Origin of the sequence: Schaalia odontolytica (genome assembly GCF_005696695.1) — a bacterium.
GTDB lineage: Bacteria > Actinomycetota > Actinomycetes > Actinomycetales > Actinomycetaceae > Pauljensenia > Pauljensenia odontolytica_C.
Genome location: NZ_CP040006.1, coordinates 1,380,347 through 1,438,017 on the forward strand (window position 1 = coordinate 1,380,347; position 57,671 = coordinate 1,438,017).

43 protein-coding genes, 1 tRNA gene and 2 pseudogenes (2 of these 46 running past the window's edge) are annotated in these 57,671 nt (G+C 64.9%); 17 read left to right on the forward strand and 29 right to left on the reverse strand.

Features of this window, described 5'->3' with window-relative positions; all coding sequences use genetic code 11:
• The 5 genes and pseudogenes from FBF35_RS06095 to FBF35_RS06115 form a co-directional block, all read right to left on the reverse strand.
• On the reverse strand, positions 1-839 hold the 5' portion of the coding sequence (locus tag FBF35_RS06095) for a PfkB family carbohydrate kinase (RefSeq protein ID WP_060567405.1). Its footprint begins 112 nt before the window's first position; only the first 839 of its 951 coding nucleotides appear in the window; it begins with the start codon at positions 837-839; the stop codon falls past the left edge of the window.
• Positions 832-2,330 (reverse strand): annotated as a pseudogene (locus FBF35_RS06100) (sugar porter family MFS transporter). The gene FBF35_RS06095 and the pseudogene FBF35_RS06100 overlap by 8 nt, the downstream one beginning before the upstream one ends.
• Positions 2,331-2,515: 185 nt before the next feature.
• Complete coding sequence (locus FBF35_RS06105) at positions 2,516-3,538, reverse strand: GNAT family acetyltransferase (RefSeq protein WP_060567407.1); 1,023 nt, start codon at positions 3,536-3,538, stop codon at positions 2,516-2,518.
• Positions 3,539-3,556: 18 nt separating this feature from the next.
• On the reverse strand, positions 3,557-4,495 hold the full coding sequence (locus FBF35_RS06110) for a GNAT family N-acetyltransferase (RefSeq protein WP_082632895.1): 939 nt from the start codon (positions 4,493-4,495) through the stop codon (positions 3,557-3,559).
• A 185-nt stretch (positions 4,496-4,680) separates the two neighbouring features.
• On the reverse strand, positions 4,681-6,801 hold the full coding sequence (locus FBF35_RS06115; protein ID WP_060567409.1) for a type IIA DNA topoisomerase subunit B: 2,121 nt from the start codon (positions 6,799-6,801) through the stop codon (positions 4,681-4,683).
• Between the two features lie 236 nt (positions 6,802-7,037).
• Between FBF35_RS06115 and FBF35_RS06120 the strand changes: the two genes are divergently transcribed.
• From FBF35_RS06120 to FBF35_RS06130, 3 genes are all read left to right on the forward strand, one after another.
• Positions 7,038-7,253 carry a hypothetical protein gene (locus tag FBF35_RS06120; RefSeq protein WP_021612257.1) on the forward strand — a complete coding sequence of 72 codons (216 nt, stop codon included), beginning with the start codon at positions 7,038-7,040 and terminating at the stop codon, positions 7,251-7,253.
• 255 nt (positions 7,254-7,508) lie between these two features.
• A complete protein-coding gene (locus FBF35_RS06125; RefSeq protein WP_060567410.1) occupies positions 7,509-8,609 on the forward strand; it encodes an ABC transporter permease in 1,101 nt (366 codons plus the stop codon).
• Between the two features lies 1 nt (position 8,610).
• A complete protein-coding gene (locus FBF35_RS06130) occupies positions 8,611-9,294 on the forward strand; it encodes an ABC transporter ATP-binding protein (protein ID WP_060567411.1) in 684 nt (227 codons plus the stop codon).
• Positions 9,295-9,376: 82 nt separating this feature from the next.
• Here FBF35_RS06130 and FBF35_RS06135 read toward each other — a convergent pair whose 3' ends face one another.
• The 3 genes and pseudogenes from FBF35_RS06135 to FBF35_RS06145 all read right to left on the reverse strand — a co-directional run.
• Positions 9,377-9,664 carry a ribbon-helix-helix domain-containing protein gene (locus FBF35_RS06135; RefSeq protein WP_048740362.1) on the reverse strand — a complete coding sequence of 96 codons (288 nt, stop codon included), beginning with the start codon at positions 9,662-9,664 and terminating at the stop codon, positions 9,377-9,379.
• Positions 9,661-9,945 (reverse strand): hypothetical protein, encoded by a 285-nt coding sequence (locus FBF35_RS06140; protein ID WP_131726646.1) that lies wholly within the window; start codon positions 9,943-9,945, stop codon positions 9,661-9,663. The genes FBF35_RS06135 and FBF35_RS06140 overlap by 4 nt, the downstream gene beginning before the upstream one ends.
• 140 nt (positions 9,946-10,085) lie before the next feature.
• Positions 10,086-10,274: pseudogene (locus FBF35_RS06145) on the reverse strand (chromosome segregation protein SMC); the annotation flags it as partial.
• A gap of 473 nt (positions 10,275-10,747) precedes the next feature.
• On the opposite strand from FBF35_RS06145, the gene FBF35_RS06150 reads away from it, so the two are divergent.
• Complete coding sequence (locus tag FBF35_RS06150) at positions 10,748-12,769, forward strand: ATP-dependent nuclease (RefSeq protein WP_082632896.1); 2,022 nt, start codon at positions 10,748-10,750, stop codon at positions 12,767-12,769.
• Positions 12,762-14,525 carry a UvrD-helicase domain-containing protein gene (locus FBF35_RS06155; protein ID WP_082632897.1) on the forward strand — a complete coding sequence of 588 codons (1,764 nt, stop codon included), beginning with the start codon at positions 12,762-12,764 and terminating at the stop codon, positions 14,523-14,525. Before FBF35_RS06150 ends, FBF35_RS06155 begins: the two co-directional genes overlap by 8 nt.
• 64 nt (positions 14,526-14,589) lie before the next feature.
• On the opposite strand, the gene smc is transcribed toward FBF35_RS06155, so the two are convergent.
• From smc to FBF35_RS06185, 6 genes are all read right to left on the reverse strand, one after another.
• A complete protein-coding gene (gene smc, locus FBF35_RS06160) occupies positions 14,590-18,165 on the reverse strand; it encodes a chromosome segregation protein SMC (RefSeq protein ID WP_060567413.1) in 3,576 nt (1,191 codons plus the stop codon).
• Between the two features lie 20 nt (positions 18,166-18,185).
• Positions 18,186-18,656: a nucleoside-diphosphate kinase gene (gene ndk, locus FBF35_RS06165; RefSeq protein WP_003792595.1), complete on the reverse strand. Its 471-nt coding sequence runs from the start codon at positions 18,654-18,656 to the stop codon at positions 18,186-18,188.
• On the reverse strand, positions 18,653-19,411 hold the full coding sequence (gene dhaM, locus FBF35_RS06170; protein WP_060567414.1) for a dihydroxyacetone kinase phosphoryl donor subunit DhaM: 759 nt from the start codon (positions 19,409-19,411) through the stop codon (positions 18,653-18,655). The genes ndk and dhaM overlap by 4 nt, the downstream gene beginning before the upstream one ends.
• Positions 19,408-20,049 carry a dihydroxyacetone kinase subunit DhaL gene (gene dhaL / locus FBF35_RS06175; protein WP_060567415.1) on the reverse strand — a complete coding sequence of 214 codons (642 nt, stop codon included), beginning with the start codon at positions 20,047-20,049 and terminating at the stop codon, positions 19,408-19,410. The genes dhaM and dhaL overlap by 4 nt, the downstream gene beginning before the upstream one ends.
• A 28-nt stretch (positions 20,050-20,077) precedes the next feature.
• Positions 20,078-21,070, reverse strand: coding sequence for a dihydroxyacetone kinase subunit DhaK (gene dhaK, locus FBF35_RS06180; RefSeq protein WP_060567416.1), 993 nt, complete (start codon positions 21,068-21,070; stop codon positions 20,078-20,080).
• A gap of 119 nt (positions 21,071-21,189) precedes the next feature.
• Complete coding sequence (locus FBF35_RS06185; protein ID WP_060567417.1) at positions 21,190-22,860, reverse strand: bifunctional folylpolyglutamate synthase/dihydrofolate synthase; 1,671 nt, start codon at positions 22,858-22,860, stop codon at positions 21,190-21,192.
• A gap of 231 nt (positions 22,861-23,091) precedes the next feature.
• Here FBF35_RS06185 and FBF35_RS06190 point away from each other — a divergent pair, with 231 nt between their 5' ends.
• Both FBF35_RS06190 and FBF35_RS06195 read left to right on the forward strand, forming a co-directional pair.
• Positions 23,092-23,253, forward strand: coding sequence for a hypothetical protein (locus FBF35_RS06190; protein WP_241772579.1), 162 nt, complete (start codon positions 23,092-23,094; stop codon positions 23,251-23,253).
• Between the two features lie 73 nt (positions 23,254-23,326).
• Complete coding sequence (locus FBF35_RS06195; protein ID WP_241772580.1) at positions 23,327-23,815, forward strand: hypothetical protein; 489 nt, start codon at positions 23,327-23,329, stop codon at positions 23,813-23,815.
• A gap of 144 nt (positions 23,816-23,959) precedes the next feature.
• Here FBF35_RS06195 and ileS read toward each other — a convergent pair whose 3' ends face one another.
• Complete coding sequence (ileS, locus tag FBF35_RS06200; RefSeq protein ID WP_060567418.1) at positions 23,960-27,235, reverse strand: isoleucine--tRNA ligase; 3,276 nt, start codon at positions 27,233-27,235, stop codon at positions 23,960-23,962.
• 403 nt (positions 27,236-27,638) lie between these two features.
• Here ileS and FBF35_RS06210 point away from each other — a divergent pair, with 403 nt between their 5' ends.
• The 7 genes from FBF35_RS06210 (at position 27,639) to FBF35_RS06240 (ending at position 36,077) form a co-directional block, all read left to right on the forward strand.
• A complete protein-coding gene (locus FBF35_RS06210) occupies positions 27,639-28,640 on the forward strand; it encodes a permease (protein WP_060567419.1) in 1,002 nt (333 codons plus the stop codon).
• Positions 28,637-29,500 carry a TIGR03943 family putative permease subunit gene (locus FBF35_RS06215; RefSeq protein WP_060567420.1) on the forward strand — a complete coding sequence of 288 codons (864 nt, stop codon included), beginning with the start codon at positions 28,637-28,639 and terminating at the stop codon, positions 29,498-29,500. Before FBF35_RS06210 ends, FBF35_RS06215 begins: the two co-directional genes overlap by 4 nt.
• A gap of 134 nt (positions 29,501-29,634) precedes the next feature.
• Entirely contained in the window at positions 29,635-31,083 is a 1,449-nt protein-coding gene (locus FBF35_RS06220; protein ID WP_187348938.1) for a sugar porter family MFS transporter, read from the forward strand.
• Between the two features lie 40 nt (positions 31,084-31,123).
• On the forward strand, positions 31,124-32,644 hold the full coding sequence (locus FBF35_RS06225; protein ID WP_060567422.1) for a sulfatase-like hydrolase/transferase: 1,521 nt from the start codon (positions 31,124-31,126) through the stop codon (positions 32,642-32,644).
• Between the two features lie 156 nt (positions 32,645-32,800).
• Positions 32,801-34,018, forward strand: coding sequence for an ROK family transcriptional regulator (locus FBF35_RS06230; protein WP_060567423.1), 1,218 nt, complete (start codon positions 32,801-32,803; stop codon positions 34,016-34,018).
• Positions 34,015-35,280 carry an anaerobic sulfatase maturase gene (locus tag FBF35_RS06235; RefSeq protein ID WP_060567424.1) on the forward strand — a complete coding sequence of 422 codons (1,266 nt, stop codon included), beginning with the start codon at positions 34,015-34,017 and terminating at the stop codon, positions 35,278-35,280. The genes FBF35_RS06230 and FBF35_RS06235 overlap by 4 nt, the downstream gene beginning before the upstream one ends.
• Complete coding sequence (locus FBF35_RS06240; protein ID WP_138134116.1) at positions 35,277-36,077, forward strand: sulfite exporter TauE/SafE family protein; 801 nt, start codon at positions 35,277-35,279, stop codon at positions 36,075-36,077. Before FBF35_RS06235 ends, FBF35_RS06240 begins: the two co-directional genes overlap by 4 nt.
• Positions 36,078-36,118: 41 nt before the next feature.
• On the opposite strand, the gene FBF35_RS06245 is transcribed toward FBF35_RS06240, so the two are convergent.
• Positions 36,119-36,814: a hypothetical protein gene (locus tag FBF35_RS06245; protein ID WP_060567426.1), complete on the reverse strand. Its 696-nt coding sequence runs from the start codon at positions 36,812-36,814 to the stop codon at positions 36,119-36,121.
• Positions 36,815-37,013: 199 nt separating this feature from the next.
• Between FBF35_RS06245 and FBF35_RS06250 the strand changes: the two genes are divergently transcribed.
• Positions 37,014-38,057, forward strand: coding sequence for a hypothetical protein (locus tag FBF35_RS06250; protein WP_060567427.1), 1,044 nt, complete (start codon positions 37,014-37,016; stop codon positions 38,055-38,057).
• Between the two features lie 87 nt (positions 38,058-38,144).
• Here the strand turns inward: FBF35_RS06250 and FBF35_RS06255 are convergent, their stop codons facing one another.
• The 4 genes from FBF35_RS06255 to glpA all read right to left on the reverse strand — a co-directional run bounded on the left by FBF35_RS06255 (position 38,145) and on the right by glpA (position 43,077).
• Positions 38,145-38,900 (reverse strand): SDR family oxidoreductase, encoded by a 756-nt coding sequence (locus FBF35_RS06255; RefSeq protein ID WP_060567428.1) that lies wholly within the window; start codon positions 38,898-38,900, stop codon positions 38,145-38,147.
• Between the two features lie 63 nt (positions 38,901-38,963).
• Positions 38,964-40,247: an anaerobic glycerol-3-phosphate dehydrogenase subunit C gene (locus FBF35_RS06260; RefSeq protein ID WP_060567429.1), complete on the reverse strand. Its 1,284-nt coding sequence runs from the start codon at positions 40,245-40,247 to the stop codon at positions 38,964-38,966.
• Complete coding sequence (gene glpB, locus FBF35_RS06265) at positions 40,244-41,494, reverse strand: glycerol-3-phosphate dehydrogenase subunit GlpB (RefSeq protein WP_060567430.1); 1,251 nt, start codon at positions 41,492-41,494, stop codon at positions 40,244-40,246. The genes FBF35_RS06260 and glpB overlap by 4 nt, the downstream gene beginning before the upstream one ends.
• Positions 41,491-43,077, reverse strand: coding sequence for an anaerobic glycerol-3-phosphate dehydrogenase subunit GlpA (glpA, locus tag FBF35_RS06270; protein ID WP_060567532.1), 1,587 nt, complete (start codon positions 43,075-43,077; stop codon positions 41,491-41,493). Before glpA ends, glpB begins: the two co-directional genes overlap by 4 nt.
• 267 nt (positions 43,078-43,344) lie before the next feature.
• Here glpA and FBF35_RS06275 point away from each other — a divergent pair, with 267 nt between their 5' ends.
• Positions 43,345-45,366 (forward strand): M13 family metallopeptidase, encoded by a 2,022-nt coding sequence (locus FBF35_RS06275; protein ID WP_060567431.1) that lies wholly within the window; start codon positions 43,345-43,347, stop codon positions 45,364-45,366.
• Between the two features lie 115 nt (positions 45,367-45,481).
• The gene (gene pepN / locus FBF35_RS06280; protein ID WP_060567432.1) at positions 45,482-48,046 is read left to right on the forward strand and encodes an aminopeptidase N; all 2,565 of its coding nucleotides are present in this window, start codon (positions 45,482-45,484) and stop codon (positions 48,044-48,046) included.
• A gap of 141 nt (positions 48,047-48,187) precedes the next feature.
• Here pepN and FBF35_RS06285 read toward each other — a convergent pair whose 3' ends face one another.
• The 9 genes from FBF35_RS06285 to obgE all read right to left on the reverse strand — a co-directional run.
• The gene (locus FBF35_RS06285) at positions 48,188-49,351 is read right to left on the reverse strand and encodes an excalibur calcium-binding domain-containing protein (RefSeq protein ID WP_187348939.1); all 1,164 of its coding nucleotides are present in this window, start codon (positions 49,349-49,351) and stop codon (positions 48,188-48,190) included.
• A gap of 268 nt (positions 49,352-49,619) precedes the next feature.
• Positions 49,620-51,545 carry a CAP domain-containing protein gene (locus FBF35_RS06290; protein WP_060567433.1) on the reverse strand — a complete coding sequence of 642 codons (1,926 nt, stop codon included), beginning with the start codon at positions 51,543-51,545 and terminating at the stop codon, positions 49,620-49,622.
• A 267-nt stretch (positions 51,546-51,812) separates the two neighbouring features.
• Positions 51,813-51,885: transfer RNA gene (locus tag FBF35_RS06295), tRNA-Ala, on the reverse strand.
• Between the two features lie 136 nt (positions 51,886-52,021).
• Positions 52,022-52,756, reverse strand: coding sequence for a histidine phosphatase family protein (locus tag FBF35_RS06300; RefSeq protein WP_060567434.1), 735 nt, complete (start codon positions 52,754-52,756; stop codon positions 52,022-52,024).
• Positions 52,753-53,178: a ribosome silencing factor gene (rsfS, locus tag FBF35_RS06305; protein ID WP_060567435.1), complete on the reverse strand. Its 426-nt coding sequence runs from the start codon at positions 53,176-53,178 to the stop codon at positions 52,753-52,755. Before rsfS ends, FBF35_RS06300 begins: the two co-directional genes overlap by 4 nt.
• A 13-nt stretch (positions 53,179-53,191) precedes the next feature.
• A complete protein-coding gene (nadD, locus tag FBF35_RS06310) occupies positions 53,192-53,902 on the reverse strand; it encodes a nicotinate-nucleotide adenylyltransferase (protein WP_060567436.1) in 711 nt (236 codons plus the stop codon).
• The gene (locus tag FBF35_RS06315) at positions 53,899-55,179 is read right to left on the reverse strand and encodes a glutamate-5-semialdehyde dehydrogenase (protein ID WP_060567437.1); all 1,281 of its coding nucleotides are present in this window, start codon (positions 55,177-55,179) and stop codon (positions 53,899-53,901) included. The genes nadD and FBF35_RS06315 overlap by 4 nt, the downstream gene beginning before the upstream one ends.
• A gap of 37 nt (positions 55,180-55,216) precedes the next feature.
• Positions 55,217-56,344, reverse strand: coding sequence for a glutamate 5-kinase (gene proB, locus FBF35_RS06320; protein ID WP_060567438.1), 1,128 nt, complete (start codon positions 56,342-56,344; stop codon positions 55,217-55,219).
• On the reverse strand, positions 56,341-57,671 hold the 3' portion of the coding sequence (gene obgE, locus FBF35_RS06325) for a GTPase ObgE (RefSeq protein ID WP_060567439.1). The gene runs 193 nt beyond the window's last position; 1,331 of the gene's 1,524 nt are visible here — the last part of the coding sequence; its start codon lies beyond the right edge, outside the window; it ends in the stop codon at positions 56,341-56,343. Before obgE ends, proB begins: the two co-directional genes overlap by 4 nt.

Below are 57,671 nucleotides of genomic sequence, written 5' to 3' on the forward strand. Positions count from 1 at the left end.
ATGGCGGGCAGGATCTGGTCCCACGAGGCCTCGCGCAGACGCTGCTTCGCCTCGCCGGAACCCAGGAGTCCCGCGTCCACGAGGCCGGAGATGAGGCCGGCCATGAGCGAGTCGCCCGCGCCCACGGTGTCCACCAGCTCAACGTCCAGCGGGTCGACAACCATCATGTCGCGCTCGGCGGCAGCCTTGATGTAGACGCCCCAGGGGCCGCGCGTGCACAGGATCAGCGACGGGCCGGACTGCGCCCACTCGCGGATGACGTCCTCGACGGGACGGCCCGGGTAGAGCCACTCGAGATCCTCGTCGGATGCCTTCACGACGTCCGCGAGGGCCACGATCGCCTCGATGTGCGGGCGGGCCTCGTCGGGCGTACCCAGGAGAGCGGGGCGAATGTTCGGGTCGTAGGACACGGTGCCGCGGATGGCTTGGCGCTTGACAGCGGCCAGGACCTTGTCGGCGCCGGGCTCGACGACGACCACGTAGGAGCCGGTGTGGACGTGCCCAACGGTGTCCGGGTCCTCGACGGCGGGAACGTCCCACGAGAGGTCGAACTCGTAGGTGGCGTGCCCCTTCTCGTCGACGGCGGCGTGGGCCACCGTGGTGAATTCGGCGCCGTCACTGCCGGGCGTCAGGGTGACACCGGCGGCCTCGGCGTGAGCGCGCACCTTATCGCCGCGAGCGTCACGGGCGAACCACGTCGCCAGCTCGGATTCGTGGCCGAGCCGGGTCAGGCCGGCTGCGACGTTGAGCATCGATCCCCCGACAACTTCGACGGGTTCACTGTTTGGGCGGGTGATCTCGTCGATGAGAGCTTCCCCGATGTTCACGATCCTAGTCATTGGTCAACCCCAGCTTCTCTTCCATTTCTTCGAGCGGAATGCCCTTCGTTTCGGGCATGACCTTCAGCACCCAGAATAGCTGACCAACCATCGCGAGGAAGAAGATTCCAAAAGCGTAGCCACCACCGAGTTTATCGGTGAGCACAGGGAAGGCGTAGGTGGTAATGAAGGCGAACACCCAGTGCGTGAGCGAGCCCAGGGACTGGCCGCGGGCGCGCACGCGGTTGGGGAAAATTCCGAGATGAACACCCAGATGACGGAACCCTGGCCGAAGGCGTGCGAGGCGATGAAGCCGAGCAATCCGAGGAGGATCAGCCAGACGGGAGCGGCACTGCCCTCCTCGAAGTAGCCGCCCTCGTAGGCGAACATCATGCCCGCCAGGAAGCCGAGCGAGATCAGGTAGCCGATCGAGCCAACGATCATGAGCTGGCGGCGGCCGATGCGGTCGATGACGGTGAGGGCGGCCATCGTAGCGACCAGGTTCATGAGACCGACGATGACGGATCCGATGTAGGGGAAGGCGTCTCCCAGGACTGCGGCACCGCCCGCGAGCTTCATGACCTTAGGCGCGTAGTAGAGGATCGCGTTGATGCCCGATAGCTGGTTGAACATCGCGATACAGAAGGCCATGAGGATGACCTTGCGGTAGCGGCGCGTGAAGAAGGGAACCTTGCCACCTGCCGCGTCCTCGGCGATCTGTGCCTTCATTTCGCCGATCTGTTCATCGCATTCGGCCTGAGAGGCAGTCAGGTGTTCAGAAATCTTCACGGCGAGTTCTTCACGGCCGTGGGCGAGCAGCCAGCGCGGTGTCTCGGGGACGGTGGCCAGGAAGATCAGGAAGAACACGGCGGGCACGGCCATGACGCCGAGCATCCAGCGCCAGGCGGTGTCTTCGTGCGCAATTTCGCGGATGATCGCGTTCGAGGCGTAGGCCAGGAGGATACCGAAGACGATATTGAACTGGACGAGGCCGACCAGGCGTCCGCGCACACGCGCGGGCGCGATCTCGGCGGTGTAGATGGGCGCCACCACAGAGGACAGGCCCACGCCGACGCCGCCGAGGAAGCGGAAGATCATGAAGAAGGTGATCGGGAACGCGGACGAGGCCGACACCGTTCCATCCGCTGCGCTCACCAGTGAGGGCAGCGGGGCGAGGGCGGTAGCGAGTGCTCCGAGGCCAAACAGAATGCCGATCCAGAAGAGGACGGGCTTACGGCCGAAGCGATCAGCCAGATTGCCGGCGATGATGGCGCCGACAATCGTGCCGATCGTCGCGATCGCGACGAGCATACCCTCGCCCGTGGAGGACAGGGCATAAAGCTCGGTAAGTTTTTCTTCCGCACCGGAGATGACGGCGGTATCAAAACCGAAGAGCAAGCCGCCGAGAGAGGCGACGATGGCACTTCGAATGACCAGGGGCGGAATGGATCGAGATGGTGCTGACGACTGAGATGTCATGCTGGCTCCGCACTGTGGGGAGGGGACGCGCATGGCGCCGAGGCCGTTTCTGCCTCTGTCGCGAGCCTAAGAATTTAATTGGTCGGACAATTAGGACTTAGGAAGCGGTTAGATGAAAACTGAACAGAATACGGGAGGAAATGATCCCATCTGAGAGAAAAAAGTAACGACGGTAACACAAGAGGATGTGCGGAAACATCCACCATGCGAAACGACGATCAAATTTCGATCGCGTAGAGCCTCGTCTGGCCGACCGTACGGAAGCCGAGGTAGTCGTAGATGGCGAGAGCGCCCGTGTGGTTCGCGGACCCCACGCCCGTGCCCGCGCGATCCATGCCGTCGCGCTTCTGCGCCCACATCGACGCCAGGATCAGCGCGTCAGCAACGCGGCTCTCGCGCCACTGAGACAGGACGCCCAGCTGGTCGATGTACCCCTCGCGCCAGCCCAGAGCCGCCCAGTCCTGCTCGTAACGCGATGCCAGCAGGAAACCGGCAACGCGGGGGCGATCCCCCCTCCGGTCGACGGCGACGAAAGACCATTCGGGAGCAAAGGCCGTGCGCCCCTGCATCCACTGCTCCTGGGTGAGCGGGGGCCGGCCCCACTCGGACTCGTTGAGGCGGTTCGCCGCGCGCAGGGCGGGTTCCTCCCACTGGGGACCCCAGGCCTCGATGCTCATGTACGAGCCCAAGTCGGGAACCGGCGGAAGACCCTCCAAGGACGCGCGCAGCTCGTAGTAGGTGCGCGTCCAGCGGAAACCGTGCACCTTCAGCTGCGCCTCGAGATCGTCCTGGCCGGTCTCGACGTGACAGGTGATCTGAGCGGGAGCGTCACCCTCGACCTCAGCCAGCATCTGTCGGGCAGTGCCCTCCTGCCAGTCGACGATCGCATTGCCGAGGCCGATGCGCCGAAAGTCGGGGTCCACTCCGCCGACGCACACGCACTCCACACGCCCCGGGAAACGCAGGACCACCTGAGCGAAGGCGACGATGCGACCCGCTGCGATACCCCTACGGGCAATCCCGACAAGGCCTCGCCACTGCGAGGCACCCGAAAGCATCTCCTCGACCTCGTCCGGGCTGGTGCGATACGGGGGGTTATCGCGAGCCTCCATGCGGGCGAAAAGCGCGGACAGGCCATCGTGGTGGGCGGCCGTCAGCGACTCCCATTCAATCCCGTGATGTTCGCCCGGGAAGGGGACGAACTCGGGGGCATTTGCTCGCTGCGCGAGAGGAATGCTCATGCTCGCCTCCTTCCGTCTCTACTGGTCGATCGTGTAGTAAACCTCAGCGGCTTCATCCACGAAGCCCAGATGTTCGTAAATCTTATGCGCTCCGTCCGGGCTCGACATGTCAACGTCGAGGCCAATGCGCGACGCGCCAGACGCGGACGCTGCGGCGACGGCGTGCCCGACGAGGGCGCTTGCAATGGAGCGTCCGCGGTGCGCCTCGGCGACGCCGAGCAGGTAGATGTAGGCCTCCGGACGGCCCGTAGCCACCCAGCGCTGCGCGGGACGTCCAGTGATCGCGTAGCCAACGACCTCACCCTGAGCATCCACGGCCACGAACGACCAACGCGGGTCGAAGTGGTTCATCGCGTCGTCCCACCACAGCGCGCGCAGCGGCGAACGGAACGACTGCTGGAAGGCCTCCATATGGATGGCGCGAACCTGGTCCTGCGGAACCTCGTTCCACGGCAGGATGCGGTATCCGTGACGCGCGGGCACGGGCACCTCGCCGCCGGCCAGGTCGCGGTACATGACTTGGTACGTGCGCTTAGCGAAGAAGCCGGCCGCAATGTAGAGGCGGCGACGATCGGTCATGTGCGCGTCGACGAGGTTCGAAATCGAGGCAGGAACCTCAGAATCGGCTCCAAATTCCTCGACGAGCATCTGTCGGGCGCGCCCGTCCTGCCAGTAGAGCAGAGCCCGGCCCACGCCTCGGCCACGCCAGTGCGGGTGAATGAAGGCGCTGACGACGGCGGTGGCGGCCTCGTGAATGCCGCGCAGCACGCGCACGGACGCCACGGCGCAGATGTTTCGCTTCGCGTCCAGGCCGACGATCGTGTCCACCCAGTCGCGCCCGTTCTCGCCCTCCATCATGTCCGCGATGTCGTCGACAGAGGTGCGTCGAATGGCGTTGTCGTCGTCTTCGATCAGGGAGATAAGCGCGTACACGGCGGGGGCATCGCGGCCGATCATGGGCCGCCAGCGCAACCCGAGGTGATTGCCCGGGTACGGGACGGACCCGGGCGGCGTGAGTCGCTGCGCAAGTCCTGTCATGGCAGATATCCTACCGGCTATTCGGGCCTTTAGTCACACTGGCGCTTGACATATGGTCAACGCGCGTGAACGTTTGTGCAGCGCGCGGGGATTTTTGCGCGTGATTACGCGTCGATACGCGTACGATCCAGCCCCGCGGATTCCTCGACGATAAACTCCTTGCGCGGGCCCACGGTCGAGCCCATGAGCAGCTCAAACACGTCCTCCGCCTGACGCAGGGCTTCCTCGTCGGCCAGCGTGATGCGACGCAGCGAGCGGTGAGCCCGGTCCATCGTGGTCTCAGCCAGCTGGTCGGCATCCATCTCGCCCAGGCCCTTGTACCGCTGGATGGGTTCCTTCCACGTGCGGCCCGAGCGACGCAGGGCGGCGAGCTTACGATGCAGCTCGTCCTCGGAGTAGGTGTAGATGTACTCGCGCTTCTTGCGTCCCTTGCCTGCAACCTCGATGCGATGCAGGGGCGGGACGGCGGCGTAGATGCGGCCAGCCTCGACCATGGGGCGCATATAGCGGAAGAACAGGGTGAGCAGCAGGGTACGGATGTGCGCGCCGTCGACGTCGGCGTCGGTCATGAGGATGACCTTGCCGTAGCGAGCCTGGGACAGGTCGAAGGTACGGCCCGAGCCCGCGCCGATCACCTGGATGATGTTGGCACACTCGGCGTTGGCCAGCATGTCCGCGGTCGAGGCCTTCTGCACGTTGAGGATCTTTCCTCGAATCGGGAACAGGGCCTGGTAGTGGGAGTTGCGCGCGGCCTTGGCCGTGCCCAGGGCGGAGTCGCCCTCGACGATGAAGAGCTCGGTCTCCTCGACGTCCTCGAGGCGGCAGTCCGCGAGCTTGGCGGGCAGCGAGGAGGTTTCCAGCGCGTTCTTCTTACGCGAGATCTCCTTGTGCAGGCGCGCGGAGACGCGGGCCTTCATCTCGCCGACGACCTTCTCCATGAGGAGGGAGGTCTGCTGCTTGTCGTCGCGCTTGGAGGAGGCGAACTTGGCCTTCAGCCAGTCGGAGACCACACGGTTGACGACGGTGCGAATCTGGGGAGTGCCCAGCGTTTCCTTGGTCTGTCCCTCGAACTGAGGCTCGGGGAAGCGCACGGTGATGACGGCCGTCATGCCGGCCTGGACGTCGTCTTTTTCGGGGCGCCCGTCCTTCGCGCCGACCTTGAGCTTGCGCGCATTCTTGTCGATCGCGGCACGCAGGGTCTTGAGGACTGCCTGCTCGAAGCCGGTGACGTGGGTGCCGCCCTTGGGGGTGGCGATGATGTTGACGAAGGACTGGACGGTCGTGTCGTAGCCGATGCCCCAGCGCAGCGCGATGTCGACCTCGCAGGTGCGCTCGACCTCGGTGGCGCGCAGGTGCCCGGTCTCGGAGTCCAGAGCCTGCACGGTCTCGTTGTAGGTACCCGCACCCGTGATGTGCCACGTGTCGGTGACGGGGCCGTCGGAGGCCAGCCAGTTCGCGAAGTCGACGACGCCGCCGTCGAAGCGGAAGCTCTCGTGAAGTTCCTCTTCGCCGCGCTCGTCGTAGCAGTTGATGGTCAGGCCGGGCACGAGGAACGCGGTCTGGCGGGCGCGCGCCAGCAGGTTCTCCCACGAGAACCCCTCGGTCGACGGGAAGATCTGGAAGTCCGCCCAGAAGCGCACGCGCGTGCCGGTCTGGGATTTCTTCACCTTGCCGACGGTCTTGAGCGTCGAGCCATCCACGAACGGCTTGAACGGCGAGTTGGGGGTGCGCTGCTTGGAGTCGTCGAATTCGCCGGGTTCGCCGCGGCGGAAGCACATCTCGTGGGTCTTGCCGCCGCGGTCGACCTGCACGTCGAGGCGGGCCGACAGGGCGTTCACGACGGAGGCGCCGACGCCGTGGAGGCCGCCCGAGGCCGCGTAGGAGCCGCCGCCGAACTTACCGCCGGCGTGGAGCTTAGTGTAGACGACCTCGACGCCCGTCAGGCCCTGTCCGGGCACGATGTCGACGGGGATTCCTCGGCCGTTGTCGGCGACGGAGGCGGAGTGATCGGGGTGCAGGCGCACGTCGATCGTGTCGCAGTGGCCTTCCAGGGCCTCGTCGACCGCGTTGTCGATGATCTCCCAGAGGCAGTGCATGAGGCCCCGATGGTCGGTGGAGCCGATGTACATGCCGGGGCGCTTGCGCACGGCTTCGAGCCCCTCGAGGACCGAGAGGTGCCGTGCGTTGTAGTCGGATGCGTCGGTAGGAGTCACGATGTGCATCATATGTGGGTCAACGCTCGTTTGTGGCCAACGGTGCGCGTGGCGCGGGTTCTGGGATGCTTTCCACGATTGACGAGGCCGGGGCCAGATCGCGCTGGGGGCGTACCGTTTCGGGGATGTTGGGGCTGTCGTTGGAGCGATTTCCACTCCCCCGTTTCATTGTGTCGGCGTGCGGGCGATCGATTGCGCCCCGGGTGAACAGGGGTGCGCGGGGCGGGGTGATGGTGTGTGATGGAAGCATGAACGCACAGACTCTTGAACGCCCCGTACTGGACGAGCCGCAGCTCAGCGCGGCTAATCGTTGCGACGCCTGCGGCGCTCGCGCCTGGGTTCGTGCGACGATGCCTTCGGGTGGCCAGCTCTACTTCTGCGGCCACCACGCAAACGAGCACCTGCCCTCGCTGGTGGGCGCCGGCGCACAGATCCTGGACGAGCGTCATTTCATGAACGACTGAGAGCGAGCCTCCCGCAGCGGCGGGACGCACGGCTTGCAGGCGCGGGCGGGGACCGAGGGGTCCCCGCCCGCGTTTTTCTTGCGCACATCGGTGTTGTACCCATTTGCGATGCCTGCGTCACGAAACCGCTCCTGACCCGCACTTTTGATCCTCTCCCCCGCGCGCCTGTCAAAGAGCGCGTGGTACAGTTGCGAGCCGCTTTCGGGCACAAAAGGTGGCGAACTGACACACTGTCGCCCGCATTGGAGCAAAGCCATGAAAATAGCGTGGAACGAAATTACATATCAACCAAAGAAGTTCGTTCTCATCGAGTTCCTGATCGCCACGCTCATGTTCATGGTCGTGTTCCTCTCGGGTCTCACCAACGGCCTCGGAGCCTCCGTGTCCGCGCAGATCACGAACTACGGTCCCCTCACCTACGTCCTGTCGACGGACTCTGAGGGTGTCATCCCCTATTCGTCGGTGACCTCCGACGACATCGAGGCCCTCGAAGCGGCCGGCATGCGCGACTACGCGAGCCTCGTCATCCAGCGCGCGACCATCACTCAGAACGACGACTCGAACACCCTGGACATCACGTACTTCGCGACGGATCACAACGACGGTAACGTTCTCCAGCCGACCCTCATCGACTCCGACCTGACGATCTCCGATCTGGGAGACGACGAGGTCATCCTCGACAGCGCATTTGAGAACGAGGGCATCCACGTCGGGGATCGGGTGATCGACAAGATCTCGGAGCAGGAGCTCACGGTCGTCGCCTTCGCCTCGCGAGCCAACTACGGCTACAGCGACATCGGTTTCGTCAGCTCGCAGACCTACGCGGGTATGCGCACGGTGACCGTTCCGAACTACGAGTGGCAGGCCCAGACGGTCGTCACGTCGGATGAGATCGCGGAGGACGCTCTTCCTGCTCATCTGATGACCGCGGACCGCCAGCAGGTCATCGATAAGATCCCCGGCTACAAGGCCCAGAACCTCACGCTGAAGATGATCACCTGGGTGCTCCTCGTGGCCTCGTCCGCGATCCTGGGTGTCTTCTTCTACATCCTCACCCTGCAGAAGCTGCGCCAGTTCGGCGTCCTCAAGGCGATCGGCATGCCGATGCGCACCATTACCTACATTCAGATCTCCCAGCTGACGATCATCTCGATCATCGGCGTCACGATCGGTCTCGGCCTCGCCGCCGCCATGGCGCCGTTCCTACCGAGCACGGTCCCTTCCATCATGACGCTCGCGGACAACGTCACCGTCGCGATCAGCTTCGTCGTGACCTCGATCCTGTGCGGTGCGCTGTCGCTGCTGAAGATCAAGAAGGTGGATCCCATCGAAGTCATCGGCGGAAACGGAGAATAAAGTGGCAATCATCGAACTGGATTCGATCGGAAAGTCCTACGCCGACGGCGACCAGACGCACCGCGTGCTGAGTGGCCTCAGCCTGAGCGTCGACCCCGGCGAGTTCGTGGCAATCCTGGGGCCGTCCGGTTCCGGAAAGTCAACGCTCCTGTCCATCGCAGGCCTACTCCTGTCGGCCGACGAGGGGTGCATCTCCATCGCCGGCCAGGACCTGACCCAGCTCAGCCAGAAGCAGTGGACGCGCAAGCGCCTGGAGCTCCTGGGCTTCATCTTCCAGGACCACCAGCTGCTCCCCTACATGCGCATCGGCGATCAGCTCGAGCTCGTCGCCAAGCTCAAGGGGCAGAAGGACAAGGCCGCACGTCAGGCCGAGGTCCGCGCTCTCATGGAGGACCTGGGGATCGAGGCCTCCTACGCCAAGTACCCGCGCCAGATGTCGGGCGGCCAGAAGCAGCGCGCAGCGATCGCTCGTGCCTTCATCGGAAACCCGCAGCTGATCCTCGCCGACGAGCCGACCGCGAGCCTGGACCCGGATCGTGGCCAGGAGATCGCCCAGCTGATCTGCAAGGAAGTGAAGTCGAAGAATAAGAGCGCCATCATGGTGACGCATGATCGCTCGATCCTGCCCTACGTGGACACGATCTACGAGCTCACGCACGGCACGCTGACCAGGCTCGAGGCCTGAGAGCGGCGAGCGTTCCAGGCGCATAGCAGCAACGGCACCGGTGGGGATCTCCTGAGAAGACACACAGGGGGTCCCCACTGCTTTATGCCTTCAGTGCTAGCAGGCCGTCAGAAATGAAACGACGCACAAGCTCACTGCGGGTTTGTCCGAGTTCCCCGGCAGCCTCGTCGAGCTCTCGAACTAGGGATTCGGGCAGGCGCGTGCCGACCGGCATCGTGTCCTCGCCGAAGAGCTGCGGACGACCCGGCAGGACCTTCCACGATCCGTCGCATTCGCCCGCTTCGAAGCGCTGAGCATCTGCTTCAAGGTCAGCGTCGGTAACGGTGATCCCTCCCGCGAGACGGTAGGTCCCCTCTTGTTTCTTGCTCATTGCCCTCTCCTCTCAGGTCCAAATACTTCGGTCATCATTTTCTTTGAAGGCGGTGTCATCGCGTGATAGATGAGAATCGTGCCATCTTCTTGCAGAGCAGCAAGGAGTTCTAACAGCCGCCCGTTCCTGTCGTATCCCAGCGCAGCGTATGCGGGCCAGTACGGTGAGTCCACGCGTTCGGCGCACTCGACTGCATACACCCATGCGTGAATCGCATCTTCGTCGGCGATCTCAGGATGTCGCGCGCTCACGCGCGGATGGACAACAACCGGCACGTCCATCGGCGCCTCACCTCCCCTGCGACCATGCCAGGAATTTCGTTAACAAAATTCTAACGCTGTCCTCACGGGCGTGCTGGTCAATGCAATCAATGGTCGATCGAAGCCAGGAACGGTGACCATCGCCCGAGAAAGCCGCTCCCCTAGTCTGCGAGGCGCTGGGAGACCACCGTCGTGACGCCGTCGCGCATCGTGACGCCATAGAGGGCATCCGCGATCTCCATCGTGCGCTTCTGGTGCGTGATGACAATCAGCTGCGAGGTCTCCTGCAGCTCCTTGAAAATCGCCAGCAGGCGCGTCAGGTTCATGTCGTCCAGGGCGGCCTCGACCTGGACTCCGATCCTCAGACTGGACCCGTATGGAACTCAAGAAATCACCCGGATGATCTGCAAGCAGGTGAAGTCCAAGAACAAGAGCGCCAGCATCGTGACGCACGATCGCCCGATCCTGCCCTAGGTGGACACGATCTACGAGCTCACGCACGGCACGCGCACCAAGCTCGAGGCCTGCGCGCGGCGAGCGCTCCATGCACAGGGAAGCTACGACATTGGAAAGAACCGATGCCGCCGCGACACCTATCTAGTGAGCGATGACGCCCCTTCGAACACCCCAAGAGCGCGGGAAACAACAATCAGATCAGATGCTCTAACGCTCCACGACCGCACCGCATAGCCATGTTGAATGGAACAAAGTCCACACGCCAACTTGTATTTGAAGCAAACCTGCAGGATGTTTGACAGTTACGGCGCATCCGTACACTAAAAGTGCTACGGTTCAGAAAAGTTCACCGACGAACGGAACGACCATGAAACTAAAATCCGTGCGGATACAGGGATACAGAGCCCACAAAGACACAACAGTAACGCTTGACAACGACCTTACCGTCATAGTCGGACGTAACAATACCGGAAAAACATCATTCATCGAAATCATCGATAAGTTCATCGGCGCAAATAAGAGAAACGGTATTCACGCGACGGACTTTTCTGCAGACCAACGCACTCAACTATTTAAATACGTACACAACAGAAGTAAGAAAACGAAAACGGAACAACTCATTCCAACAATCACTTTGACACTCAGTATCGACTACAGCCTCCAAGAAGATTCCGCTGAAGACATTGCCACCATCGCTCCATACTTCACCACTCTCGACACCACGTGCACAACGCTCGAAATTGTATGTAGATACGCACCTTCTAATGAAGAGTCTATAAAACGCGCGCTATCCGAAGTGCGAACAATGAGAGACAGGGATAAAGAAGATAAAATCTTGAGCCTCATTGAAAACTACGGAGAATACAAGACCACATACAGCGCTCAATCAACCTTTGACGATCCCGAATTAGAAAAGCCAAACGAAGCTTGGGTCCTCACCAAAGAAGAAGTGCGAGCTATCGTGAATACTGAGTACATCTACGCTCAGATCAACCTCGACGATACATCCACAGACAACAGTCACCATTTATCGTCCGCATTTGAACGCTTTTACAAAGAAGTCGCAGAAGATACCGAGCTACGACAAAGTCTAGATGATCGTATAGATGACATGCAGTCCACGCTATCAACAGCATATACTAACTTTTTCGAAGAAGCTCTCGACCAAATCCAACGCTTTACAAGCGTTACGAGCGCAGGATCATTGACACTCAAAGTTGAATCAGAGTTGAACACTTCACGAATGATTAACTCGACGACACGAGTAAAATATACCGATAATGCATCGAGCCAAACCTACCCCGAGTCTCACAACGGCTTGGGATACTCAAGACTGACGTACACGATCCTGCAAATCCTCGCCTTCAAGGAACGTTGGAAGCACGCACAACGATTAACACCGATCAACATACTTTTTATTGAAGAACCCGAGGCACACCTCCATCCGCAGATGCAGGAGGTCTTCATTCGCCTTGTAAGCAACCTCCTCGACAGAGGCAGCCAACTTATCGTCACCACGCACTCTTCACACGTGCTGAGCGAACGCAATCTCAAGAGTCTACGCTACTTTAAACGCATCAACACCAGTGTTACATGCAACGATATCTCAAAATGGGCAGTCAAATTAAAAAAGGACGACATCAAAGCTTACACCACGGTTTCGAACTACGTTCAACTAAGAATCTCTGACCTATTTTTTGCAGACTGCGCGATCCTAGTCGAAGGCGCAGCGGAACGACTATTACTTCCTAAGGCGATTCAAACCAGCTGCCCTATTCTCCGCTCGATCCACTACACAATTATTGAAGTTGGCGGAACCTACGCGCGACATATCATTCCTTTATTGGAAGAGATCGGCCTCCCGTCGATCGTTATTACGGACATTGACAGCGTCGAAGACAAGCAACATGGAAAGAAAGTCGAACCACACCCATCAGCCAAACAGCGATGTGGAAATCCAACCATCACTCGTTATTTACCCAACCGTTCGATCAAGGAACTTCTGACTCTCAACACAGTAGATAAAGTACACAATGGACTTATACGCATATGCTACCAAGCCGAACCAGATAGTTACAAATCGCCACGAAAATACGCACGCACATTAGAAGATGCCTTGATATACGCGAATGCCCAGCTGTTCACATCGACAGGCTTTCAAGACCATTTTGAAGAGCCAGTAATGAAGGAGAAGCTAAAAGAACAACATAACGCAAAAGGAATAGCTAAGGAAGCCTATAGCATTGTGACAGACGACCGCTTCCAAAAAACGACATTCGCTATCGATTGCAGCCTAATGGACGATCTCACGATTCCCCCTTACATCAAAGAGGGACTGACATGGCTTGAAGAAGTGTTAACAATCACTCCGTTAACGCTCAATGACTAACGAAGATACCAATATGAATAGCGAAATATTTGCATCAATTCGGTGCGGCAAGAATTTTATTTTCGAAGCGGGGCCAGGCTCCGGAAAGACAACCTCACTCATTCAAACGCTACGAAAGATACTTGACCAACCCGGCGACACCATCAACACGCAGAAACAGAAGATCGCTTGCATTACGTTTACGAATGTTGCTGCCAACGAAATCATCGAGCGCCTCGATGACGATTCTAACGTCGTTCAGGTGTCGACGATTCACAGCTTCCTCTGGAATCAGATTAAGCCCTATCAATCAGAGCTATGTGACATCATCACCAGCATAAACAATGATCCGAACAGGCCCGCGAAAAAGATCATCTCAAACCTCGATCTCAACGGCATCGAGATTCGATACGTCGACGGATACGCCGATCTAACAAAAGGCGAAATTTCCCACGATGATGTGCTGGAAATTGCATATCACATGTTCAAACATCACCCGGTCCTGGGTCACGTTACCAGGTGCCGATATCCAATCGTATTCTTAGACGAATATCAAGACACTCAGCCAATTGTTATCGACACGCTAAAACATATCCTTACGCTCGAACCAAGAGCAGACTTCGGATACGCGCGATTCTTAGTCGGACTGTTTGGCGATTCCATGCAGAGTATTTACAACACCGGAATCGGAAGCGTGCAGCCCACCGACCTAAACGCGGTCACAATCACCAAAACTGACAACCATCGTTCAACAGACACAATCGTTAACTTGATTAATGCGGTTCGCGCAAGGAGCAAGGAAGCAATGCCTGTGATCCAAACCGCAACAAGACCCGATCAGCCCTCTAGTTCCAGATGTTCCCTATATTACACAACCGACAACGTCGAGGTGACTCATTCGACGCTTGAATCCATTTCTAGACATTTCGGCTGGATACTCGGCATGGATACCAAGATACTCGAGCTGACCCATTCAGCAATTTCACGCACAGCCGGCTGGAATAGTCTTCACAGCGCAATAAACGATCGCAGTCGTTACGCATTGGACGACTTTCGAAAAGGAGACGACATTTATTCCAGTATTTTTTCTTTTTTAACTAGGTTATACAGAGCCTGGTCTGCCGATGACGGCTTCGAAGCACTCAACTTACTTAGATTCCATTCACCCGGATCACTGAGAGAAAGGACGTTGTTCGGTTCGAGTGACGAAATGCAGCACTGGTCCTCACTTCTCGACGAATTCACAACGCGTTGTTCATCACGCGATCTTACACAATGTTCCATTTCGTCGATTCTCAACTTTGCCTGGGATAACGATATTTGCAAACAGGATTTTCGAATTGCACAATATCTGGAACGAACGGACTTTCAGAACGAGGAACATAAGGTACGGCGCGACAACTTCATCCACGCTCTTGATTCTATTCCTTTTTCGGAATTACTCAAGTTTTCCGAATACCTGGATAAGACAAGCCCTTTTTCCACTGAGCATGGCACAAAGGGAGCAGAATATGACAACGTGATTCTCATCATTGATGATAAGACTTGGAAACACCAGTACAGGGTCTCAGCTCTATTTGGTTCAGACGACCATATTGATGCTCGTAAAGAAAGAACACTGAGACTATTTTATGTTGCAATTTCACGCGCACGGAACAATCTTGTCGTCGTTTACAAGAATCCTACAGCTGATAGTATTGCCGGCGCCGAGGAACTATTTGGCACAAACAACGTCCAGCCACTTGAGGAGATCTTGCCCGACATCGCTATTTCTTAGGCGATTGTTAATAGTGGCTTCTGTATAACTGGCTCGTTTCCTTTTGCGTCCTTAATGAAGTTTCCTAGTCCGCGAAGCGCTGGGACACCACCGTCGTGACGCCGTCGCGCATCGTGACGCCGTAGAGGGCATCCGCGATCTCCATCGTGCGCTTCTGGTGCGTGATGACGATGAGCTGCGAGGTCTCCTGCAACTCCTTGAAAATCGCCAGCAGGCGCGTCAGGTTCATGTCGTCCAGGGCGGCCTCGACCTCGTCCATGACGTAGAACGGGGACGGGCGCGCCTTGAAGATCGCGACCAGGAACGCGATCGCGGCCAGGGAACGCTCGCCGCCCGACAGCAGGGACAGGCGCTTGACCTTCTTGCCCGCGGGGCGAGCCTCGATCTCGATGCCGGTCGAGAGCATGTCGTCCGGGTCGGTGAGCACCAGGTCGCCCTGGCCGCCCGGGAACAGCACGCCGAACACGTGCTCGAACTGCTCGCGCGTCTCGGCGAAGGCCGACGCGAAGGCCTCCTCCACCAGGCGATCCACGTCCTGCACGATGCGAAGCAGGTCCGCCTTCGAAGCTTTGAGGTCCTGGACCTGGTCCACCAGGAACTTGTGTCGCGAGGCCAGCGCCTCGTGCTCCTCGAGCGCCAGGGGGTTCACGCGCCCCAGCTTCTCCAAGTCCTTCTGTGCCTTGGCGAGCGCTCGTTCCTGCTCGGCGCGCACGTAGGCGCTCGGCTCGGCGGCTGCGGCCTTCTCAACCTGGTCGGGGTCGAGCGGCAGCATCGGCACCAGCATCTGCGGCCCGAACTCGGCGAGCAGCTGCTCGGGCTCGAGAGACAGTTCTTCGAGGGCGCGCCGTTGCAGATCCTCGACACGCAGGCGCGTCTGTTCGGCGGCTATCTGCCCCTGGTGGGCCGAGGCCGTGGCCTCCGACAGCTCGGCGCTCAGCCGGTCCAGGGCGCGGCGTGCGTCCGAGACCTCCTGGGAGACCTGGGAGCGTCGCTCACTCAGGCGGTCGCGCTCGGCGGCAGCCTGAGCCAGGGCGCGCTCGGCGGCCTCGAGGGCGACGCGGGCTGCGGCCTCCACGTCCGAGGCCGTGGCCAGCTCCGTCTTGCGCGCGGCCTCGCGCCGGGCGTAGCGGGCGCGCTCCTCGCGCTCGGCGGCGGCTGCTTGGCGCAGGGAGCGGGCGCGGGAGGCGGCGCGCCGCGATTGCTCTTCGAGGGCTCGCAGGCTCAGGCGCGCCTCGTTTTCGGCCTCGCGGGCCTCGCGTGCCGCCCGTGAGGCGGCATCCGCGCGGGCCTGGGCGTCTTCGAGGGACTCGGGCGGGCCGACGGTGTCGGCACCGTCGAGGCGTGCGCGCGCAGCCACGTCCTGCTCGCGGGCCCAGGTCACTTGCTCGTCGGCGCGGCGTGCCACATCGTGGGCGCGCTCTGCTTCGGCTCGGGCGGCCTGCGCGGCCGACTGGGCGCGGGCCAGCTCCTGGGCTTCCTTGGCGCGCTGCGCGTCTTCCTCGCGCAGGGCCTTCAGGGCGTCGTTTGCCTCGCGGATGCAGCGGTCCAGGTGGGCGTTTGCCTCGCTGAGCTGCTCGGAGACCTCGGCCATGCGGGCCCGAGCGGCCTCGGCCAGCGCGTAGGCCTCCTCGTAGTCTGCGCGCACGGAGAGCACGGAGGAGGCCTGGCGGCCACCCTCCACCGACCAGGAGCGCAGCACGTCGCCGCCCGACGTGACGACGGCGCGCACGCCTGGCATGTCCAGCACGTCAGCGGCGGCCTCAAGCGAGCACGCGACAACCCCGTCCAGCAGGGACGCGAGCGGAGCTGCGGCCCCCTCGCAGACGACGACGTCGGACAGCCACGTCGCACCCTCGGGCAGATCGGCACGGACGGCCCCGATGGTCCCCTCTGCGGGACCATCAGAAGGACCGGAAGAATCAGATGCCACGACCAACCGCAGCGAGCGCCCGGCCGCGCGGGCGGCGTCCAGCTCGCCCAGGCCTCGGGCGAGGGAGTCGACGACGACGGCGTCGGCGAAGGGAGCCAGCGCCGCGGCGACGGCGTCCTCGAAACCGGGGGTGACGTGCAGGAGGGGCGCGACCTGGCCGAGCACGCCGGGGCGTCCCAGCAGCTCGGCGGTGCCGTCCTCGGGGGCGAGCAGCTGCTCAAGCGCGTCGCGGCGCGCCTCCCAGCGCGCGCGGTCGGCCCGCGCCTCGCGTTCGATGCCGAGCAGCTCGTCCACGCGGGCACGCGCGGCGTCGCGGCGGGCGGAGGCCTCGGCGTGTGCGCGGGCCGCTCCCCCGCTGGCTTCTTCCTCGGACGAGGCCCCCTCAGCAACATCAACAGAGCCCACAGACGACGCGGGCACTGCCTTCTCGGCAGCCTCGGCGCGCTCCTGGGCCGCGCGGTAGGCGCCCCACGCGCGGTCGGCCTCGGCGATGGCGGCCTCTAAGCGAGACGCGGCCGTGGAGGCGTCGCCCGTCAGGCGCGCGACCTTCTCGCGGTGGTCGGCAATGACGCGGTTGACGCGGGCCAGCTCGCGCGACGCGGAATCGTCGGCATCCTCCGCGGCCTCGCGCGCACGAGTCGCGGACGTCAGTGCGGAGCGTGCGGCTTCGACCTGGCCGGCCAGGGCCGCATCCTCGGCGCCGGCGATGCGGGCGCGCTCGTCAAGCACGTCGGGGTCCTCGCCGCCCGGGGGCAGCTCGGGGGTCGCCCGCAGCGAGACCTTCTGGGTCGCAGCCATCAGCGTGCCGCGCAGGCGCTCGGTGATCGTGGTCAGCGCCTGCCAGTCGGAGGATGCCTGCTCGAGCGCCGGCGAGGAGGCACGCTCAGCGTCCTCCAGGCGCGCTAGCTCGGCGCGCGCGGCTGCAATCTGTTCCTCGAGCGAGGCCCGGCGGGCGGCGGCCGACTCGTCCGATGCCTCGAGCACGGATAGCTTCGACAGCGCAGACGCCAGGTCATCGGCGAGCAGGCGGGCCTTCGCGTCGCGCACGCGCGCCTGAATGAGGGACGCGCGACGAGCAACCCGCGCCTGGCGAGCCAGGGGCCCCAGCTGGCGGTGAATCTCGTTCGTCAGGTCCAGGACGCGCACGAGGTTCGCGTCCATGTCGGCCAGCTTCTTGAGCGCGCGCTCCTTGCGCCGGCGATGCTTGAGGACGCCCGCGGCCTCTTCGATGAATCCGCGACGCTCCTCGGGCGTAGAGGACAGAATCGCGTCGAGCTGCCCCTGGCCGACGATGACGTGCATCTGACGGCCCATGCCCGTGTCGGAGAGGAGCTCCTGCACGTCCAGCAGCCTCGCCGGAGTGCCGTTAATGGAGTATTCGGAGCCGCCCCCACGGAACAGGGTACGGCTGATCGTGACCTCGGAATACTCGATGTCGAGCAACCCGTCGGTGTTGTCAATCGTCAGGTCCACCTGGGCGCGCCCCAACGCCGCGCGCCCAGATGTCCCCGCGAAAATCACGTCCGCCATTTGCCCGCCGCGCAGCGCGCGGGCACCCTGCTCGCCCATGACCCAGGCGAGAGCGTCGACGACGTTGGATTTACCCGACCCGTTGGGGCCGACGACGCACGTGATGCCCGGTTGGAGGGCGAGCGTGGTCGCACTGGCGAAGGACTTAAAGCCCCGCAGCGTCAGGTTTTTGAGGTACACCCTTGCAGGTTAGCCGTGTCTCAGTAAATCTCCGGGAACCACAGGGAGATTTCGCGCGTTGCGTTGTCCACAGAGTCCGAGCCGTGGATCAGGTTCTCCATGTGGGGGCTGTTCCACGCGCGACCCAGGTCGCCGCGGATCGTGCCCGCGGGGGCCGTCGTCGGGTCGGTCGAGCCCATGAGGACGCGCATGCCCTCGACGACGCGCTGGCCTTCGACGATGATGGCGACGACCGGGCCGGAGCTCATGAACTCCAGGAGGCCCTCGAAGAAGGGCTTGTCCTTGTGGTCGGCGTAGTGCTCGGCGAGCAGCTCGCGGGAGGCGATCATGAGCTTGAGGCCCTTGATCGTGTAGCCCTTTGCCTCGATGCGGCGCAGGATCTCACCGGTCAGGCCGCGCGCGTAGCCGTCGGGCTTCACGACGATGAGGGTGTGCTCCAGGGTGGGGTCGAGAAGGTGCTGGGGCTCCAGCAGAACACTCTTAGCGCTCACGTTGTCTCCTTTGATTCTGGCGTTTGTGGTGTTGCGCTTTCCAGCATATCTGTCAGGGCCGCGACCGCCGCTGTGGCGTCTGCCCCATTGGCCTCGATATGGACGCTCTGACCTTGGGTAATACCCAGGGCCATGAGCTCCAGGACCGACCCACCGTCCGCCCCGTTGACGGTGACCTCGGCGTCGAAGGTGCCCGCCAGGCGCACGAAGGCGGCGGCGGGTCGCGCGTGCAGGCCGACGGGGTCTGCGACGACCGCATCCCCCTGCGCCCACGTCGACGAGGCCTGGGCCCCTCCCCCTGCCCCGCTGGGATTCGCGGGAGCGGGGCTGGGTGCCTCCTGGGCGGGCACGTCGTCCACGCGGGGGGCCAGGGCGGCTGCGACGTCGGCGACCTGGTCGAGGTCTTCGCCGAGCTGGGCCCGTACGGAGGAGGCGACGGCCCCTTCGACGAGGCAGGTGTCGACGAAGCGCACGCGTTCAGGCTCGTCGCTCATGTCGATGACGGATTCGACGGTCATCGTGGCCGAGCCGAGGTCGGTCAGGATGATGACGCCGCTTCCCTCACCGTCCACGGCAGCAAGGGCGGCCTCGAGGGCCGTCTCCACGAGGTCGTAGGAGGTGCCGATGCGGCCATCGTCCGTGCCCCCGGCGGCCTCGAAGTGCACGTCGGGGGCCATCTGGGCGGCCAGCTCGCAGACTCCGTTGGCCAGGGAGGCCGAGTGGGAGACGATGACGAAGGAGACGCGCACGCTCATGCCGCGCCGGCCTCGCCCGCTGCTCGCACGGCGGCGCGCAGGATGAGGGAGGTGGACACAGCACCCGGGTCGAGGTGTCCGATGGAGCGTTCGCCCAGGTAGGAGGCGCGTCCCTTCGTGGCCCGCATGGGTTCCGTCGCTGCGGCTCCGGCCTCTGCGGCGGTGGCGGCGGCCTCAAGGACGGCCACGGGATCGCTACCGGCCTCGGCGGCCGCGCGGGCGGCCTCAAGGGCCGGCGTCCACGCGTCCACCATGGTCTTTTCACCCGTGGTGGCCTTGCCTCGGGCCTGGATTCCGTCGAGCGCGCCCGCGATCACCGCTGCCACGCCCGCGCTGTCGAGCTCGCCGTCACCGGCGGCCTTCGATGCGCGCAGGAATGCCGTCCCGTACAGGGGCCCGGCGGCGCCGCCGACCGTGGACATGAGGGTCTTGGCGACCGTCTTGAGGACCTCGGCGATGCTGCCCGGCTGGGCTTGGCCGAGGGCCTCGACGGCGGCCTTGAATCCGCGGTCCATGTTTTCGCCGTGGTCGCCATCCCCGATGGCTCGGTCCAGGTCCACCAGGTAGTCGCGCTGCTCAGCGACCTGCGCCGCCGCCAGGTCGATCCACCGGCGTGCCCACGCTGCATCTAGGCTCATCGTGTTTCTCCTTGTCCTGCCTCGTTGCTTACTTCCAGGCGACCGTGTTCACGGGTGCGTCGAAGAGCTCGAGGAGCTCCTCGTCGGCGCGCATGAGGGTCACGGAGACGCCGGGCATCTCCAGGCTGGTGACGTAGTTGCCGACCATCTGGCGGGCGATCTCGATGCCATCCTTCTTGAGGAGGGCGGCAAGGGCGCGGAAGCAGATGTAGAGCTCGGAGACGGGGGTTCCGCCCATGCCGTTGACGAGGGCCACGACGCGCTGGCCTTCGGTGAGGCCGAGGTCTTCGCGCACGCGCTCGTAGAGTTCGGCAACGAGGCTGTCGGCGGTCTCCATGGCACCGCGGCGGTATCCGGGTTCGCCGTGGATGCCGATACCCAGCTCAATCTCGTCCTCGCCCAGGTCGAAGGAGGGCTTGCCGGCGTGGGGCACGGTGCAGGGGCCCAGGGCCAGGCCCATGGAACGGGTCTGGTCGTTGACCTTGGTCGCGATGCGGGTGACTTCCTCGAGGGAGTCGCCGCGCTCGGCGGCCGCGCCCGCGATCTTCTCCACGAAGATCGTTCCGGCGACGCCGCGACGCCCCGCCGTGTAGAGGGAGTCCTCGACGGCGACATCATCATTGACGACGACCGACGAGACCTTGATGTCCTCCATGTCGGCCAGCTCGGCAGCGGTCTCAAAGTTGAGGACGTCGCCCGTGTAGTTCTTGACGATATGCAGGACACCCGCGCCGTGGTCGGCAGCCTTCGTGGCCTCCAGGATCGGGTCGGGGGTGGGCGAGGTGAAGACCGCGCCGGGCACGGCCGCATCCAGCATGCCTTCACCGACGAAGCCCGCGTGCAGGGGCTCGTGTCCGGATCCACCACCGGAGACGAGGCCGACCTTGCCCTCAGCCTTGGGGGCGTGACGGGTCACGAAGTCGGGCGAGTAATGGACATCGACGAGGTCGGGGTGGGCCAGGGCGAAACCTTCGAGGGTTTCGCGGACGACGGCGTGGACGTCATTGACGAGCTTCTTCATGATGCCTCCTTGCACATTGCTCATCTGTACTTGTACGCGTGATCAATCGTGCCACCTTTGAGCACGAAATCCCAACCGTGGCGGCCGCCACGATGCGGCCGCTCTGGTTGGGTTCCATCCTAGCGGGGGCTGTGACCGGCGAGGGCCAGCATTTCCCCGGCCAGCATGACCGAGCCAAACACGAGAACTCCGCTGCGATCCGCAGGCTCAGCCCCGGCCTCGGCGATCTCGGCTGCACGATCGACCGCGTCAGCCAGCGACTCGCGCACGTCTACCCGGTCAGGACCGAAGACCTCCTCGGCAATCTCGGCCAGGCGCGCGATGTCAGCCGCGCGTTCGCCCGGCATCTGCGTGACGACGAGGTGATCGATGAAGGGTTCGACCTCGGACAGGACGCCCTCGACGTCCTTGTCCCCCATCGCCGCGTACACGCCCGCGATGCGCGCGAACCCAAAGGAGGATTCCACGGCCTCGCGCAGGGTGGCCGCACCCGCGGGGTTGTGCGCGGCGTCCACGATGATCGTGGGCGAATGACGCACGACCTGCATGCGTCCCGGGCTGGAGGCGTTCATGAGGCCCTGCTCGACGATGCGACCGTCCAGGCCGCGCCCACCCATGAAAGCCTCGACGGCGACGAGGGCCGCCGCCGCGTTGTGGGCCTGATACTGCCCGAACAGCGGGACGAACACGTCCTCGTAGACCGCGGAAGGCGTGCGGATCGTGACCATCTGGCCGCCGACCCCCATCTGACGATCCACGACCTCGAAGTCACGGCCCTCGACGCGGGCGATCGCGTCAACGGAGCGCGCCTGCTCGAGCAGGATGTCGAGGACTTCCTCCTCCTGAGCCATGATGACGACGACCTGGCCTGGCTTAATGATGCCCGCCTTTTCGCGCGCGATCTCCTCGATCGTGGAGCCGAGCCACTTCGTGTGATCCAGGGCGATCGGCGTGATGACGGAGACGCCGGAGTCGATGACGTTCGTGGCGTCCCAGCGCCCGCCCATGCCGACCTCGACGACGGCGGCGTCGACCGGGTAGTCGGCGAAGGCCGCGTACGCCATGATCGTGAACACCTCGAAGAAGGACAGCCGGGGGCCGCCCTCCTGCGAGCTGCGCTCGTCCACCATGCCGACGTAGGGCTCGATGTCCTCCCATGCGCGCACGAAGCCCTCGCGCGTGATCGGGTGGCCCTCCAGCGAGATGCGCTCGCGCACGTCGAGCAGATGCGGGCTCGTGAAGCGGCCCGTCTTCATGCCGAAAGCCGTGAGGAGCGAATCGATCATGCGCGACGTGGAGGTCTTGCCGTTCGTGCCCGTGATGTGGATCGACGGGTAGGAGTTCTGCGGGTCGCCCAGGATGTCCAAGGCGAGCTTCATGCGATCGAGCGTGGGGTCGATGTCGTGCTCGGGTGCGCGCGCGACGATGGACTGGTAGATCTCCTGCACGCGGGCATCCAGGGCGACGTCCTGCTCAGCCTTCGCGAGTGCGGCCTCGTGGGAGGCGCGCTCGTCGCGTGCCTCGGCGGCATCGTCGGCGAAGTCCTCGTCCACCTCGCCCTCGATCTCGGCGAGGACGGAGGGGTCGGGGCCCAGCAGCAGCGAGTGTTCGACGAGTGCGCGCAGCGCGGCCTCGCGTTCGCTCTCCTCGGCCTGAGGGTCGGTGCCCTCCCCCGCCTCGGTGTCCTCGACCTCGTCGGCCGCTTCCAGGTACGGGATCAGGTCGGCCGGGATGCCGCCCTGCTGATCCTCGTGGGTGGGGTCTTGCCCGAAGAACGATTCGCCTGCCATGTTTCCTCCGCTGCTCGCAGTGTCTTCGCTATTTTACCGGGCCGGGCGCGGCGGGCGGCTTGTTTCGCCGGTCACGGCGCGTTGTCGCGCACAGTCCGCGCGTCGTCATCGACGAGGCCGGGGCGGGGTTCCCCGAACCCCCACATTCGCCGCGGCGAGCCCGTCGTCACCGCGCCGGCGCAGACAGATAGGATGAAAGCCTTCACGATGATCTATTTCAGGAGGCGACACGTGGGTAAGTGGTTTGGTCAAGCCAGCGAAATCGAAGAGCTGAGCGCCGTCGAACTCCAGATGATCGCCGAGGGCAGGGTCCTCAACGCCGTCAAGGCCTACCGGGATCGCACCAGCGTCGGCCTGAAGACGGCAAAGGCGGCAATCGACGCGGCCCGCTGATCACCCGGGTATCTTTGATAAGATGCCGCACACAGCGCGGCATCGCGCATCGTGTCAACGCGAAGGAATCGACATGCTACTCGTTGGTCAACACGAGGAAGATGGCTGGATTCGCTCCACCTTTAACCTGACCTACCGCGTCGCGTGGGAGCAACTACTGCTTGCCGTATACGGGGCTTACCGGTATTTTTCCGATCCCGAGGTTCTGGTGGACGGCGAGCCCGTCGACATCGCCGACCCCACGGATATCCTCTCTATCGCCGAGGACCGCAACATCATGCTGCGGGGCATCTCGACGGTCATCACCGCGCCCCTGATGATCACCTTCTACAACCAGGTGCATTTCGTCAACGTGTCCGTGGGTGCCGTCAACGACGAGTTCCGCGACACCGACTACGAGAAGTTCAACAAGTCGATGTGCCAGCTCATGGACTCCATGGAGATCATGATGCACATGCCCGCACCCACCGTCGAGGAAAAGTCCTCCGGTGAGGACAGCGGCGCCGGCGAGGCCCAGCCCAGCGCGGCGGCAGAACCCGCAATCCCCCCGCCGCCCGCCTGATCCTCAGGAGCTCATGCTGTTGATACTCGCCCTGTCGCCGCGCGACAGGGCGAGTACTTGTGTCGCCCCGCAACGCGATCGCACCCCTCTACGCAGGCGGGCGGGCCGCGCTTTCGCGCAGCCCGCCCGTCTCAGCAACAGCACTCAGTGCTTGGCGACGCTCACCGCGAGCTTGTCGCCGGCCTCGACCTCAAGCGACAGAGCAAGGGTCTCGGCGGCGATCATGTCGCGCCAGGTCTCCACGTCGGCCACGTGATCGGAAGGCACCGTCAGCGACAGGTCGATGCGGTCCGCGATGTGCAGGCCGGCGTTCTTACGCTCGTCCTGAACGGCACGCACGACGTCGCGGGCGTAGCCCTCGGCCTCGAGCTCGGGGGTCAGCTCCGTATCGAGCACGACGAAGGTGCCCGACGCCAGAACGTCCGCGACCTGGCCCTCGGCGGCGTCCACGGAGGTGGACACGGAGAACATGTCGCCCGTGAGCACCAGCGGCGCCCCATCCAGCTCGACGGAGGCGAAACGGCACTCGCCGTCCACGACCTCCCACTCACCGGACTTCTGAGCCTTGAACAGCTGGCTCGTCAGCTTACGGACAGCCGGATCGAAGGCGCGCGGGTTCAGCGCCAGCTCGGTGCGGACGCTCAGGCCCGAGTCCTGCGGTGCAGAGAACACCACAGACTTCACGTTCACCTCGGAGGCGATCAGGTCCGCGAAGGGCTCCAGTGCAGCGAAGTTCTCCGACACGACCAGCAGCGAGGCCAGCGGCTGGCGCACGCGCAGCTGATGCGTCTTGCGCAGCGCGTGGGCTGCCGACACGATCGAACGAACCTCGTCCATCGCGGCGACCAGCTCGGGGGCGTCCACGGCCTCGTCAATGACGGGGAAGTCAACGAGGTGCACGGACTCGCCACCCGTCAGGCCGCGCCAGATCTCCTCGCTCAGCAGCGGCAGCAGGGGCGCCGCCAGCTCCATGAGCGTCACGAGAGCCGTGTACAGCGTGTCGAACGCGGCGCCGTCCTCGTCCCAGAAGCGCTGACGCTGGGTACGCACGTACCAGTTCGTCAGAACATCCAGGAAGTCGCGGATCGCCTCGCACGCGCCGGCCACGTCGTAGCCGTCGAGCGCGCCGCGCACATCCTCGGCGAGGGTGCGGGTGTGAGCCAGCAGGTAGCGATCCATCTGCGCCAGCGCGGCCACGGCCTCGGGCGAAGACAGATCGATGCGCTTGGCCTCGTAACCCTCGCCCTTGTTGCACGCACCCGCGTACAGCGTGAAGAAGTAGTACGTGTTCCAGATGGGCAGCAGCACCTGACGGACGGTGTCGCGGATCGACTCCTCCTTGACGATCAGGTTGCCGCCGCGCACGACCGGGCTCGACATGAGGAACCAACGCATCGCGTCGGAACCGTACTTGTTGAACACCTCGGCCACGTCCGGATAGTTACGCAGCGACTTACTCATCTTCAGGCCGTCGTCGCCCAGGACGATGCCGTGGGAAACGCAGGAGCGGAACGCCGGGCGATCGAAGAGCGCGGTCGCCAGGACGTGCAGCGTGTAGAACCAGCCGCGCGTCTGACCGATGTACTCGACGATGAAGTCGCCCGGGTAGTGGTTCTCGAACCACTCCTGGTTCTCAAACGGGTAGTGCACCTGCGCGAAGGGCATCGAGCCGGACTCGAACCAGCAGTCGAACACGTCGGAGATGCGACGCATCGTCGACTTGCCCGTCGGGTCGTCCGGGTTCGGGCGCGTCAGGGAGTCGATGAAGGGACGGTGGAAGTCCGTGACCTTCACGCCGAAGTCGGCCTCGAGCTCCGCGATGGAGCCGTAGACGTCGGTGCGCGGGTAGGCCGGATCGTCCGAGACCCACACGGGAATCGGCGCGCCCCAGAAGCGGTTACGCGAGATCGACCAGTCGCGGGCACCCTCCAGCCACTTGCCGAAGATGCCGTCCTTGGTGTGCGCGGGGGTCCAGGTGATCTCCTGGTTGAGCTCCACCATGCGGTCGCGGATCTCGGTGACGCGGACGAACCACGAGGACACGGCCTTGTACATGAGGGGCTTGCGGCAGCGCCAGCAGTGCGGGTACGAGTGCACGTAGGACTTCTCGCGCACCAGCACGGCGCGGATCGCGGGGGCACGGCGCGCGATCGGGCCACCCTGCTCGCGCAGGTCGGCGACCACGTAGCGGTTCGCGTCGAAGATCTGCATGCCCTCGTAGTCGCTCACCTCGGAGGTGAAGACGCCGCCCTCGTCGACGGGCAGAACGACGCCGATGCCGTACTCCATGCACGTCCACATGTCGTCCTCACCGAAGGCGGGGGCCTGGTGGACGAGGCCGGTGCCGTCCGTGGTCGTCACGTAGTCAGCGGCGATGATCGACCAGCCGTTGGGGCCGGGGGCAGCGCCTTCAGCGCGGCGCTCGGGGGTGTCGAAGTAGTCGTAGATCGGGTGGTAGTGGATGCCCACCAGCTCCGAGCCCTTGTAGGTGGCCACGACGGTGGGTTCCTCGCCGAGCTCCTTGGCGTAGGCGGGGATCAGGTCGGTGGCGATGAGGACGCGCTCGCCCGCGAGGACACCCTCGTGGTCGGCGGCAACCTCGACGAGGGAGTATTCGATCTCCGGGCCCACGGCGACGGCCGAGTTCGAGGGCAGCGTCCAGGGCGTGGTCGTCCAGATGAGGGCCAGCTCGGGGCGCGCCGAGTCTTCGCGCAGCTTCGTCTCGAGGCGCAGGCCCACCGTCACCGTGTTGTCGGTGCGGTCCTGGTACACATCGTCGTCCATCTTGAGCTCGTGATTGCTCAGAGGCGTGCGGTCGTTCCAGCAGTAGGGCAGGACGCGGTGGCCCTGGTAGGCCAGGCCCTTGTCGTAGAGCTGCTTGAACGCCCAGATCACGGACTCGGTGTAGGACATGTCGAGCGTCTTGTAGTCGTGCTCGAAGTCCACCCAGCGGGCCTGGCGGGTGACGTACTCTTCCCATTCCTTCGTGTAGCGCAGGACGGAAGAGCGGCAGGCGGCGTTGAACGCCTCGATGCCGACGCCACCCTCACGGGTGATCTCGGTGACGTCCTCGATGCCGAGCTGGCGCTGAGCCTCGAGCTCGGCGGGCAGGCCGTGCGTGTCCCAGCCGAAGCGGCGCTCGACGCGGTGGCCCTTCATGGTCTGGTAGCGGCCCACGACGTCCTTGACATAGCCGGTCAGGAGGTGACCGTAGTGGGGCAGGCCGTTGGCGAAAGGCGGGCCATCGTAGAACACGAACTCGTTGGAGCCATTCTCGCCGGCGTCGCGCATCTCAATGGACTTGCGGAAGGTGTCGTTGCTGGCCCAGAACGCCAGGGTGCCCTCTTCCATCGTGGGGAAGGAAGGGCTGGGGTCCACCTCGTCTTGCCGGTGGCGGGGGTAGAAGCCGTGCTTCGTCATGAGTGTCCTCGTCTCGCGCCTATACAGGGACGAGGACCGGCGTCGCCGGAACCCGCGGTACCACCCCGCTTGCCGTTCCCTCACCGGGCGCGGCCGCTTCGTTGGGGCTATGTCGGGCCCTCCCGTCCGGTTCTACTGGAGGGGACGAGGCCGTTGCCGGCTTTCGCGTTCCTCTTTCTTCCGGATGCTCCCCGGTGATACCCCGCTGAAGCGGGCCGGATCGTAGCGAAAAACCAGTGTAGCGAAGAAACTCCGGCGCGCCCACTGGGCGGAGCGTCTGTCTGCACACAGCGCACCTGTGAGCGCTCGTTGTTGCGTGCGTAGACGCCGGCCTGGTGGGCCGTGGTCGGCGAGTGTTCGGAGGGGCATGGGCCTCCTGTCCTAGAGTTGTGGGGTGAATGTAGTGGAGACGAAACGACCTGCGCGTCCCTGGGGTGCGCTTATCGGCGCGCTTGTGCTGGTGGCGCTGGTTGCCGTGTGGGCCATGCAGGGAACCCTGGCTGGATCGGGCCTGCCTGTTGGTCGCGCGGCGACGATAGCCGTGGGCATGACCCTGCAGGCGATTCCCTTCCTGCTTCTGGGCGTGTTCGTCGCAGAACTCATCGAGGCCTTCGTCTCCCCCGCCCTGATCGCGCGCGTTTTTCCGACGAACCCGGTGGCGTCCGTGTTGACCGCTCTCGTCGCTGCTTTCCTTCTTCCCGTGTGTGATTGTTCGGCGGTGCCGATCTTCCGTTCGCTGCTGCGCAAGGGCGTTCCCCTGTCGGCGGCGACCACTCTCATGCTGGCATCCCCCGCGATCAATCCCCTGGTGATCGCGTCAACGTATTACGCGTTCGGCTCGTGGGCGATTGTGGGTGCGCGTATCGGGCTGAGCATCACCGTCGCGCTGTCGGTGGGCCTGTCGATGCTGGCTTCTCCTCCGAGCGCCCTGCGCGAGGAAGCCCACGTCCACGACGGGGACTCGTGCGGATGCGACGGCGGCTGCGAGACGCCGGATCGCTCGTTCTCTGGCGTCCTTGGCGCGACCGGTCATTCTTTCGGGCGGATCCTGCCCTACCTGCTGGGCGGCGTGGCCGCCTCGACAGCAGCGCAGGTGTTCTGGCCGGTGTCTTCCCTGCTCGCGGGCCTGCCCGCTCCCAGCGCGCTGGCACTCATGATGGCGGCCGGCTTCGCCCTGTCGCTGTGCTCCTCGTCGGACGCGGTGATCGCGCGTTCGCTGGCCTCCCTCGCGCCGCAGGGCGCGCTCATGGGATTCATGGTCTACGGCCCGATGATGGACGTGAAGAACGTGGCACTGCTGTCCTCACAGTTCCGCGGCGCGTTCGTGCTTCGCCTGTTTGCGACCGTCACGTGCATCGCCGCCGCCGTCATTGGTGGCGCCTGGTGGATGGGGGTCCTCGCGTGAAGCTCATCGACCGCATTGCCCCCGTCCTCGAGTCGCTCTCTCTCGCATCCCTCGGCGGCGTGCTGCTGTGGCTCGCCATGTCTGGCCGCTACGCATCCTTTGTGCCCCCGTCGGCACGCTTGGGCATCATCGCGTCCAGCATCGGCTTGTTCGCCTGCGCGCTCGCACTCTCCGCGCGCATCGACGCCGGCGAACACAAGAGCACGGACAGAGCCACCTCCTACCGGGCCACGACGCGCAGCCTCGTCGCCCTCCTAGCTGCCGCCCTGCTCATCCTCCCCTTCCGCGTCTCTCCCTCCGAGCTGGCCGCGGGCGCGATTGGCGCACGCCCCACCTCTGGCGGATCCACCATCGACGCGGACACCGACGATTCGACCGAGGACACCCCCGGGGCATCCAACGACGCAGCAAACGGGGGCGCGAACCCCGCCACCGGCAGTGGCAGCCAGAACGCGGGCGCGGGGCAGGTCTCGTCGAGCGGGAAGCTGGAGCTGACGACCGACAACTTCTACTCCCAGGTGGAGGAGATGATCGCCAACGGACGCGCGCACGACGGTCAGCGCGTCGAGCTGACGGGCTTCGTCCTCAGTGCCGAGGCCGCGAGCGCCCAGGCTTCGATTCCGCGCGTGACGGATGAGGAGAGCTTTGCGGTGGCGCGCATGGCTATTTGGTGTTGTGCGGCGGATGCGTATCCGGTTGGTTTTGCGGTGCGGTGGGCTGGGCCTGCTCCTGCGGCGGATAGCTGGGTGCATGTGAGCGGTACGTTACGTGTGCGCGGTGGGAAGGCGCTGGTCATTGAGGCTGATTCGGTGACGCCGGCGGAGACGCCGAATCCGGAGTTCGTGGTTCAAACACGCTAAATACACACATTTTAGTGATCTAGTTCACCATGGCTGTTTATGTCCGTTACTTCGGACACAAAATTGCGCGCGTACGGTGAATGAAGCGCACACGGCAGGCGCGGGCGCATCACCACACCTTCAAGGATGAAGACATGTCATCGACAACCACACTCACACCCCGCGAGAAGCAAGCGAGGCGCTACGCAACGACTCTCGCTCTCATCGCCACCCTCGGCCCCTTCTTCTACGGATTCGAGGGCATGGTCCTCAACGCCGCCATCAAGGCCGTGGGATCCACCTTCGAGCTCGGCGCACTACTTCAGGGCGTTGCGGGCGCGGCAGGTGTCATCGGCGGCCTGATCGGCGCCCTCGCCGCGGGACGCATCTCCGACAAGATCGGCCGCAAGACCACTCTCATGTGGGTCGGTCCCTTCCTGCTTTTTGAGGCCCTCCTCGGCCCCATCTCTCCCCTCCTGGGTAGTCTCGGCTATCCCTTCCTGCTCCTGACCCGCATCGTTGGCGGTATCGGCTTCGGCGCGGCGACCACGGTTGCCCCCGGCTACGTCGCGGAGATTGCCCCCGCAGACATCCGCGGGCGTCTCATCGGTTTCCGCCAGCTCGCGATCATCCTGGGCCTGTTCTTCGCCGGCCTCATCAACACGGCGGTCGTCTCGATCACGGGCGGCGCCGCTAAGCCTGCGTTCGGCGGCCTCATGACCTGGCAGGTCCTCTTCGCCTGCCTCATCATCCCGGCCCTCCTCTTCGTCATCTTCACGGCGAAGATTCCCGAGTCTCCCCGCTACCTCGTCTCCGTGGGCCGCACCAAGGAGGCCGAGGAGATCCTAGCCAAGCTGTCCGGCGAGGAAGACCCCGCAGACCGCGTCGAAGCCATCGCCCAGTCCCTGACAATCACGGGCGGCGCGAAACTGTCGATCGGGCAGATCCTGTCCTCGCAGTGGCGCGGCCTCGTGTTTGTCGGCATGGCGATCGCCGCGTTCCAGCAGCTCACCGGCATCAACGGCGTCTTCTTCTACTCCAACTCCCTGTTCGCCGCCGTCGGCTTCACCGAGTCGATGGCCCTTGCCCAGACCCTGCTCATCACCGCCTTCAAGATCGTCGGCGTCCTGTCGGGCATCATGCTGGTGGACCGCGTGGGCCGCAAGCGCATGCTGATCTACGGCGGCACCCTCATCTTCGTGTCGCTGGGCATCGTGGCCACGGTCTTCACGGTCGCCCCCACCGTCGACGGCAAGCCGGACGTCGCAGACTCCCCCGTCCTGGCGTTCCTGGCGGTCGCGGCCTTGTGCACCTTCCTGCTCGGCTTCACCTCTTCGTGGGGCCCCATCTTCTCCATCGTCATGGGCGAGATGTTCCCCAACTCGATCCGTGGTGGCGCTATGTCGCTCGCATCGGGCGCCGACTTCCTCGTCAACTTCCTGGTTGTCCTCCTCTTCCCCTTCCTCATCGGCTGGTCACCCGCTGGCACCTACTGGATCTACTGCGCCTTCGGCGTCCTCGCGGTCATCTTCACGGCGAAATTCCTCACCGAGACCAGCGGCGCTGAGCTTGAGGACATGGACAAGGTCGTCACCCAGAAGTGAGCGCTCTCCCCTCCTATTTCAACGACGAAAAGGCACTGCAATGACTGATACGACTCGGGATATTCCCGACAACGTGCGCAACGTCCTGGTCATCATGACCGACCAGCATCGCACCGACACGATCGGCTGCCTGGGCAACCCCCATGCGCGCACCCCCGTCATCGATGCGATGGGCGAATCCGGATTTGCCTTCACCCACTGCTTCACCCCCACAGCTATCTGCACGCCGGCGCGCGCCTCGCTGCTCACCGGCAAGCGCCCAGGTAAGCACCAGGTGCTGGCCAACCCCGAGTGGAATATCGCCTACCAGGTCTCGATCCCCGAGGGAACGTGGACATACACGCAGGAGCTGCGCGACGCCGGTTACAACGTCGGCATCGTCGGTAAGTACCACTGCGGCTACAACCTGCCCGACAAGTTCGGCGCGGACGACGACACCTACTGGGGTGCCGAAAATCCCGTGGCTAACGAGAAGTACGTCGCCTGGCTCGAGGCCAACAACCTCCCGCCGGTGCGCGCGCACGACCTGTGGCGAGGCAAGCTGCCCGGCGGGCGCGACGGCCACATCATCGCCGCGCGCCTCGATCAGCCCGAGGAGGCCACCTTCGAGCGCTTCCTGGCGGACCGCGCGATCGAGAAGCTGCGTGAGTACGCGGCCGACTGGAAGGACTCGAAGCAGCCCTTCTGCCTCGACGTGCACTTCTTCGGCCCCCACCTGCCCTACTTCCTGCCGGACGAGTGGTTCGACCTCATCGATCCAGACGACGTCGAGCTGCCGGAAAACTTCGGCGACTCCCTCATCGGCAAGCCCCCAATCCAGGAGAACTACGCGACCTACTGGTCCACGTCCTCGTTCACGAACGAGCAGTGGAAGAAGCTCATCGCGGTCTACTGGGGATACACGGCCATGATTGACTTCGAGATCGGGCGCATCATGGACGTGGCGCGCGAACTGGGCATCCTGGACGACACGGCGGTCTTCTTCTGCGCGGACCACGGTGAGTTCACGGGTTCACACCGCCTCAACGACAAGGGCCCGATGATGTACGACGACATCTACAACGTTCCCTTCATCGCCCACATCCCCGGCGTCTCGACCGTGGGCCGCTCCGACGCGTTCGTCTCCCTCATCGACCTGCCGGCCACGGTGCTCGACATCGCGGGCCTGGACACCTCGCTCGTGGAGGATGGCCGCTCGATCGTGGACCTGACGCGCGGCGAGGACGTCGAAGGCTGGCGCGAGGACATCGTGTGCGAGTTCCACGGCCACCACTTTCCCCTCCAGCAGCGCATGCTGCGCACGCGGGACTTCAAGCTCGTCATCAACCCCGAGTCGATCAACGAGCTCTACGACCTGCGCCTGGATCCGGCGGAGATGAACAACGTGTACACCGTGCCCGTCTACGACGAGATCCGCAGGGAACTGGCGACAAACCTGTACCTGCAGCTACGCGAGCGCGGGGACCACTCCTTCGCCAAGTGGATGGCGGCGATGACAGACTTTGACATCCCGCTGGTGAACACGGCTCGCTCCGACCTCGACGAGGTCACGAGCGACTAACCCCCGGCCTCGGCGGTGGGAGGACTGACGCGCCCCCGCCGCCGAGGCGAACTCGCGCCCTGCACACCCCTCACAGTGACGCGTATCATAGAAACTGTCAACGAGGCCGGAGTGCCCCGAGCGGATGCCAACGATGAAGCGCCGGGAAGGAGAGGCATGCACTACCCCACGCGCAGACCTCTGCCCACCCTCGAAGACCGCATCGTCGCCCACCTGGCCAAAGCCCCCGCGACGCGCTCCCAGCTATGCGAGGCGCTCGACACCTCGCGCACGAACCTGGGGCGCGCGCTCACCACCCTCCTCGACGAGGGTTCAGTGACTCCGGTGCGCACGAACGCCCCCGGACGAGGCCGGCCCACCCAACTCCTCACCCTCAACTCCTCGGCGGTACACTGCGTCGGCCTGAACGTCACGCGCACGTCATGCGCGGGCGTCATGCTCTCGCGCAACGGCACCGTCCTGGCAGCCGTCCACATCGTCTCCCCCACCTCCCCTTCCCTCCAGCTCTCTCTCGAACAGACCTGCGAGGCCCTGGCCGCGAGCGCGGCCCGTCAGGGGATCGACACCTCGACGGTGCGCGCGGTGGGCGTGGGGGTTCCCATTCCAATGGGGCGTAACGCCAGGCTCTCCTCGGACGCGTACCCGACCATGGAGGAGCTCAGCAAGCTCACGCGTCGCTGGTGGGATCCACTCCCGGTCGTCGACAACACCGTGCGCATGGCGGCACTGGCGGAGGCCTTGTGGGGCGCGGGCGCGGACATGTCCTCGTTCATCTATCTGCGCCTGTCAGGAGGCGTGGGCGGCTGCGTCGTCTCCGATTTTCGCCTGGTTGGTGGGGCGGGCGGCCTGGCCGGGGAACTGGGACACATGACGGTGGGGACCAATGAGTCACCCTGCGCCTGCGGCAAGCGTGGGTGCCTCGAGACGCTGGCCTCCGTCCCGGCGCTGTGTGAGCGCGCGGGCGTTGCCGATATTGCTCAGCTGCGAGCCGCCGTCCTCTCGGGTGACACACATGCGCGCGAGGCCTTGGAGCAGGCGGCGCAGGCCGTCGGCTATGTCCTTGGCTCGGCCGCGCTCCTCATTAACCCGAGGGCCATCATCGTTGCCGGCGAAATCGTCGACGCGTTCCCCTCCCTGCGATCCGACATAGCGGCCTCCATGTACGGGGAGCTCCTTCCCGTCATGGAGTGGGACATCGACGTCGTGGGAGCGTCGCTGGGGCCCCTGGGCGCTGCTCAGGCCAGTGCGTATATCGCCGCCCACCCTTTTGAGGAGGACACCCCGGCTGCCCACTGCCCCGAGGAAGGCTCACCCCAGCGGGAGGGGCCGGCCTCGTCGATGAGGGCGAGCATCGTTCGAAGGGAGCGGCCGTGACGCGCCCAATCCCCTTCTCCGTCGTCACCAAACCGACGGGAGCAGCCTGCAACCTGGACTGTCAGTATTGCTTTTTCCTGTCCAAGGAGCTGCTCTACGATGCGGCGGCGCAGACCATGTCCGAGCAGACTTTGGAGCGTTACGTCGAGGCATTCCTGGAGTCGAGCCCCGACGGCGAGGTCACGATGCTGTGGCAGGGCGGGGAGCCGACCCTGCGTGGCCTGGCCTTTTTTAAGCGCCTCGTGGAGCTGTGTGAGCGCTACCGTCGCCCCACCCAGCGCGTGCATCATGCCCTGCAGACGAACGGCACGCTGGTGACCGACGAGTGGGCGCAATTTTTCGCCGACCACGGCTTCCTCGTGGGGGTCTCCATTGACGGGCCCGCTCCCCTGCACGACGCCTACCGGCTCAACCGTGGCAGGCGCGGCACCCACGCGATGGTTGTGCGCGGCTGGGAGGCGCTCGCCCGCGCGGGCGTGGAGACGAACATCCTGTGCACGGTCAACGCCGCGAACGAGGAGCACGGGGAGCGGGTGTACCGCTACTTCCGCGACGATCTGGGGGCCCGATACCTGCAGTTCATCCCGATCGTCGAGCGCGTGCGCGCCGCGGACCTGGCCCAGGCCGAGCGCGGCTGGCGTTCCGGAACATCGGCGCTCCTGTACCGCCAGGACGGGGACTGCGTCACCAGCCGTTCCACGTCCCCCGCCTCCTACGGGCGCTTCCTGTGCGAGGTGTTCGACCAGTGGCTGGCCACCGACGTCGGCGATGTCTTCATTCAGGACGTGGATTCAACTCTGTCGGCCATGTTTGGCTCGGCCACGGTGTGCGTGCACGCACCCCAGTGCGGGGCGAACATGGCGATGGAATTCAACGGGGACGTCTACGCCTGCGATCACTGGGTGGAGCCGGATTGGTTGGTCGGCTCGATCAACTCCTCGTCCTTCACGCAGCTGGCGGCCTCGGACAAGATGCGAGACTTCGCGCGTCTCAAGCCCGACCTGGACAACGAGTGCCGCGCATGCCCGCACCTGCGGCTCTGCTGGGGCGGGTGCCCGAAAGACCGTTTCGTGCGCCGGGGTGAGTCCACGCATAACTACCTGTGCGAGGGCTACCGGGCGTTCTACGAGCATGCCACCCCGGCCCTGCGCGCCATGGGCATGCTGATCGCGGCGGGCAGGCCGGCCTCGGACATCATGGACCCCGCGGTCTCTACCTCCCTCGGACTATCTCTCACCACATCCATCCGGACTGACCAATGATCATTGAAGCGCTCCTCATCGGCGCATTCGTCGGCATCGTCGTCGGCTCACTCGGCGCGGGAGGCGGCATCTTGTCGGTGCGGATCCTCGTCTACATTCTTGGGCAGGATCCTCACCAGGCGACGGGCCTATCCCTGATCATCGTGGGGCTGACGGCCGCAGTCTCGCTGGCAACTCGTGCTCGCAGCGGGAACGTCGCGTGGCGCGAAGGCTCTCTCTTCGCCCTGGTGGGCCTGGCGGGCACGTGGGCGGGTTCGGCTCTCGGCCCGCTCGTCTCGGCGCGCACCCTCATGCTCTCCTTCTGCGCTCTCCTAGCAGCGGTCGCGGTGTTCATGGTGCGCTCGCAGCTGCGCCCATCTGCTTCGCCTTCGCCGAACGAGGCCGGGGATAGCAACGTCGACAAGGGCTCCTGGACGCTCGGGACCGTGTCCCGGGTGGTCGCGCTGGCGACGCTGACGGGTTTCCTCACGGGATTCTTCGGCGTCGGCGGAGGCTTCGCGATCGTGCCCGCGCTGCACCTGGCGCTGCGATACCCGATGAAGCGGGCCTCCGCGACATCCCTGCTGGTCATGGTCATCACCGCCGCCTTCGGGCTGGCGTCGCGCACGGCCGCCGGAACCCTGACGATCACCGCCGAGGCCGGGGTCATGGTCGCACTCTTCGCCGCAGCATCGATGGGAGGCGGCATCGTGGGAGCCAGGCTCACCAAGAGAGTCTCGAACCGGGCTCTCGGCCTTGTCTTCGCCGCACTTCTGGTGTGTGTGGCCGTCTCGACCCTGGCCGCCACACTCACATAAAAGGCGCGCGAGACTGATGTCGTCTCGCGCGCCCTCAGCGCTCAGCTGGCGGTCGAACCCTCGCTCTGGGTGGAGGTGTCCGCACTGCCCTGGCTTCCAGACTTGCTACCGGGGCCTCGGCCACCCTCCGGAGGACGGCCCGGGCGTGTGCTGCCGGTGTCTCCCCGCTGCGAGCCCGGGCCCTGCTGCTGGCCACTTCCGGGACCCTGCTGGCTGCCAGGTCCCTGCTGATGGCCGTTACCCGGGCCCTGCTGGCTGCCAGGCCCCTGCTGCTGACCACCGGGCCCGAAATCACCCTCCTCGTCGCCGTAGCCCTGGTCGTTGTAACCGTCCTCGTAGCCTTGCTCGTAAAAGTCCCGTCCATCGCCCATGACGGCCGCATGCGTGATGATGCCCGCGCCGAAGCCGACGGACAGCAGTGCGACTGCCGCCCCGGCGATAGCTGCGCGCTTACCCCACGAGGTCTTCGTCGATGCGGGCCTGGCCGCAGCGGGGCTCGCTGCCACGGCCTCGTCGCCTGCCTGATCCTCGGCAGCAGACCCCGCGACAGACTCCAGGGGCGTGCCGGCGAACGCGTTGCCGCTTTCCTCCTGCGCGACAGTAGGCAGCTGCGCCGTTTGCGCCTGGGACACGTGGGTGGGTAGCACTTCGGTCTGATCCGAGGCCTGCGGCTCCGACTGGGGCAGGATCGAGGTGCGCTCGGTGTCACCCGCCAGGTTCTTGTTGTCGTCCGCCATGGGGACGCTCCTTTCTGCTGATGTGTGCATCATTGCTTCGCAGATTAGGGACGACAACTAAGCGGACGTTATGGCGAAACTGTGAAAACACTATGAAATAACAGGTGTTGCACATCACCTTTTGGAGCTTGATTTATTTGTCAGCTCACAACTATCCTGCAACGTTCGACACCCGCCGATCACGCTCAAGAGGTGCCACATGTCCATCAAACCCCTCCCCACGATCCTGTTTGCCACGGCGACCGCACTTGCTCTCACCGCCTGCGGGTCGGCCTCGACCCCCTCCAGTCCCACCGCGAGCGCCGAGGCCTCGTCCGCGGCTGCGGCAGACCCGTCGACCGCGCCCCTGCGGGGGATCGTCATCGCGTCCACGGAATACAATTCCGACAACACGACCGACACGATCACGGCGTACGACCCCGCGACGGGCGAGGTGACGGCGACGCGCACATTCACCGTCCCGAGCGAGTACACGACGTACACGGGCGGGGCTTGCGTCCGCGAGCACTGCTATTCCCCCGACTTCGAGCGCGTCCTCGCAATCGACACTTCCGGAGGCAACGAGCGCGTCGCGGTCGCGTCCTCCGACGGCTCCTTCACGCTCCTCAATGATCTGATCCCCGTACCGCAAGGGTCCCGCTCGTACTCCAATTCGTACGCCAAGTTCGGGCCCGACGGTTCCATCTACGTCGCGCACGAAGACAAGCCCGACGACGGGGACTTCGTCGGGACCCTCTACCGCTTCGCCTCCGAGACTGAGGCACCCGAGGCTGTTCCCACCACCTTCACGGTCTCGAACACGCAGGACTTCCAGATTCTGCCCGATTCCACTCCCATCGCGATCGGCTACTACGCGTGGGCGGCCAACAAAGATGGCGTCGGATGCTACGGGGCACTCGCCGTCACCCCGGATGGGACGTGCCTGACCGTGGACAAGGACGCCGTGTACTCCAAGAAGGGAAAGCCTCTCTCACAGACGACGGAGTCCGACAAGTCCCTGCGCATCGAAGAGTGGACGAAGGTGAACCTGCCGAACCTCGACGGTACCCATGAGATCGTCAAGACCCTGCGAGTGAGCCCCGACGGCACGCGCATGGCGCTCTTGGCTCCATTCAAAAAGCTCGAAGACGACATTAGCTTCCAGCTCTACTCCGCGCCCGTTGGCGGAGGCGAGGCCACACAGCTGACAAAGGCCACGGACATCGCCGGTAGCAAACACATCATCCTCGCCTGGAGCGAGTGACACAGACCCGAGGCCGGGACCGCGACGCGCACCCCATCGCGCGTGCGGCCCCGGCCTCGTTCCATGCATACGACCGGCGCAGCGGTATTACTCTCCGCTGGTATCCCTAGCGACGAGGGTGTTCGTCGCCTGAGCCACCGGGCGCACGATCATCGAATCGATGTTGACGTGGGACGGGCGCTCCAGGGTCCACACGATCGCCTCCGCGACATCTTCGGCCACAAGAGGGGCAGAAACGCCCTCATAGACGCGGTCAGCGGCTTCCTGGGAGCCGAGCCGGTTGAGCGAAAACTCCTCGGTGCGCACCATGCCGGGGGCAATCTCGATGACGCGCACGGGCTCGCCCACCAGCTCCTGACGCAGCGTGTTGGCGATGATGCGCTCGGCGTGCTTGGCAGCCACGTATCCGCCGCCTCCCGGGTAGGTGTCGTGCGCCGCGGTCGAGGTCAGGAACACGAGGTCTCCCCCGCGCTCGCGCATTCCGGGCAGGAACGCACGCGAGCAGTGCAGGGCGGTGAGCACGTTGCGTTCGAACATCGCGCTCCACCGGGCGGGATCCCCCTCGGCGACCCGGTCCACGCCGATCGCTCCGCCGGCGTTGTTGACGACCGCATCCACGGGGCCACCCTCCAGGACATGCGCGGCCATCTCCTTCACCTGGGCCTCATCGGTCAGGTCGGCCGCCCAGTACTCGCAGCCAATCTGCTCGGCGAGGGCCTCGAGGCGCTCGCGGCGCCGGGCTACGGCGACGACCCTCCACCCCCGCTTCGCCAACAGGCGGGCGGTGGCCTGCCCGATTCCGGTGGATGCTCCAGTGACGACGACGCGGCGAGAAGTGTTCATGGCTCAACAGTAATATCCCCGGGTACGCACCGTCGCGTGCGCCCGGGGATATTCGCTGGTGTCTCAGCCGTTGGGCAAGCCGTAGGCCTTGTGGATCAGCCAGATCGGATGGACGACGTTCGCGCCCGTGGCCGTGCGCAGCTGCCAGCGGCACGTCTCCGTGTCACAGGCTGCCAGCTCGGCGTTGACCTGCTTGATGAAGTCGAAGACTGGGGCGCCCACGGCCTGGGCGATCGCGTACTTCTCCTTCTTCATGCCGTAGGTGCCCGCGATGCCGCAGCAGGGCTGCTCGGAATCCTTGACGGTCACGCCGGGGATCAGGCTCATGAGCTCGATCGCCGGCTTGCCCAGGCCCTGGGACTTGACCTGGCAGGGGGCGTGGTACGGGATGGTGACGTCGATGCGCTGGAAGTTCGTGTCCAGTTCACCCTTGTCGTACAGGTGCAGCAGGAACTCGCTGATGTCCCACGTGCGGGAGCCCACGTCGCGCAGCTCCGGGGTGTCCATCTCGAGGATCTCGTGGGCCTCATGACGCAGCATGCCGCCGCACGAACCGGACGCGGAGATGATCGGGGCGTCACGGTTGACGCTGCGCAGGTCGTTGGTCAGCTTGGAGACGTACTTGCGCGCGTCGTCGTACAGGCCGTTGGACTGCAGGGCCAGGCCGCAGCAGCCGTGCTTGGGAACCAGGACCTCGTAGCCCAGGTGTTCGAGCACCATGACCGAGTGGATCGAGGTCTCGACCTCGAAGAATTGGCCTGCGCATCCGTGGAAGAAGATGACCTGGCCGCGCGTGCCCGAGTTCGGCAGGGGCGTGTGCTTCTTGAACCAGGACTCGAAGGTGCGTCCGTAGGCGCGCGGCATGGGGGCCGAGCGGTGCACGCCAATGATGGCCTCCATCGCCATGCGGATCGGCTTCACGTCGAGCGCCCAGTTTGCGATCGGGGCGACCGGAGTCATCATCGTGCCAATCAGCGAGGTGCGCCCAATGAGGCGGTCGCGCATGGGGATGCCGTGGGCTTCCTTCATGGCGGTGCGGCGGTGGTGGATGATCTCGGTGACCTTCACGCCCTGGGGGCACACGAGCGAGCAGGTGCCGCACGAGGAGCAGTAGTCGATGGACTTGTCCACCATCTGCCCGTCCTTGCGGAAGCGCTCGGCCTGCGGGCCGGAGTACTTGGGGCCGGCGAACAGGTCGGTGACACGCATGACCGGGCACTGGGTCTCGCAGATCGTGCACTTCACGCACGAGTCGAGGCTGGCGCGCAGCGCGGCATCACCACTCAGGGCGAAGACGTCCTCTTCCTCCACGCCCGGTCCCATCAGCGTTGACATTTCCAGGGTCATTTCAGTTCCTCCACGATCGAGTCGACGGCCGCGAGCGCGCTGGCCAGCGCGATTCCTTCGCCGCTCTTTTCGCGCCAGCGGGTGGCGCCGGCCAGGTTTCCTCCGGCGGCGTACAGGTTGGGGCACACGGGCGCGCCTTCCTCGTTCAGGACGCGCATGTTGTCGTCCACGGCCAGGCCGGCCAGGAAGAGGGGCTGGTCCTCGCCCCAGAAGTCGGCGTGCAGGAGCTGTCCGGAGGCGCCCATGACGGGCAGGCCGCAGATGGTTTCGCGCACGGTGCCATAGGAGTCCATGTCCAGGGCGCCGGATTCGAATCCGCCGGCTGCGAGGATGAGGGATCGGGTTTCCACGATCGTGGAGCGTCCCGCGCTGGCGTACTCGACGGCGCTCACGCGTCCATCGCTCGTGTGTACGGCCTTGATCGGGGATCCGAGGACGACGCGGCACTTGGACGAGGCGATGCGGGTGAGCAGGGCGTTCAGGCGCATGCCGGGCACCGACGGGGGCTGGATCGGGATCTCGAAGACGGGGTGGCCGAGCTTGTCCGCCAGGTCGCGCCACGCGTTCGGATCCTCGAGGCCGAGGACTGCCGGCAGGCCGACGATTTCGCCTTCCTCGAGGAGGGGGCGGATCTGGTCTGCCAGGCGCGCGCGATTCTCCTCGCGGTCGAGGCTGCGCGCGTGGTTGGTGCCGGTCGAGTCGACCTCACCGTCGCGCACGACGTAGTCGACGGACAGGGCGCGCGCCTTGATCGGGGCGCCGTCGGGGCCGTTTTGGCGCGTCAGGTTTTCGGCGACGAGGCCGGGGTAGAAGTCCTTGAAACGGGCCAGTCCCACGATGGCGTAGCGGGCGCCCGCCTGGGGGATGCCTGCCTCCATCGAGGGCGGGATCAGGCAGGTGGGGCGCAGCGCACCAACGCCGGTGGGGATGCGCACGTTGCGGGTTTCGTCACCGATGAGCGCATCGGAACCGACGAGGTCCCGCAGCCATGCAACGGAGGCACCGACGTGGTCGGGGGTGACGTGGCTGTAGGGGTGGGTGGGACGCGAAGCCACGTGGCCTTCCAGTGCCTCGAGGGGCTTGTCGACCAGCTCGGGGCGGTAGCCGAGGATGTCGACCGTGCCCGTGCCGAGCTGAATGCCGCCCACGCCCTTCGTGACGAGGGTTACGCTCAGTCCGGCATCGGAAGCCTTGATCGCGGCGGCCAGGCCTGCCAGGCCAGCGCCGATAACGACGACGTCTCTCATCGAACAACCTCCTCGCTGGGTGCGGGCAGGTGCTCAACGTCGAGCGTGCCCTCGTGAATCCAGGCGTCCAGTGCAGCCTGCCTGGCTTGCTTGCCGAACATGATGGGCCACAATCCGATCCAGCGGTTCTTCAGGAAGAGGCGCAGGAGGGAGTTGGCGCGCATCGAGTCGATATCGCCGCGCTCGTGGGCGATGCCCGCGGCGCGCTGGGAGCAGAAGCCACCCTGGCAGGGGCCCATGCCCAGGCGCATCTGGCGACGAACGTCGTCGAACTGGCCCTTGGGCAGGGTGTCCATAACGTTTTCGAGCATGGCTCGCGTGGCCATCTCGCACTCGCAGATGATCTGCTCGTGGGAGGGGGATTCGTTGCGCGATTCGACATTGTCGAGGCGGTGGCCGATCGTGTAGAGGCGCTCTTCCTTGGCGGGGGGAACGGCCTCGTCGGCGGTCTTGCAGGCGCGCTGCTCGCCCATCTCCTCGCACATGATGTCGACGATGCGCTCGGCCATGAGGCGGTAGGTGGTGAGCTTGCCGCCCGCGATGGTGAGCATGCCGTAGACGCCGTCGCGCGTGTTGTGGTCGATGATGCTCATGCCGCGCGCCATGTGGCGGGTGTCGGTCGCAGACACGCGCGAGTCCTTGACGAGAGGGCGCGCGCCGGCCCAGGCGTGCACGGCGCGAGACTTGCGGAAGCCGGGGATCATGGCCTCGCCGGAGTCGAGCATCTGCTGGACTTGGTCGGCGGGGATAGACAGGCGATCCGGGTCGTCGGCCTTGAGGTCGGTCGTGCCGATGATGCAAACGGTGTGGTCGGGCACGAGGATGTCGCCGTCGGCGGGCCACACGCAGCGGTTAATGACCGAATGGCTCAGTCGGTGGTTCATCGCGATCATGATGCCGGCGCCCGGGACGACGTCGACGCCGTGGCAGTCGGCCATGGCGGCAATCTGTCCGGCCCAGGGGCCGCCGCAGTTGAGGACGAAGCCGCATTCGATGCGCACGTCTTCCCCTCCGCGCTCATCGTGGACGATGACGGCGCTGATGCGCTCACCCTCGCGTTCGATGGAGGTGACGCGGTGGTAGGTCAGGACCTGCGCCCCGTATGCCTGCGCGGAGCGGATCGCTCCCCAGGTCATCTGCCATCCGTCGACCGTGCCGTCCTGAACTTCGAAGGCACGCTTGATACGCGGGTCCAGGCGAGGTTCGCGGCGCAGCGCCTCGGCGATGGAGATTTCTGCGGCGGGCACCTTTGCAGCCGCGGCGCGGGCCAGGAACTGGTCCGCGTACTCTTCATCGTCCTGGGCGGTCACGACGAAGAGGCCGCCGGTGGCCTCGACGGCGTTAGCGTTGATGCGCTGGACGATCTCGTTTTCTTCGGCGCACTCGGTGGCCGACTCCGGATCGGACGCAATGTAGCGGCCGCCCGAGTGGAGCAGACCGTGGAAGCGACCGGAGGTTCCCTGAGCGATGTCCGCCCGGTCGACGAGGACGGCTGAGAAGCCGCGCATGGCGACGTCGCGGACGACGCCGGCACCGGTGGATCCGCCACCGATGACACACACGTCAGTGCGAAGTGTCTTCACCGTAAAAAATCCCTTCACCTCACTGATGAGGAAGTGCCTCATTGCTCCCTCCATAATGCCCGTCCCCCATCCATTTGAACGAATGTACACACGACTATGCACATATGTGCACAATGGGCGTGCATCAAACTCACATTCGCACTCACCCGCACAATTCCAGTCACAAATGACGAATAACATCCCATCAACATGACGTAAATACGGGCGGGTGCCACCCGAGGACCACTCACCTCACCTCATCCCCGTTTTTCCCCCTAGAGTTAAGGCATGACGAACACACTGCTGGCCCGAGTCCTCGACACCGCGTACACCGATTCGACGGTACGTCCCCAGGACGACTTCTACCGCCATGTCAACGGAACCTGGCTGGCGACACACACGATCCCCGCGGACCGCCCCATGGACGGGGCCTTCCACGCGCTGCGCGACGCCTCGGAAAAGCACGCCCGCGCCATCGCCCAGGATGCTGCCAATGGCACTCTCGACGATCCGGACGCGCAGCGCATCGCCACCCTGTGGACTCAATTCCTTGACGAGGACACCATCGAGGCAGCAGGAGCCACTCCCCTGCGCCCCGACCTCGACGCGATCAACGCCTGCGCAACCCACGAGGAACTCGCCCGCGAGATGGGCCGCCTCATGCGCGAGGGCATCGGGGGCCTCGTCGGCGCATACGTGGGCACCGACCCGCATGACTCATCGCGCTACATGGTCTCCCTCGTCCAGTCCGGCATCGGCCTGCCCGACGAGGCCTACTACCGCGAGGAGGATTACGCGCCGATCCGCGATGCCTACGTCGCGCACACCGCCCGCCTCCTCGGCCTCGCCGGTGTCCCCGACCATGAGGGCGCAGCCGCGCGCATCATGGAGTTGGAGACCCAGGTCGCCTCGCATCACCGTGACTCGGTGAGCAACCGCGACCCGCTGCTCTCCGACAACCCGACCCCCTGGGAGGAGATTGCTACCCTCGCCCCCGGCTTCGACTGGGACGCGTGGGCGCAGGGCGCGCGCATGCCCGTCGCCGGCCTCGTCGTGAACGTCGACCAGCCCGACTTCCTCATCGCTGCAGCCGCCCTGTGGGCCGCCACCGACCTGTCCATGCTCAAGGAGTGGCTGAGCGCCTCGGCGATCGACTGCCACGCGTCGCTCCTGTCGAGCGATTTCGTGAACGAGAACTTCGACTTCCACGGTCGCACTCTGTCCGGCACACAGGAACTGCGCCCGCGCTGGAAGCGGGCCCTCGGACTCATCGAGGCCTACCTGGGCGAGGCCATGGGCCGCGCGTGGGTGGCCCGCCACTTCCCGCCCAACGCCAAGGAGGCCATGGACGCGCTGGTGCGCCGACTCCTCGACGCCTACGGCGAGTCGATCCGTGGCCTCGACTGGATGAGCGAGGACACCAAGGTCAAGGCGCTGGACAAGCTCGCGACCTTCAACCCCAAGATCGGCTACCCCGTCAAGTGGCGCGACTACTCGACGCTGCACCTGGACCCCGAGGCTACGATCGTCGAGAACGTGCGCACCGCCAACGCCCACGCCACCGACCGTGAGTGGGCCAAGCTGGGCCGCCCGGTGGACCGCGACGAGTGGTACATGACCCCCCAGACGGTCAACGCCTACTACAACCCCACCCAGAACGAGATCGTCTTCCCCGCCGCGATTCTCCAGCCTCCGTTCTTCGACACCGAGGCCGACGACGCGGTGAACTTCGGCGCGATCGGCGCGGTCATCGGCCACGAGATCGGGCACGGCTTCGACGACCAGGGCTCACGCTACGACGGGGCGGGCAACCTGTCGAACTGGTGGACGGATGAGGACCGCGCCGCCTTCGAAGAGCGAACGCACGCCCTCATCGAGCAGTACGACGCGCTCACACCTGCCATCCTCCTCGAGCAGGGTGAGGAGTCGGAGGAAGGCGACGAACGCACGCTCCCCCACGTCAACGGCGCACTCACGATCGGCGAGAACATCGGCGACCTCGGCGGCCTGACCATCGCGTGGAAGGCATGGGCGGCCTCGCTCGCTGAGCAGGGGCTGACCCCGCAGTCCGCTCCCGTCATCGACGGCATCACGGGTCCGCAGCGCTTCTTCTACTCGTGGGCACGCGCCTGGCGCACGGCCACGCGCCCCCAGTTCGCGCGCCAGATGCTGGCGATCGACCCCCACTCGCCCGCTGAGTTCCGCTGCAACCAGGTACTGAAGAACCTTGACACTTTCGCCCGGGCCTTCGACGTGACCCCCACCGACGCGATGTGGCTGGAACCCTCCCAGCGCGTCACCATCTGGTGAAAGCGTGTCCCAGCCGACAAAATGCGGCGCGCCCCGCGCAATCACACCCAACACATGACAACATAGGAATGTTGAGCGCAACAGCGCTCCCATTCCATCGACGGAAAGGCAACCCATGCCAGGCCTGAACCTGACTCGCGAGGAAGCGACCGAGCGCGCCTCGGTCATTTCCTCTGTGACCCGCTATGAGATCTCCCTGGACCTCACGCGCGGAGACACCGACTTCGGTTCATTCACCCGCATCGAGTTCGACGCGCGCGAAGGCGCCTCCACGTTCGCTGACCTCGTGTCCAACAACGTCCACTCGATCACGCTGAACGGCAATGCCCTGGACCCCTTCTCGGTGCACCAGGACAACCGCATCGCGCTGGAGAACCTTGCCGAGCACAACGTCCTCGAAGTTGAGGCATCCTGCCAGTACATGCACACCGGCGAGGGCCTGCACCGCTTCGTCGACCCCGCCGACGGCCAGGCCTACACCTACTCCCAGTTCGAGGTCCCGGACGCCCGCCGCGTCTACACGACCTTCGAGCAGCCCGACCTGAAGTCCACCTTCACCCTCACGGTCAAGGCCCCCAAGGGTTGGAAGGTCTTCTCCAACGCGCCGACCCCCACCCCCGAGGAAGAGGGCGAGGCCTGGATCTACCGCTTCGCGACCACCGAGGTCATGTCGACCTACATCACCGCGATCGTCGCCGGCCCCTACGAGGGCACGACGGCCACGCTGACCTCCTCCGACGGCCGCACGATCGACCTGGGGGTCTACGCCCGTGCCTCGATCGTTGAGCACCTGGATGCCGACGAGATCATCGAGATCACCCGCCAGGGCTTCGAGTTCTTCGAGGGTGCCTACGGCATCGCGTACCCCTTCACCAAGTACGACCAGATCTTCGTGCCCGAGTACAACGCGGGCGCTATGGAGAACGCCGGCTGTGTGACCTTCCGCGACGCCTACGTATTCCGCACCCGTCCCACCGAGGCTCAGATGGAGGCTCGCGCTAACACGATCCTGCACGAGCTGGCACACATGTGGTTCGGCGACCTGGTCACCATGAAGTGGTGGAACGACCTGTGGCTCAACGAGTCTTTCGCCGAGTTCATGAGCCACCTGGCTCTGGCCGAGGCCACCAAGTACACCGAAGGCTGGACGGGCTTCATGGTCCGCAAGGACTGGGGTCTCAAGCAGGATCAGCTGCCCACGACCCACCCGATTACGGCCGAGATCCGCGACCTGGCCGACGTCGAGGTCAACTTCGACGGCATCACCTACGCCAAGGGCGCCTCCGTGCTGCGCCAGCTCGTCTCCTACGTGGGACGCGACGCCTTCTTCGCGGGCCTGCACGAGTACCTGACGAAGCACTCCTACGCCAACGCCACGCTGGACGACCTGCTCTCCGAGCTGGCCGCCGCCTCGGGCCGCGACCTGGCCTCGTGGTCGAAGGTGTGGCTGGAGGAAGCCGGCGTCACCCTCCTGCGTCCGGTCATCACGACCTCTGAGGACGGCACGATCGAGCGCCTCGAGATCATGCAGGAAGCCTTCTCCGAGGGTGCCTCCCTGCGCCCGCACCGCATGGGCGTGGCCGGCTACTCGCTGACCGAAGAGGGCACGCTGGCCCAGGTCTTCCGCGAGGAGCTCGACATTGACGGCGCGTCCACGGTCATCGAAGCCGCCGCGGGCATCGCTCGCCCGGACTTCATCCTCGTCAACGACGGAGACCTCGGCTACGCCAAGGTCCGCCTCGACGAGCAGTCCCTGGCCTTCGCGATCACCAACATCACCAAGTTCACGGACTCCCTGACCCGCGGCGTCGTCATGGCCTCCGCGTGGGACATGACCCGCGACGGCGAGATGCCGGCACGCGACTACCTGAACCTGGCCCTGCGCGCCGTTCCCGTCGAGGACAACATGAGTCTCCTGACGCTCACCCTGCGTCACATCGACGAGGCCGTGCGCACCTTCGTGGCACCGCAGTACCGCGCCGAGGCCGCCGAGGACACGGGCCGTCGCCTGCTCCTCCTGGCTCGCACTGCCGCCTCCGGCTCCGACGCGCAGCGCATGCTCGTCGCAGCCGCGGCCCGCAACGCGACCAGCCCCGAGCAGTTCGAGGCCATCCGCGCCCTCTACGACGGCACCCAGACCCTGGACGGCCTGGACCTCGACGTCGACCTCAAGTGGGACCTGCTGATCGCCCTGGTGCGCGGAGGCGCCGCAACCGAAGAGGACATCGCAGCCCTGGAGGCCACCGACGACACAATGACCGGTCACCAGAACGCGGCCGCCGCTCGTGCGGCTCGCGAGGGCGAGTGGATCAAGGCCGACGTGTGGGACAAGGTCCTCACCGACACCTCGATCCCCAACGACACCCGCTGGGCGATGATCTCGGGCTTCTGGGCGCAGGCGCGTACCAACCCGTCGGCATACGCCAGCTACGTGGGCGAGTACTTCGAGGCCCTGGCGGGCATCTGGGAGACCTTCACCTTCCACACCGCCGAGGACCTCACGACGCTGCTCTTCCCGAATGCGCTGGCGGGCTACGCCCCCGAGGTCGACGTGGTCGCCTCCGGCAAGGCCTGGATCGAGGCTCACGCGGACGCGTCCGCCGGCACGATCCGCATCATCCGCGAGCTCATCGACGTGTGTGAGCGTCAGATCGCCAACCAGGCGGTGGACGCGGGCTGATCAGCCTCTCAGAGACGCCAGGGGGCGTGGCCGCGTGGCCACGCCCCCTTCGTCTGTCTACCCGTACTGTCGCTTCTTGAACGTCTTGTGACAGGAAGAATCCGGGCCCGATCTTTCGACCGGGCCCGGATTACTCACTGATTAACGCCCACGGTGATACTCACAGGCGATACCGTCACCATCACGGTCAAGATCAAGGCTGTAACCGGGCTGTCCCCGATACAGAGGAGCTTTGCCCGCACGCCTCACCTCGTCACAGTTCTTGTAATACGCGGAAGAAGAGGAACCGCCGCTGCTTGCCGATGGGGCCGAGGCAACCGGGTACAGGCCCCACCACACGCCCGAGTCGTAGAACCAGTGGCGCTCGCCGCCAATCCACTGAGTACCTGTCACCATGACGCCAGACGCGTTCAGGTAGTACCAGGAGCCTTCCTGGCTGAGCCAGCCGGTAACCATCGCACCGGACTCGTTGAAGTAGTACCAGGAGCCACCGACCGCGTTCCAACCACTCACCATGACGCCCGAGCCGTTCAGGTAGAACCAGGTACCGCCCTGGCTGAGCCAGCCGGTCTTCATGGCGCCGGAGGAGTTCAGGAAGTACCAGGAACCACCCTGCTTGAGCCAGCCGGTGACCATCGCACCGGACTCGTTGAAGTAGTACCAGGTGCCGCCAATCGCGTTCCAACCGCTCACCATCGCACCCGAGCCACTGAGGTAGTACCAGGTGCCGCCCTGGTTAAGCCAGCCAGTCTTCATGGCACCGGAGGCCTCCAGGTAGTACCAAGTGCCATCGACCGTGATCCAGCCAGTGCGCATCACTCCGCTCTGCGGGTCCAGGAAGTACCAGGTTCCCGACACATTGGCCCATCCGCGCACCTGAGCACCCGAGGGCGCAAAGTACTCCCACGCTCCCCCAAGGTTGTACCACCCGGTCACCATGTATCCGCTGCCGTTGAATCGGTATGTTGCCCCATCGATGTCACGCTTTTCATCGCGTGCGTACGACCCATTGTCCAGGTCATACCACCAGCCCACCGAATCCATCTTCCACGAGGGCTTCGGCGCGGGGGCCGGTTCCGGGGTGGGGGCCGGTTCCGGGGTGGGGGCCGGTTCCGGGGTGGGGACAGGCTCAGGGGTGGGGGATGAATCCGCCGTAGGTTCAGCGGTGGGATCCACCGTCGGCTCCCCCACCGGGACCTCGACGGCGACGCCCACAGGCTCACCGTCTTGGCTCGAAACGGCTGGGAAGGCATAAGCGGGAGCCAACGGGCCAACAACGAGGGCGGCAGCACCAAGGGCTGCCATCACGCTCCTGCGCATATTGATGGGTCGCATATCTTATTCCTCTCTGAATAGAAGACGGTGAGCGCGCACATCCCTTCAGCGGGCCAGGTACGCTCTGTCGACGAATGCACATTAGTTTCGCAGCATTCCTTTACTGACTATACACAAGGTAAAGTGACACACCAAATAAGACGCCATCCTCGTTGCCAGTCGCGGTGAAAAGACATCGATACGCACGAAAAAGCCCCGCCGATGAGCAAACTCACCGGCGGGGCTTCAGAGTGATACGTCAGCGCTTAGCTCGACGCGATGCGACAACCGCACCAGCGCCGGCAACCAGAACCGCAACGGCTCCCACGCCCACCCACACGGAGGACGCACCGGTTGCTGCGAGGGCATCAGCGCGCGCCTGCGTCGGGGTGGAAGCATCCCGGGATGCAGGGGTGGAGGCCTGCGTCGGATCAGCACTCGGGGTGATGTCAACGCGAGCAGTCACCGTTCCCTGATCGTCGGCGGGAGCGTTCGTCTCAGGTGCAGCCGGGGTGGTATCACCGTTCGCAGGGGCGGAAGGCGCAACAGACGGGTCACCGCCACCGTTGGCGGGGGCCGAAGGCGCGGCAGACGGGTCGCCACCACCGTTGGCGGGGGCCGAAGGCGCGGCAGACGGAACGGAAGGAGCAGGCGTCTGACCGGGCTTCTGGCCCACGGAGGGGTTGTCGTCGCCGTTCGCGAGCGCGGATGCCTCATCCGACGAGGCCTGCTGATCCGGCGTCGAACCGGCACCGTCACCCACGGAGGGGTTGTTGCCATCCTGCTCGACAGAGAGGGTCGTGCAGCGCATGAGGACATCGCGATACTCGGTGGCGGTCAGGTAGCGGCCAGCGTTCTCGCCCCCCTGCAACGTGACGCCACCATCCTTTTCGGGGCGCACGGCGGTCTGGGATGCAATGGACTCCGCGACACGATCAAGCTCAGCGTCGATATCCGCGAGAGAGGTGGCGGGCTTGCTCTCCTCAGCCGAGGCCAGGTACTCGTCCAGAGCAGCCTGAGCGGCGTTGACAGACGCCTGCGCATCAATCACGGCCTGCTGACGATCAGCGGAGGGTGCGGTGTCGGCGGGTGCGGGAGTCGAGGTCGCGGGAGCAGCAGATCCAGCCTTTGCTGGGAGGCTCGACACGTCGACGGGGAGGGCAACACCGGGAAGGGAGCCCACCTTGTTCTGCCAGGAGTTGGCGCGCTGCGCGTCTCCGCCACCCGCGAGGCCGGAGACGTAGTTGGTGTTGTCGGCGTTGAAAGCGGAACCGTCGAAGCCGTACGCGGACGCAGTATCGCCAGTCGTGTGGAAGCGCGACACGTTGGGCGAGCCGCCGGTGACGGCGTAGAACTTCTGCGTGCCGTAGATACGCGTGAAGTTACCGTGCTTCGCGATGTGCACGCCGACGCCAACAACGTTGTTCTGGGCCAGCATGTTCTTGTCGTGGCCAGAGGAGTTCTTCCACTGATCGAAGAGGGCGTCTGCCGCCTGCATCGGGTTCTTGGAGGTGCCGTAGGCGCCCCACTTGTCGCCAAAGTTCTCACGGTGGTTGTAGGCGATGTTCTCACCGGCGTAGGTCGTGTCACCGCCGTCGAGCTTGCCTGCGCCGAAGTACTTGTAGTCCGGGTCGTGGCTGAAGTCATCGCTGTCCGACATGTGCTTGCTCCACGCACGAGCGTCGGTGGTCACCGTGTCAGAGACAACCAGCTCCGGCAGGCCAGCGTTGGCTCGGTAGGCGTTCATCTTCTGAATGACGAGAGCCTCGATGATCCGCGCCTGGGTGGCGTCGTCAACCTGGGACCAGTCAACCCAGTCGAGGCCCCGGCTCGCAGTATCCGCTGCGGGCGCAGCCTCACCGGCGGAGGAGGTGGGCTCAAGGGCGCTCTGCTGCGCCGCCTCGAGTGCGGCCTGCGCATCGGCGAGGGCAGCTCGCAGCTCGGACTCACGGGCGGGGTCCAGGGCGGGTGTCGCAGAGTTACCCGCGGCCGCGGCGGCGTAGCTCGCCAGAAGCGGATTGTATTCAGCGGTGATGCGACCTTCCGCCCCCGACAGGGCGTTGCAGAACGCGTCGCTGGTCGTCTCGTTTCCCTCAGCGAGGGTGGGGATGACAACGAGCGAAGCCGCGATCGTGGTTGCAGCGAGAACCACGGACGTGTGTGTACGAGTGAGCTGGAACGACATTGACTACCGGCCTAACACGATGGAACAAGAACAGGTAAATCTTTCCACGCGGTACAGCATTTTTCAAGGTTTTTTCAGTAAGTCTTTACAGGTGAATCCACCTATTTTCAATGCTTTCTCAGTTTGACAGATTTTGAACATCCCATATGCCGATACCGAAACGTTATAATTCGGATAAAACAACTGACCAAGCTGCAATCACAAGCATGACCACTGCTCACGCAATAAAAAAAATCGACACCCGAAATCGGATGTCGAAATTTTCTGTGGAGCTAGGGGGATTCGAACCCCCGACCTCTTCCATGCCATGGAAGCGCGCTACCAACTGCGCCATAGCCCCGTTATTTAGTTCGTCGCCCTGGCGACCTGATAAATAATAGCGGACCTTTCAAGAATGACGCAAATCCAATCGAGTGCCCCTCGTCACAACGCTCAATAACCTTGATATTCGGCGGTAACGAGGGGCCCGAGAGCCATCATGCCCCCAAAATGTCCTCACGAGAGCCGATGTTATGCGACGCCAGCCGCCACCCGCTGATGGCCGCGCTCTTAGAGGTCGACATCCCGACAGGCACGAGCTCCGACCAGTGGCAGTTATCGACTCCGCGCAGCCCATTGAAAACCGCCGGATCCAGGCCCAGCAGCGACACGATGCCGCGCGCGATCGCAGAGCCATGCGAAACGACGATCAGAGACTGGTCCCCGCGGCACGCCCGTGCCGCTTCCAGGACGGCATCGCGAACGCGCTCACCCACGACCTCGGAGCGTTCCACCTCGGCGATGTCACACTCCCCCTGCGCGCGATACTGCGCGTAGGCCTCGGGCTGCTCGGCGGCTATCTCCTCGTAGGTCTTGCCCTCAAAGCTCCCGTAGAAGCGCTCCGTAAGCCGCTCGTCGAGTTCCGGCCCCTCGCACGGGTAGCCCGCGATGTCAAAGACGCGTGCGATGATCCTCGCAGTATCCACCGCGCGCCCCAGGGGCGAGCTCACGATGCGCACTCCCCCGTCGTCGTAGCTGCGCCCATCTTCGGCGGCAATCATGCCAACCTCGGCACTCGGCTCGCACAGGCGGCTCACCAGCACGCCGGCGGCACCCGCCGCCTGGGAACGACCGGCCTCGTTCAGGGGCTGATCGATACGCCCCTGAAAGCGCCGTGCAAGGTTGAAGTCCGTCTGGCCGTGGCGCAGCAGGACGATCCGCGAGGCGCTCACTGCGCACTCTCCACCCCGTGCGCGGCAGCACGCTCGGCGGCAGCGGCGCGGGCCTCGTCGGTGTCTACGTCAATCGGCACGGCCGGGCAGTCGCCCCACAGGCGCTCGAGAGCGTAGTACTCGCGTTCTTCCTCGGACAGGACGTGGACGAGCAGATCCGAGTAGTCCAGGAGCACCCACGTACCCTCCGCGCGCCCCTCGATGTGGGCGGGGCGGCGCTGATGCTCGGCCCAGATACGATCCATGATGTCCTCGGCAATAGCACGCACCTGACGGTCCGTCGGCGCCGAAACAACCACGAAGGCGTCCGCCAGGGCGAGCTTGCTGGTCACGTCAACAAGCACCGGGTTGATACCGCCGCGGTCGTGCGCGGCGCGAGCAACCAGGCTCGCCAGTTCTGCGGTAGCGTCGGGAAGGCTCACGTTTCTCCTTGGGTTAGGACCGGTACAGGCCGTATTTGTTGATGTATTGGACGACGCCGTCGGGCACCAGGTACCACACCGGCTTGCCCTCTTCGACGCGCGTGCGGCAGTCCGTCGACGAGATCGCCATAGCGGGGACCTCCAGCAGCGACACGGACTCGTGCGGCAGGCCGGGATCCGACAGGTTGTGCCCGGGGCGCGTCACGCCGATGAAGTGCGCCTGCTCAAAGAGCTTGTCGGCGTCCTTCCACTGCGCGATCTGTGCCAGCGCGTCGGCACCCGTGATGAAGTAGAAATCCGAGTCCGGGTATTCGCGCGACAGGTCCGCCAGCGTATCGATCGTGTAGGTCGTCCCACCGCGGTCAATATCCACGCGAGACACGGCGAAGCGCGGGTTCGACGCCGTTGCAACGACCGTCATCAGGTAGCGGTGCTCCGCCGAGGTCACGCGTCGATCCGCCTTGAAGGGCTGCATGGCCGCCGGGACGAAGACGACCTGGTCGAGGCCGTAGACGTCCATGACCTCCGAGGCCGCAACGAGGTGGCCGTGGTGGATCGGATCGAAGGTACCGCCCATGATGCCGATCGCGCGGCGCCGACGCAGCGCGCGCGGGGGATGCTGGGGCGAGGCCGGGGCCGCGGTCGCCCCCGCCGTGGCCTCGGTGGTCTTTTCGATCGCGGCCTCGTCGGAGGACTGCACCGTGTGGTTATCCTGCGCACTCACGGGCGGATCGTTCCTTCACCCTCGTAGATCCACGTGGTCGTCGTGAGCTCCGCGAGGCCCATCGGGCCACGCGCGTGCAACTTCTGCGTCGAGATACCCACCTCGGCGCCCAGACCCAGCTGACCGCCGTCCGTGAAGCGCGTCGAGGCGTTCACCGCGATAGCCGCGGCATCGATGCCCGATCGGAACGCGCGCACGACGGCCACATCGGATGCCACGATGCCCTCCGTATGCCCCGAGGAATAGCGGCGAATATGCTCAATCGCCTCGTCAACGTCGGCGACGACGCGCACAGCCAGATCCATCGAGAGGTACTCGGTCTCCCAGTCGGCCTCGGTTGCATCGACGATCATCTCAGCATCGATCGAAGGCTGGCCATCGACAACGGCCCGGGTGGCCTCATCCGCGTGGATCGTCACGCCAGCCGTCGTCAGACGGGTAACGGCAGCGACGAGGAAACGCTCGGCAACGTCGGCGTGCACGAGCAGCGTCTCCGCCGCGTTGCACACGCCCACGCGCTGCGTCTTCGCGTTCATGATGATGGCCTCAGCGGCCTCCAGGTCAGCGGAGGCATCCACGTACACATGGCAGTTACCCGTGCCCGTCTCGATAACCGGAACCCGCGACTCTTCGACGACAGCATTGATAAGCCCCGCTCCCCCTCGCGGAATCAGCGCATCGATCGCGCCACGCGCACGCATCATCGCTCGGGCGCCCGCGCGGCCCCACGGATCCACCGTGGTGATCGCATCGGCGGGCAGGCCGACGGAGGTCAGCGCATCGCGGCACACCTCGATGAGAACGCGATTCGAGGACTGTGCGGCGCTTCCACCGCGCAGCACGACCGCGTTGCCGGCCTTCAGAGCGAGCGAGGCAGCGTCGATCGTCACGTTGGGGCGGGCCTCGTAGATGATGCCGATAACGCCCAGGGGGACGCGCTCCTGCGTCACGCGCAGGCCAATATCGGTGCGCATTCCACGCACGACCTGACCGATCGGGTCGGGCAAACCCGCGATCTCGCGGACAGCCTCGGCGATTCCACGAATACGATCGGGGGTCAGAGCGAGGCGATCCAGCAGGCCCTCGCTCATCTGCTCCGCGCGACCGCGGGCGACATCTTCAGCATTAGCGGCCAGAATCTGGTCACTGCGATCAATGAGCGCAGCCGCAATCGCCTCGAGACCGCGGTTTTTTACCTGGGTCGTCGCGTTCGCGAGCACTCGCGCCGCAGCGCGAGCAGCATCCGTCACCTGGGAAATATCTGCAGCAGTATCCACCGGCCCATCATGGCACACGAGAGCCTGTCAAGCCGCGTCAGTCAGCGCTCAGCGCAGAAAATGCGTCGCCCAACACCGCCAGATCGTCGCGGTGGATGGCCGGCCTGGGATGCTCATGACCCGCAGCCTGCAGTTCCGCCGTGCCCGATCCTGCGATCTCGGCCAGCGTGTCGGAGTCGTATCCCGACACACCGCGGGCGACCAGTCCCGTCGGGGAAGCCACGTCGACGACGTCGCCGGCCTCGAAGTGGCCAAGCACGGAACGTACGCCGGCGACCAGCAGAGACTTCTTGCCGACCGTGATCGCCTGGGCTGCGCCCTCGTCGACGATGATTTCGCCGCGCGACGGAGCCACGTGGGCGATCCACAGGCGGCGCGAGGCCGGACGCTCCCGCGACGGCTCGAACCACGTACCGACGTTCTTGCCCGCAAGCACCGACTCCAGAGCATCCGCGGATGCCAGCTGCACGCCGATGCCGCTGGTGGTCGCCAGCATGGCGGCCTGCACCTTCGTCGCCATGCCGCCCGTGCCCACGCGAGAGCCAGCGCCGGTCACGAGCACGCTCATGAGGTCGTCCGCGCTCTCAACGCGCTCGATCAGCTTCGAGCCCGGGTGGTCCGGAGGAGCCGTGTAGAGGCCGTCGACGTCCGTCAGCAGCACGAGGGCATCGGCCTTGATCATCTGCGCGATGAGCGCGGCGAGGCGATCGTTGTCGCCGAAACGCAGCTCGCGGGTGGTCACCGCATCGTTCTCGTTGAGAATCGGGACGACGCCGAGGCCGAGGAGACGCGTCAGCGACGCGCGCACGTTCGTGTAGTGGTCGCGGCGCATCACGTCGTCCGTGGTCAGCAGAACCTGGGCGGCATCGAGGTGATGCGCCTGGAATGCGGCCGTCCACCGCGCCATCAGAAGCCCCTGGCCCATCGCGGCAGCGGCCTGCACGCTCGGCAGGTCCTTCGGTTTCGAGGTGAAGCCGAGCGGATCAAGGCCCGCCGCGACCGCACCCGACGACACGATGACGACCTCTCGGTCCGCCCCGCGCCAGCGCGCCACGAGGCGCGCGACCGAGTCGATACGGTTCAGGTCCAGGCCGCCGTCCTCGCGCGTGAGCGACGACGAGCCGATCTTGACGACGATGCGAGAAGCCGCGGACACTCCACTCATGACTGATCCGACGCGTCGGTCCAGTGTCCGGCCTGGCGCTCCGTCCACAGCTCGTCACGGGCAGCGGTCTTGGCATCCATGACCTGGTGGTACACCTCGCGGCGCTCCTTGCGGCTTGGACGCGCGTTCTGGTCCAGGCGCAGGTCGGTGCCGCGCGAGCCCAGCAGCTCCGGTCCGGTCGTCAGGGTCGGCTCCCAGTCGAAGACGACGCCTCCATCCAGGTCGCCGATCACGACGGTGTCGCCAGCAACCGCGCCGGCCTTCATCAGTTCGTCCTCAACGCCCGCTGCGTTCAGGCGATCCGCAAGGTAGCCCACGGCCTCGTCGTTGGCGAAGTCGGTCTGACGCACCCAGCGCTCCGGCTTGTCGCCGCGCACCTGGAAGACTTCCTCGCCATCCTTACGGGTCTTGCGCACGGTGATCTCCACGCTGCGCCCGACAGCCTTAGGACGGATGACGGGACGAGCAGCCTCGAGGGCGGGACGCTTCGCGCGCTCCGCCTCGACGATACCGGCTAGAGCAAAGGACAGCTCCTTCAGGCCCTCGTGGGACACGGCAGACACCTCAAGGACGGGCCAGCCGAAAGACTCCAGGTCCGGGCGCGTAATCTCGGCGAGATCACGCCCATCCGGGATGTCGATCTTGTTCAAAACGATGACGCGGGGGCGCTCCATGATCGGCACGTAGCCCTCGACCTGCGTCAGGTCACCCTGGTAAGCCTCCAGCTCTGCCTCGATGATGCGCAGGTCCTCAACCGGCTCGCGATCAGTCTCGAAGGCGGCCGTGTCGAGCACGTGCACGATGACGGCGCAACGCTCGATGTGGCGCAGAAAGTCAAGGCCGAGGCCTCGTCCCTGAGAGGCACCGGGGATCAGGCCGGGAACGTCGGCGACCGTGTAGCGCGTGTCGCCGGCCGACACGACGCCCAGGTTCGGGACCAGCGTCGTAAAGGGGTAATCGGCGATCTTCGGGCGCGCCGAGCTCAGGGCCGCAATCAGCGAGGACTTACCCGCCGACGGGAAGCCAACGAGAGCCACATCCGCGACGGACTTCAGCTCAAGGATGACGTCGCGCTCCTCGCCGGGCTCGCCCAGCAGGGCAAAGCCAGGGGCCTTACGAGCCTTCGACGCCAGCGCCGCGTTGCCCAGGCCGCCGCGGCCGCCCTCGGCGACCACGTATCGGGCGCCCGCACCCGTCAGGTCAGAGAGCAGCTCACCCGACATCGACTTGACGACCGTGCCCTCGGGAACCGGCAGGATGATGTCCGCGCCGGTCTTACCCTGACGGAAGTCACCCATGCCGGGCGTGCCGTTATCCGCACGACGAT

Excerpts from the sequence above, each read along its gene's own strand:
- FBF35_RS06220 (WP_187348938.1), top strand. The coding sequence starts at position 29,635 with ATGTCATCGACAACCACACTCACACCCCGCGAGAAGCAAGCGAGGCGC.
- FBF35_RS06135 (WP_048740362.1), bottom strand. The coding sequence starts at position 9,664 with ATGAGCAAGAAACAAGAGGGGACCTACCGTCTCGCGGGAGGGATCACC.
- FBF35_RS06255 (WP_060567428.1), bottom strand. The coding sequence starts at position 38,900 with ATGAACACTTCTCGCCGCGTCGTCGTCACTGGAGCATCCACCGGAATC.
- ileS (WP_060567418.1), bottom strand. The coding sequence starts at position 27,235 with ATGACGAAGCACGGCTTCTACCCCCGCCACCGGCAAGACGAGGTGGAC.
- dhaM (WP_060567414.1), bottom strand. The coding sequence starts at position 19,411 with ATGAGCGTGCGCGTCTCCTTCGTCATCGTCTCCCACTCGGCCTCCCTG.
- dhaK (WP_060567416.1), bottom strand. The coding sequence starts at position 21,070 with ATGAAGAAGCTCGTCAATGACGTCCACGCCGTCGTCCGCGAAACCCTC.
- FBF35_RS06120 (WP_021612257.1), top strand. The coding sequence starts at position 7,038 with ATGAACGCACAGACTCTTGAACGCCCCGTACTGGACGAGCCGCAGCTC.
- FBF35_RS06110 (WP_082632895.1), bottom strand. The coding sequence starts at position 4,495 with ATGATCGGCCGCGATGCCCCCGCCGTGTACGCGCTTATCTCCCTGATC.
- FBF35_RS06125 (WP_060567410.1), top strand. The coding sequence starts at position 7,509 with ATGAAAATAGCGTGGAACGAAATTACATATCAACCAAAGAAGTTCGTT.
- FBF35_RS06275 (WP_060567431.1), top strand. The coding sequence starts at position 43,345 with ATGACGAACACACTGCTGGCCCGAGTCCTCGACACCGCGTACACCGAT.
- FBF35_RS06150 (WP_082632896.1), top strand. The coding sequence starts at position 10,748 with ATGAAACTAAAATCCGTGCGGATACAGGGATACAGAGCCCACAAAGAC.
- proB (WP_060567438.1), bottom strand. The coding sequence starts at position 56,344 with ATGAGTGGAGTGTCCGCGGCTTCTCGCATCGTCGTCAAGATCGGCTCG.
- pepN (WP_060567432.1), top strand. The coding sequence starts at position 45,482 with ATGCCAGGCCTGAACCTGACTCGCGAGGAAGCGACCGAGCGCGCCTCG.
- FBF35_RS06115 (WP_060567409.1), bottom strand. The coding sequence starts at position 6,801 with ATGATGCACATCGTGACTCCTACCGACGCATCCGACTACAACGCACGG.
- glpB (WP_060567430.1), bottom strand. The coding sequence starts at position 41,494 with ATGAGAGACGTCGTCGTTATCGGCGCTGGCCTGGCAGGCCTGGCCGCC.
- dhaL (WP_060567415.1), bottom strand. The coding sequence starts at position 20,049 with ATGAGCCTAGATGCAGCGTGGGCACGCCGGTGGATCGACCTGGCGGCG.
- FBF35_RS06250 (WP_060567427.1), top strand. The coding sequence starts at position 37,014 with ATGTCCATCAAACCCCTCCCCACGATCCTGTTTGCCACGGCGACCGCA.
- FBF35_RS06285 (WP_187348939.1), bottom strand. The coding sequence starts at position 49,351 with ATGGCAGCCCTTGGTGCTGCCGCCCTCGTTGTTGGCCCGTTGGCTCCC.
- FBF35_RS06185 (WP_060567417.1), bottom strand. The coding sequence starts at position 22,860 with ATGGCAGGCGAATCGTTCTTCGGGCAAGACCCCACCCACGAGGATCAG.
- FBF35_RS06105 (WP_060567407.1), bottom strand. The coding sequence starts at position 3,538 with ATGAGCATTCCTCTCGCGCAGCGAGCAAATGCCCCCGAGTTCGTCCCC.
- FBF35_RS06290 (WP_060567433.1), bottom strand. The coding sequence starts at position 51,545 with ATGTCGTTCCAGCTCACTCGTACACACACGTCCGTGGTTCTCGCTGCA.
- FBF35_RS06140 (WP_131726646.1), bottom strand. The coding sequence starts at position 9,945 with ATGGACGTGCCGGTTGTTGTCCATCCGCGCGTGAGCGCGCGACATCCT.
- FBF35_RS06240 (WP_138134116.1), top strand. The coding sequence starts at position 35,277 with ATGATCATTGAAGCGCTCCTCATCGGCGCATTCGTCGGCATCGTCGTC.
- FBF35_RS06195 (WP_241772580.1), top strand. The coding sequence starts at position 23,327 with ATGCTACTCGTTGGTCAACACGAGGAAGATGGCTGGATTCGCTCCACC.
- FBF35_RS06155 (WP_082632897.1), top strand. The coding sequence starts at position 12,762 with ATGACTAACGAAGATACCAATATGAATAGCGAAATATTTGCATCAATT.
- FBF35_RS06225 (WP_060567422.1), top strand. The coding sequence starts at position 31,124 with ATGACTGATACGACTCGGGATATTCCCGACAACGTGCGCAACGTCCTG.
- FBF35_RS06230 (WP_060567423.1), top strand. The coding sequence starts at position 32,801 with ATGCACTACCCCACGCGCAGACCTCTGCCCACCCTCGAAGACCGCATC.
- FBF35_RS06260 (WP_060567429.1), bottom strand. The coding sequence starts at position 40,247 with ATGACCCTGGAAATGTCAACGCTGATGGGACCGGGCGTGGAGGAAGAG.
- FBF35_RS06245 (WP_060567426.1), bottom strand. The coding sequence starts at position 36,814 with ATGGCGGACGACAACAAGAACCTGGCGGGTGACACCGAGCGCACCTCG.